Source organism: Trichococcus sp. TS_SC_9 (assembly GCF_056156325.1).
Map to the genome: position 1 here is coordinate 230,686 of NZ_CM149591.1, position 57,671 is coordinate 288,356.

General features: G+C 44.0%; 62 protein-coding genes and 1 tRNA gene (2 of these 63 only partly in view). 9 read left to right on the forward strand and 54 right to left on the reverse strand.

The window, feature by feature from the left end:
- The 49 genes from AC0J5I_RS00935 to AC0J5I_RS01175 form a co-directional block, all read right to left on the reverse strand.
- Positions 1-1,306: the 5' portion of a methyl-accepting chemotaxis protein gene (locus AC0J5I_RS00935; protein WP_475302265.1), read on the reverse strand. 452 nt of this gene lie to the left of the window's left edge; only the first 1,306 of its 1,758 coding nucleotides appear in the window; the start codon lies at positions 1,304-1,306; the stop codon falls past the left edge of the window.
- Positions 1,307-1,516: 210 nt separating this feature from the next.
- Positions 1,517-2,242: a cell division ATP-binding protein FtsE gene (ftsE, locus tag AC0J5I_RS00940; RefSeq protein ID WP_475302267.1), complete on the reverse strand. Its 726-nt coding sequence runs from the start codon at positions 2,240-2,242 to the stop codon at positions 1,517-1,519.
- Between the two features lie 56 nt (positions 2,243-2,298).
- Positions 2,299-3,081: a flagellar hook-basal body protein gene (locus AC0J5I_RS00945; protein WP_475302272.1), complete on the reverse strand. Its 783-nt coding sequence runs from the start codon at positions 3,079-3,081 to the stop codon at positions 2,299-2,301.
- Positions 3,082-3,101: 20 nt separating this feature from the next.
- Positions 3,102-3,860 carry a flagellar hook-basal body protein gene (locus AC0J5I_RS00950; protein WP_475302276.1) on the reverse strand — a complete coding sequence of 253 codons (759 nt, stop codon included), beginning with the start codon at positions 3,858-3,860 and terminating at the stop codon, positions 3,102-3,104.
- Positions 3,853-4,569, reverse strand: a complete 717-nt coding sequence (locus AC0J5I_RS00955; RefSeq protein ID WP_475302280.1) for a sigma-70 family RNA polymerase sigma factor — start codon at positions 4,567-4,569, stop codon at positions 3,853-3,855. The genes AC0J5I_RS00950 and AC0J5I_RS00955 overlap by 8 nt, the downstream gene beginning before the upstream one ends.
- Before the next feature lie 49 nt (positions 4,570-4,618).
- On the reverse strand, positions 4,619-6,718 hold the full coding sequence (gene flhA / locus AC0J5I_RS00960) for a flagellar biosynthesis protein FlhA (protein WP_475302285.1): 2,100 nt from the start codon (positions 6,716-6,718) through the stop codon (positions 4,619-4,621).
- A 20-nt stretch (positions 6,719-6,738) separates the two neighbouring features.
- Positions 6,739-7,806 carry a flagellar biosynthesis protein FlhB gene (flhB, locus tag AC0J5I_RS00965; RefSeq protein WP_475302289.1) on the reverse strand — a complete coding sequence of 356 codons (1,068 nt, stop codon included), beginning with the start codon at positions 7,804-7,806 and terminating at the stop codon, positions 6,739-6,741.
- A 15-nt stretch (positions 7,807-7,821) separates the two neighbouring features.
- Positions 7,822-8,577 carry a flagellar biosynthetic protein FliR gene (gene fliR, locus AC0J5I_RS00970; protein WP_475302293.1) on the reverse strand — a complete coding sequence of 252 codons (756 nt, stop codon included), beginning with the start codon at positions 8,575-8,577 and terminating at the stop codon, positions 7,822-7,824.
- Between the two features lie 10 nt (positions 8,578-8,587).
- Positions 8,588-8,851, reverse strand: a complete 264-nt coding sequence (fliQ, locus tag AC0J5I_RS00975) for a flagellar biosynthesis protein FliQ (RefSeq protein WP_086985762.1) — start codon at positions 8,849-8,851, stop codon at positions 8,588-8,590.
- A 10-nt stretch (positions 8,852-8,861) separates the two neighbouring features.
- Positions 8,862-9,596 (reverse strand): flagellar type III secretion system pore protein FliP, encoded by a 735-nt coding sequence (gene fliP / locus AC0J5I_RS00980; RefSeq protein WP_086628581.1) that lies wholly within the window; start codon positions 9,594-9,596, stop codon positions 8,862-8,864.
- 1 nt (position 9,597) lies between these two features.
- A complete protein-coding gene (locus tag AC0J5I_RS00985) occupies positions 9,598-9,969 on the reverse strand; it encodes a flagellar biosynthetic protein FliO (protein ID WP_475302303.1) in 372 nt (123 codons plus the stop codon).
- A 26-nt stretch (positions 9,970-9,995) separates the two neighbouring features.
- Entirely contained in the window at positions 9,996-10,469 is a 474-nt protein-coding gene (locus AC0J5I_RS00990; RefSeq protein WP_475302307.1) for a flagellar basal body-associated FliL family protein, read from the reverse strand.
- Positions 10,469-11,290 carry a flagellar motor protein MotB gene (locus AC0J5I_RS00995; RefSeq protein WP_475302313.1) on the reverse strand — a complete coding sequence of 274 codons (822 nt, stop codon included), beginning with the start codon at positions 11,288-11,290 and terminating at the stop codon, positions 10,469-10,471. The genes AC0J5I_RS00990 and AC0J5I_RS00995 overlap by 1 nt, the downstream gene beginning before the upstream one ends.
- A 3-nt stretch (positions 11,291-11,293) precedes the next feature.
- Complete coding sequence (locus AC0J5I_RS01000; protein ID WP_475302317.1) at positions 11,294-12,106, reverse strand: motility protein A; 813 nt, start codon at positions 12,104-12,106, stop codon at positions 11,294-11,296.
- A complete protein-coding gene (locus tag AC0J5I_RS01005) occupies positions 12,103-12,306 on the reverse strand; it encodes a flagellar FlbD family protein (protein ID WP_475302321.1) in 204 nt (67 codons plus the stop codon). Before AC0J5I_RS01005 ends, AC0J5I_RS01000 begins: the two co-directional genes overlap by 4 nt.
- 26 nt (positions 12,307-12,332) lie before the next feature.
- A complete protein-coding gene (locus AC0J5I_RS01010) occupies positions 12,333-13,217 on the reverse strand; it encodes a flagellar hook-basal body complex protein (RefSeq protein WP_475302325.1) in 885 nt (294 codons plus the stop codon).
- A gap of 83 nt (positions 13,218-13,300) precedes the next feature.
- Positions 13,301-13,681, reverse strand: a complete 381-nt coding sequence (locus tag AC0J5I_RS01015; protein ID WP_475302330.1) for a TIGR02530 family flagellar biosynthesis protein — start codon at positions 13,679-13,681, stop codon at positions 13,301-13,303.
- A gap of 4 nt (positions 13,682-13,685) precedes the next feature.
- Positions 13,686-14,105, reverse strand: a complete 420-nt coding sequence (locus AC0J5I_RS01020) for a flagellar hook assembly protein (protein WP_475302333.1) — start codon at positions 14,103-14,105, stop codon at positions 13,686-13,688.
- 18 nt (positions 14,106-14,123) lie between these two features.
- Entirely contained in the window at positions 14,124-15,572 is a 1,449-nt protein-coding gene (locus tag AC0J5I_RS01025) for a flagellar hook-length control protein FliK (RefSeq protein ID WP_475302337.1), read from the reverse strand.
- Positions 15,573-15,613: 41 nt separating this feature from the next.
- Positions 15,614-16,048 (reverse strand): flagellar export protein FliJ, encoded by a 435-nt coding sequence (gene fliJ, locus AC0J5I_RS01030; protein WP_475302341.1) that lies wholly within the window; start codon positions 16,046-16,048, stop codon positions 15,614-15,616.
- A gap of 23 nt (positions 16,049-16,071) precedes the next feature.
- A complete protein-coding gene (gene fliI / locus AC0J5I_RS01035) occupies positions 16,072-17,382 on the reverse strand; it encodes a flagellar protein export ATPase FliI (protein ID WP_475302345.1) in 1,311 nt (436 codons plus the stop codon).
- Positions 17,375-18,175: a FliH/SctL family protein gene (locus tag AC0J5I_RS01040; protein WP_475302349.1), complete on the reverse strand. Its 801-nt coding sequence runs from the start codon at positions 18,173-18,175 to the stop codon at positions 17,375-17,377. Before AC0J5I_RS01040 ends, fliI begins: the two co-directional genes overlap by 8 nt.
- Entirely contained in the window at positions 18,159-19,163 is a 1,005-nt protein-coding gene (gene fliG, locus AC0J5I_RS01045) for a flagellar motor switch protein FliG (RefSeq protein ID WP_475302353.1), read from the reverse strand. Before fliG ends, AC0J5I_RS01040 begins: the two co-directional genes overlap by 17 nt.
- Before the next feature lie 11 nt (positions 19,164-19,174).
- The gene (gene fliF, locus AC0J5I_RS01050; RefSeq protein ID WP_475302357.1) at positions 19,175-20,740 is read right to left on the reverse strand and encodes a flagellar basal-body MS-ring/collar protein FliF; all 1,566 of its coding nucleotides are present in this window, start codon (positions 20,738-20,740) and stop codon (positions 19,175-19,177) included.
- Positions 20,741-20,764: 24 nt separating this feature from the next.
- Positions 20,765-21,097 (reverse strand): flagellar hook-basal body complex protein FliE, encoded by a 333-nt coding sequence (gene fliE, locus AC0J5I_RS01055; RefSeq protein WP_475302361.1) that lies wholly within the window; start codon positions 21,095-21,097, stop codon positions 20,765-20,767.
- Positions 21,098-21,124: 27 nt separating this feature from the next.
- The gene (gene flgC / locus AC0J5I_RS01060; RefSeq protein WP_475302365.1) at positions 21,125-21,559 is read right to left on the reverse strand and encodes a flagellar basal body rod protein FlgC; all 435 of its coding nucleotides are present in this window, start codon (positions 21,557-21,559) and stop codon (positions 21,125-21,127) included.
- A 25-nt stretch (positions 21,560-21,584) separates the two neighbouring features.
- Complete coding sequence (flgB, locus tag AC0J5I_RS01065) at positions 21,585-21,965, reverse strand: flagellar basal body rod protein FlgB (protein ID WP_475302369.1); 381 nt, start codon at positions 21,963-21,965, stop codon at positions 21,585-21,587.
- A 252-nt stretch (positions 21,966-22,217) separates the two neighbouring features.
- Positions 22,218-22,580 (reverse strand): flagellar export chaperone FliS, encoded by a 363-nt coding sequence (gene fliS, locus AC0J5I_RS01070; protein WP_475302373.1) that lies wholly within the window; start codon positions 22,578-22,580, stop codon positions 22,218-22,220.
- 13 nt (positions 22,581-22,593) lie between these two features.
- Complete coding sequence (locus AC0J5I_RS01075) at positions 22,594-22,947, reverse strand: hypothetical protein (protein WP_475302377.1); 354 nt, start codon at positions 22,945-22,947, stop codon at positions 22,594-22,596.
- Positions 22,948-22,978: 31 nt separating this feature from the next.
- The gene (gene fliD, locus AC0J5I_RS01080) at positions 22,979-24,454 is read right to left on the reverse strand and encodes a flagellar filament capping protein FliD (RefSeq protein ID WP_475302381.1); all 1,476 of its coding nucleotides are present in this window, start codon (positions 24,452-24,454) and stop codon (positions 22,979-22,981) included.
- Between the two features lie 147 nt (positions 24,455-24,601).
- Positions 24,602-25,423: a flagellin N-terminal helical domain-containing protein gene (locus tag AC0J5I_RS01085; RefSeq protein ID WP_475302384.1), complete on the reverse strand. Its 822-nt coding sequence runs from the start codon at positions 25,421-25,423 to the stop codon at positions 24,602-24,604.
- Between the two features lie 120 nt (positions 25,424-25,543).
- Entirely contained in the window at positions 25,544-26,509 is a 966-nt protein-coding gene (gene flgL / locus AC0J5I_RS01090; RefSeq protein ID WP_475302388.1) for a flagellar hook-associated protein FlgL, read from the reverse strand.
- 3 nt (positions 26,510-26,512) lie between these two features.
- On the reverse strand, positions 26,513-28,036 hold the full coding sequence (gene flgK / locus AC0J5I_RS01095) for a flagellar hook-associated protein FlgK (protein WP_475302391.1): 1,524 nt from the start codon (positions 28,034-28,036) through the stop codon (positions 26,513-26,515).
- A 12-nt stretch (positions 28,037-28,048) separates the two neighbouring features.
- Positions 28,049-28,417 (reverse strand): hypothetical protein, encoded by a 369-nt coding sequence (locus AC0J5I_RS01100; RefSeq protein ID WP_475302393.1) that lies wholly within the window; start codon positions 28,415-28,417, stop codon positions 28,049-28,051.
- Positions 28,417-28,710, reverse strand: a complete 294-nt coding sequence (gene flgM, locus AC0J5I_RS01105) for a flagellar biosynthesis anti-sigma factor FlgM (protein ID WP_475302395.1) — start codon at positions 28,708-28,710, stop codon at positions 28,417-28,419. Before flgM ends, AC0J5I_RS01100 begins: the two co-directional genes overlap by 1 nt.
- 349 nt (positions 28,711-29,059) lie before the next feature.
- Positions 29,060-30,121 carry a flagellar motor switch phosphatase FliY gene (fliY, locus tag AC0J5I_RS01110; protein WP_475302397.1) on the reverse strand — a complete coding sequence of 354 codons (1,062 nt, stop codon included), beginning with the start codon at positions 30,119-30,121 and terminating at the stop codon, positions 29,060-29,062.
- Positions 30,122-31,114 carry a flagellar motor switch protein FliM gene (gene fliM / locus AC0J5I_RS01115; protein WP_475302402.1) on the reverse strand — a complete coding sequence of 331 codons (993 nt, stop codon included), beginning with the start codon at positions 31,112-31,114 and terminating at the stop codon, positions 30,122-30,124.
- Between the two features lie 2 nt (positions 31,115-31,116).
- Positions 31,117-31,530, reverse strand: coding sequence for a chemotaxis protein CheW (locus tag AC0J5I_RS01120; protein ID WP_475302406.1), 414 nt, complete (start codon positions 31,528-31,530; stop codon positions 31,117-31,119).
- Between the two features lie 13 nt (positions 31,531-31,543).
- Positions 31,544-31,903, reverse strand: a complete 360-nt coding sequence (locus tag AC0J5I_RS01125) for a response regulator (protein ID WP_107995669.1) — start codon at positions 31,901-31,903, stop codon at positions 31,544-31,546.
- 2 nt (positions 31,904-31,905) lie between these two features.
- Positions 31,906-32,511 (reverse strand): chemotaxis protein CheC, encoded by a 606-nt coding sequence (locus AC0J5I_RS01130; protein WP_233436773.1) that lies wholly within the window; start codon positions 32,509-32,511, stop codon positions 31,906-31,908.
- Entirely contained in the window at positions 32,504-34,564 is a 2,061-nt protein-coding gene (locus AC0J5I_RS01135) for a chemotaxis protein CheW (protein ID WP_475302415.1), read from the reverse strand. The genes AC0J5I_RS01130 and AC0J5I_RS01135 overlap by 8 nt, the downstream gene beginning before the upstream one ends.
- 41 nt (positions 34,565-34,605) lie before the next feature.
- Positions 34,606-35,376: a CheR family methyltransferase gene (locus AC0J5I_RS01140; protein WP_475302419.1), complete on the reverse strand. Its 771-nt coding sequence runs from the start codon at positions 35,374-35,376 to the stop codon at positions 34,606-34,608.
- Positions 35,377-36,396, reverse strand: coding sequence for a protein-glutamate methylesterase/protein-glutamine glutaminase (locus AC0J5I_RS01145; RefSeq protein ID WP_475302423.1), 1,020 nt, complete (start codon positions 36,394-36,396; stop codon positions 35,377-35,379). It lies immediately after the preceding gene.
- A 21-nt stretch (positions 36,397-36,417) separates the two neighbouring features.
- Complete coding sequence (locus tag AC0J5I_RS01150; RefSeq protein ID WP_086628546.1) at positions 36,418-36,900, reverse strand: chemotaxis protein CheD; 483 nt, start codon at positions 36,898-36,900, stop codon at positions 36,418-36,420.
- A gap of 33 nt (positions 36,901-36,933) precedes the next feature.
- Positions 36,934-37,377 (reverse strand): chemotaxis protein CheW, encoded by a 444-nt coding sequence (locus AC0J5I_RS01155; protein ID WP_475302429.1) that lies wholly within the window; start codon positions 37,375-37,377, stop codon positions 36,934-36,936.
- Between the two features lie 184 nt (positions 37,378-37,561).
- The gene (locus AC0J5I_RS01160; RefSeq protein ID WP_475302433.1) at positions 37,562-39,319 is read right to left on the reverse strand and encodes a methyl-accepting chemotaxis protein; all 1,758 of its coding nucleotides are present in this window, start codon (positions 39,317-39,319) and stop codon (positions 37,562-37,564) included.
- Between the two features lie 152 nt (positions 39,320-39,471).
- Positions 39,472-40,842: a CHAD domain-containing protein gene (locus AC0J5I_RS01165; RefSeq protein WP_475302438.1), complete on the reverse strand. Its 1,371-nt coding sequence runs from the start codon at positions 40,840-40,842 to the stop codon at positions 39,472-39,474.
- A gap of 198 nt (positions 40,843-41,040) precedes the next feature.
- Positions 41,041-42,423 (reverse strand): MATE family efflux transporter, encoded by a 1,383-nt coding sequence (locus tag AC0J5I_RS01170; RefSeq protein WP_475302443.1) that lies wholly within the window; start codon positions 42,421-42,423, stop codon positions 41,041-41,043.
- Positions 42,424-42,674: 251 nt separating this feature from the next.
- The gene (locus AC0J5I_RS01175; RefSeq protein ID WP_475305770.1) at positions 42,675-43,493 is read right to left on the reverse strand and encodes a MurR/RpiR family transcriptional regulator; all 819 of its coding nucleotides are present in this window, start codon (positions 43,491-43,493) and stop codon (positions 42,675-42,677) included.
- Positions 43,494-43,639: 146 nt separating this feature from the next.
- On the opposite strand from AC0J5I_RS01175, the gene AC0J5I_RS01180 reads away from it, so the two are divergent.
- From AC0J5I_RS01180 to AC0J5I_RS01195, 4 genes are all read left to right on the forward strand, one after another.
- Positions 43,640-44,329 (forward strand): N-acetylmannosamine-6-phosphate 2-epimerase, encoded by a 690-nt coding sequence (locus tag AC0J5I_RS01180; RefSeq protein WP_475302447.1) that lies wholly within the window; start codon positions 43,640-43,642, stop codon positions 44,327-44,329.
- Between the two features lie 12 nt (positions 44,330-44,341).
- On the forward strand, positions 44,342-45,850 hold the full coding sequence (locus tag AC0J5I_RS01185) for a PTS transporter subunit EIIC (RefSeq protein ID WP_475302451.1): 1,509 nt from the start codon (positions 44,342-44,344) through the stop codon (positions 45,848-45,850).
- A 236-nt stretch (positions 45,851-46,086) separates the two neighbouring features.
- The gene (locus AC0J5I_RS01190) at positions 46,087-46,770 is read left to right on the forward strand and encodes a helix-turn-helix domain containing protein (RefSeq protein ID WP_475299477.1); all 684 of its coding nucleotides are present in this window, start codon (positions 46,087-46,089) and stop codon (positions 46,768-46,770) included.
- The gene (locus AC0J5I_RS01195) at positions 46,767-47,669 is read left to right on the forward strand and encodes an IS3 family transposase (protein WP_475299478.1); all 903 of its coding nucleotides are present in this window, start codon (positions 46,767-46,769) and stop codon (positions 47,667-47,669) included. The genes AC0J5I_RS01190 and AC0J5I_RS01195 overlap by 4 nt, the downstream gene beginning before the upstream one ends.
- A gap of 210 nt (positions 47,670-47,879) precedes the next feature.
- Here AC0J5I_RS01195 and sstT read toward each other — a convergent pair whose 3' ends face one another.
- Complete coding sequence (sstT, locus tag AC0J5I_RS01200) at positions 47,880-49,100, reverse strand: serine/threonine transporter SstT (RefSeq protein WP_475302455.1); 1,221 nt, start codon at positions 49,098-49,100, stop codon at positions 47,880-47,882.
- A 217-nt stretch (positions 49,101-49,317) separates the two neighbouring features.
- Between sstT and AC0J5I_RS01205 the strand changes: the two genes are divergently transcribed.
- The 4 genes from AC0J5I_RS01205 to AC0J5I_RS01220 all read left to right on the forward strand — a co-directional run bounded on the left by AC0J5I_RS01205 (position 49,318) and on the right by AC0J5I_RS01220 (position 52,411).
- Positions 49,318-49,407: transfer RNA gene (locus AC0J5I_RS01205), tRNA-Ser, on the forward strand.
- 1,000 nt (positions 49,408-50,407) lie between these two features.
- On the forward strand, positions 50,408-51,028 hold the full coding sequence (locus AC0J5I_RS01210) for a class D sortase (RefSeq protein ID WP_475302459.1): 621 nt from the start codon (positions 50,408-50,410) through the stop codon (positions 51,026-51,028).
- Positions 51,029-51,039: 11 nt separating this feature from the next.
- Positions 51,040-51,957 (forward strand): hypothetical protein, encoded by a 918-nt coding sequence (locus tag AC0J5I_RS01215; protein WP_475302461.1) that lies wholly within the window; start codon positions 51,040-51,042, stop codon positions 51,955-51,957.
- 40 nt (positions 51,958-51,997) lie between these two features.
- Entirely contained in the window at positions 51,998-52,411 is a 414-nt protein-coding gene (locus AC0J5I_RS01220) for a hypothetical protein (RefSeq protein WP_475302465.1), read from the forward strand.
- Positions 52,412-52,557: 146 nt separating this feature from the next.
- Here AC0J5I_RS01220 and AC0J5I_RS01225 read toward each other — a convergent pair whose 3' ends face one another.
- From AC0J5I_RS01225 to AC0J5I_RS01235, 3 genes are all read right to left on the reverse strand, one after another.
- On the reverse strand, positions 52,558-52,950 hold the full coding sequence (locus AC0J5I_RS01225) for a hypothetical protein (protein ID WP_475302470.1): 393 nt from the start codon (positions 52,948-52,950) through the stop codon (positions 52,558-52,560).
- A complete protein-coding gene (locus AC0J5I_RS01230) occupies positions 52,947-53,462 on the reverse strand; it encodes a Panacea domain-containing protein (RefSeq protein WP_475302474.1) in 516 nt (171 codons plus the stop codon). The genes AC0J5I_RS01225 and AC0J5I_RS01230 overlap by 4 nt, the downstream gene beginning before the upstream one ends.
- A gap of 179 nt (positions 53,463-53,641) precedes the next feature.
- Positions 53,642-54,259: an SIR2 family NAD-dependent protein deacylase gene (locus AC0J5I_RS01235; RefSeq protein ID WP_475302478.1), complete on the reverse strand. Its 618-nt coding sequence runs from the start codon at positions 54,257-54,259 to the stop codon at positions 53,642-53,644.
- Positions 54,260-54,748: 489 nt separating this feature from the next.
- On the opposite strand from AC0J5I_RS01235, the gene AC0J5I_RS01240 reads away from it, so the two are divergent.
- Positions 54,749-57,325: a vitamin B12-dependent ribonucleotide reductase gene (locus AC0J5I_RS01240; protein WP_475305773.1), complete on the forward strand. Its 2,577-nt coding sequence runs from the start codon at positions 54,749-54,751 to the stop codon at positions 57,323-57,325.
- 216 nt (positions 57,326-57,541) lie between these two features.
- Here the strand turns inward: AC0J5I_RS01240 and AC0J5I_RS01245 are convergent, their stop codons facing one another.
- A protein-coding gene (locus tag AC0J5I_RS01245; protein ID WP_475302481.1) for an MFS transporter crosses the window boundary here: on the reverse strand, positions 57,542-57,671 show its final stretch. The gene runs 1,118 nt beyond the window's last position; 130 of the gene's 1,248 nt are visible here — the last part of the coding sequence; its start codon lies off the right edge, out of view; the stop codon is at positions 57,542-57,544.

The following is a 57,671-nucleotide window of genomic DNA, read 5'->3' on the forward strand; positions in this document are numbered from 1 at the left end:
AGCCTCGGCCATGTTCTCCAGCTCGTGCAGCCTCTATGGCAGCATTCAAGGCCAGTAAATTCGTTTGATCCGCTACATTTTGGATAAGTCCGACCAATTTGTTGATTTCTTGGGTCTGATTTTCCAAAATATTCATCTTATCGACAGCCTCTTGCATGATGTCCTGAATTATGTTCATCTGCAGACTTGATTTTTGCATCAGTTCTTCGCCTTGATTTGTATTTGCAAGGATTTCTTTAGAACCTTCTGCAATTTGAATGGTGTTCTGATTAACAGCTTGGAACTCATCGTTGAATACATCGATCACAGTCGCCAAGTTACTTGCACTGCTCGCTTGCGTTTCAGATCCGGTCGCCAATTCCTGCATTGTGATAGCCACTTGTTCAGTGCCTAATTTCACTTCTTTTGAAGCTTGGTGGAGGTCCCTACTGTTCTCCTCAAGTGTATGTGATGCTTCTGAAATGCTTACAATAATAGCTTTCAACTGTTGCTGCATTTGATTGATCGCATCACCCAGTTTGCCTAATTCGTCAAAATGTTTGATGTCGATAGGTTCTCCATTCAGTTTTCCAGCTGTCAGTTCGGTTGTTTTGTCCATCAATATCTTGATACGCTTCATCAAATCGGAAGAAATCAATAATGCGATAGCGATACTCAGCAATAGTGCAATTATGGATATGATGAAGGTTACCTTCACGGCATTCTCTCCATGAACAATGACACTATCTCCTTCTTCGTTAATGGAAGCTATTCTGGCTTCAAGTGCTCCTTCCATTGCGCCAATATTTTCAATCGCAAGTGGCTCTGCTTTCTCAAACATTGTGTTTATCGCTTGTTCCTGGTTACCTGCTAGGTAGACGTTGATGACTTCTTCGCGCGTGATCCGGGTCCATTCATTGATTCCTTCAAATAGCTCCACAATCACCTGCTTGTTCCCGTTAGCCTCCAGAATACTTGCTTGGATAGCTTCGCTTTGTTGGGTGTAGTTTTCAAACAATTCCACATAGGCGGGATCTCCTGACAAAAGATAGCTGCCTACAACGGACATTCGACTCGCAACTAAATAACTGACTTTCGAAGCCTGTTCCAGAATTGGAACACTGACATTCACGATACTGTTAGTTTCTTCATTGATTTCTTTGGATGTAGTGTAGCTATTAAAACCGAGGAAAAAAATAGCCACGACAATGATTGAGAATCCTACAAGTAGATTTGTTCGGATGCTTTTAAATTGTAATAATTTGATCTTGAAATTTTTTTTCGTTTTTGTCTGGGCGTTTTTTACTTCTATATTTGATGCTTGCACTTATTTCACTTCCCTTTACCATTTCTTACCTGATTCAATTTCTGAAAATGAATCAGGCTCTTAACATTACTTCGGTATTGTTTGTGAAAAGTTAATAGTGGGCTTAATTGGAAGTCTATAATAATGCTGAAAAATATACATATGCAAAAAAACTGTGCAAATGAATGCACAGCAGTTCTTATCTCATAGATGGATTAAAACAACATATTATTATACAATGAAATACTCTTTGCGTTTAAAATCATATTGAAGCGTATTTTGCTGTTTCTTTTCTTGATCTTTTATTAGATAGCCATCCTTCATTTCGAGAATACGGAAACGAAAATTTTCGATGATCCCTTGGTCATGTGTAGCCATCAAGATGGTTGTGCCGCTTCTATTGATTCTGTAAAATAAACGGAAAATTTCCAAAGAAGTCCGCGGATCCAAATTCCCTGTAGGTTCATCCGCAAGAATAATTTTCGGAGAATGGACAACAGCACGTGCAATCGCAACCCGCTGCTTTTCACCGCCCGACAATTCATCTGGATAACTATTTACTTTATCTGCTAAGCCCACAGTTTCAAGTGCATGATAGACCTTATCCGAAATAGCTTCAGGATCTTCTCCCATGACCTCCAGCGCAAAAGCGATATTCTCAAAAACTGTTTTACCCGTCAACAATCTACAATCCTGAAATACAATTCCAATATCCCGTCTCAGATGGTGTATGACATGATTATTCATTTTACCGACATTGTGTCCACAAACTGTTACCGTTCCCTTCGTGGGTTTGATGTCCCGGTAAAGTAATTTAATGAAACTAGACTTCCCTGATCCACTGGCGCCTAATACATACACAAACTCTCCTGCTTCGATGGTAACTGATACATCCTTTAGGCTTCTGATACCTCTAGGATATTCTTTTGTTACGCCAGCAACTTCGATTATTGCCATCTTCTCTATTTTCCTCCATCTTTTACTCCCGCAGGAGATCCCCTCAAGCTGCTGTATTATCTCTTAAATCCGTTTATGACACCCATAATCTCATCTGAAGTTTGCGCTGCTTTCAAATTCATGGAATAAGCGCGTTGTGTCACAATCATATCAGTGAACGCGGCTGCCAAATCCACATTGGATGATTCCAAAAAATGTTGCTGTATGCCTCCCAGTGGATAACCTTCTGCTGAGGAATACATACGCGTTCCATCTGCCACTAAATATTGGTTTTCTCCGGCTGGGACAAGGGCATCTGCAGACGCGGGGAAAAACAGCGGGATTCTTCCCGCCAATGTCGTAGTGCCGTTGCTCCCTACCCAAATTTCGCCATTATCCGAAATCGAAAGGGTCGCGTCGGAAAGATTGAGCGTCGGCAATAGGTTTTCCTCGATTGCGAGGGTATTCCCCGCTGAGTTGGTCACCATGCCTTCAGGCCCCACTTGGAATGCGCCATCCCGCGTATAAAAAACATTCCCATTCTCATCATTGACTCTGAAGAAGCCATCACCGGAAATTGCCAAATGGAAATCCCCGGAACTTTCGACCAGTCCACCTTGGGAAAGATCCATTCCTGAAACATTACTTGTTACGCCTGTAGAAATCGATAACTCTCCAAATCCTTCAGAAAATAGCAAATTTTGGTTTTCCATTTGATTGTTGACTAATAGTTCCTGAAAATTTACATTTTTTGCTTTATAAGAAGTTGTATTAACATTCGCTATATTATTTGCAATATTATCCATTCCTGTCTGGAATGCTTTCATCGCTGTTTTTGAAATACTCATAGGTAGACTCATCGTCGTTGGCCTCCTTCTTCTTACACTTTTCCGATTTCATTTACTGCCTTGCTTAATGTCTCATCTGAAGCATGTAATATTTTTTGATTCGCTTCGAATTCTCTTGTTAGTTGCATCATTTGGACCATATGATCTGCCATGTCAACATTGGAAGTTTCCAAATACTTTTGCAGGACAAGCGTGTTATCATCTGTTGTCATCCCTGCCTGATAAGAAAAAAGCGTATCTCCAAGCGATTGAAGGTTTTCAGCTTCCACATTATCCGTCAGCAAAAAACTGACTCCCGTAGCATTTACACTTCCAGTCTGGTCGACAGTAAATGGCACGCTGCCTGCTGGAATGGTGGTTATTTGTCCAGATTGGGTTCTGCCAAGCACCAAGTAGCCTTCCTGAGTAGTCAGATTACCAGTTGAATCCACAGAAAAGTTGCCGTTTCGCGTAACTGCCTGTTCGCCGTTAGGCATCTGAACTGTAAAGAAAGCATCTCCCATTAAAGCAAAATCATTGGTTGAATTCGTGCTCTTAATACCGCCCTGAGTCAGATTACGGTAAGCTGTATCTATCTGGTTTCCAAAATTCAGTCCATCAATCTGATTAAGCTGATTGAGCATAGGACCGTTTAAATTATTCCCGAATTGAAAGGTCTCAGTCGTACTTTGGATAAGCTCTTGATATTTGTACCCGCTAGTATTCACATTAGCGATATTTGTGCTCAGGTTATCTTGCTTTTTCTGCAATACGTTGAACTGGTGGCCAACTGTGTCCAAGCTTCTAATCAAGTTCTTCCCTCCTCATTTCTTCTTTCAATTTCAATATCATTTTCCCGTGGATCTGCGAAACTCTGGGGACGGAAACTTCCAGTATGTACGCAATTTCCTTAAGCGGTAATTTTTCCACATAATACAATTGTAAAACTAATTGCTCGCGTTCCTTCAATCGACCGATTGCGCCTTTCAATGCCTGCATCTGCTCGTTCTTCAGCAATTCTTCTTCAACCGAAATGGCATGCTTATCGACGATCATATCTCCCAATTCTACTCCATTGCCTTCATCATTAAAGATCATTTTTTCCAATGACTGTGTAGCCAAATAAGAAGCCGTATCATATACCTGACCTAATTGTTTGACAGTAACCTGAAGTTCTTGGCGTATCTCTTCTTCAGAGGGCATTCTTTGCAAACTGTGCTGAAGCGACTCCACTGCAAGCCTGTATTCCTTTAGTTTATTCATTCCCGTGCGAGAAACCGGACCATTGCGACGGATTTCATCGATTATAGCCCCTTTGATCCGAATAAATGCATAATTTTCAAAAGGCACTTTCTTTTCTTCATCGTATTTGTCGATAGCATCCATTAGCCCGATGACACCGATATTCACCAAATCGCTCTTCTCATAATCAGAATTACTCAATCCGATGTGTCGGACCACTTTTTCGACTAGAGGCACGTACTTCAATATGATTGCTTCTCTGTCCTCTATATTTTGCATATCCTGCTCCCATCTACAAGTGATTGAAAATTCATTTTTTTACCAACTATCATGAAGGATCAAAAGTAATGTCTTCGACTGTTCCGACTGATTCTATCGCAATTTCGTTCGGAACTTCATTCAAAGATAATACAGCTATTTCCGGAAAATTAAATGTCAACAGATTTTTCAAAGAGGGTCTTATTTTCGGAGATACCAGCAGGACATGCGGTCTTCCCTCTGCTTCCAGATTGTTATGAATTTTCTTTATGCTGTCAAATAATTTTGTGACGTTGTTTCCTTGAATGAGTGGAATCGACCCCGAAGAAGATTTTTGGATATTTTTACCGAGCATTTCCTCAGTGTTTGGATGGATCGTAACGACATTCAGCACTGCATTTTCATCCAAATAATTTTTCACGATGGTTTGCTTCAGTGCTTGACGGACGTATTCCGTCAGTAATTCAATGTCTTTTACCGTGGTGCCATAGTCAGCCAACGTCTCCAAGACAGTAACCATGTCTGTGATCGGTATATTTTCCTTCAGCAAGTTCTGAAGCACTTTTTGCACTTCGCCCAATCTAAGGATATCCGGTATCAACTCATCGATGACAACGTTATGCGTTTCTTTCAGCGTTTCCAATAGTTGCTTCACTTCTTGCCTGCCGAGCAGTTCCTGACTATGCTGAAAAATGGTTTCTTTAAGGTGTGTGACGAATACGGTGAGGGGATCTACCACGGTATACCCTTGCAAATCTGCCATTTCCCGATCATTTCCAGTTATCCACATGGCATCCAACCCAAAAGAAGGTTCTTTGGTTGCGATACCGTTAAAAGTGAAGTCCGTATCTCCTGGAGACAAGATCAAGAAGCGATCCATATATAACTCGCCTTGTGCGTAAACATTCCCTTTAATTTTGATTACATATTGGTTCATACTCAGTTGTAGGTTATCTTTAATGCGAATCGGCTTCAACAGTATACCGACTTCTGTAGCGCACTGTTTCCGTATGCTATGTATTTGGTTCAATAAATTATCGTCTTTTGATTCATCAGCTATTGCAATCAGACCATAGCCGATTTCAATGGAAATGGGATCCACTTGATGCGCAGTGACGGTTTCTTCCTCGGATTGATTTTGAAGCATTCGCTCTCCTGCGAGAACACGGTGTTCTTCGGTTATTCTCTCAAATTGTACTTTCGTTTCATTTTGTTGAATAAGATAGCTCGAACCCCCCAATAGTATCGCCATCATTGAAAAGGTAAATGTCGGAAAACCTGGCAATAGTGCAAAAACAAGTAAAATAGCAGAAACCAGATAAAGCACCTTTGAACTGGACATCAATTCCGGTATCAGTGATGTTCCAAATGTTTTTGCATTTCCCGATCTTGTAACCAAAATCCCTGAACCGATCGAAATCAGTAAGGAAGGGATCTGGCTGACTAATCCATCACCGATTGTCAATCTCCCGAATTTATTCATCGCTTCCATGATGGGCATGCCTTGTTGAAGAGAATAAATGAGCGTTCCACCGATTAAGTTGATGAACGTAATAATTATACCCGCGGTAGCATCGCCCTTTACAAATTTACTGGCACCATCCATCGCCCCAAAAAATTGTGTTTCCCGCTCCAAGTCGTTGCGTCGTTGTTTCGCTTGCTGTTCATTGATCAAGCCGGAATTCAGATCAGAATCGATCGACATTTGCTTTCCGGGCATCGCATCCAAGGTGAAACGTGCGGATACTTCCGATACCCGACTCGCACCATTCGTCACGACGATCATTTGAATAATAAAAATGATGATAAAAATGACGGCACCGACTATGATATTATTTCCGGCAACCAAATTCGCGAATGTATCAATAACCTTCCCAGCATCACCCTCAGTCAGAACCAACCGCGTTGAAGAAATATTCAATCCCAACCTGAACATGGTTGTCAGTAAAAGGAGCGTGGGAAAGGTAGAGAATTCCAGGACATTTTTAGTGAATAACGTCAACAACAGAATCGTCATGGACAAGGCTAGATTCACAATCAACAACAAATCGAGAAGTGGTGCAGGTAATGGAATAATAATCATCGCCAAAATGAGGACGACAAACGTTGCAATCCCTACATCCATAAACGCTGAAGCATTCCCATTTTTTTTGGTTAGTTGTGTAGCCATTACATCACTCTTTCTCTCACTTATATTTTCCTCTTGTTGCTTTCATTGATCTGATAAATCAACGCAATCATCTCAGCTATCGCTTCATAAAAGTCCAATGGTATCGGCTGGCCGATTTCAACTGATCGGTACATGGCACGCGCCACTGGTTTATTCTCCATAATCGGAATATTATTTTTTGAAGCTGCTTCCCTGATTTTTTCTGCCACATAGTCTGCCCCTTTGGCGACGACTATGGGTACTTGATCGCGTTTTTTATCATAACGCACGGCAATTGCCAAATGCGTTGGGTTTGTGATGATGACAGTAGCAGACTCCACATCCTTCAGCATTTGCTTACTAAATTGTTTATATTTTTGACGTCTTAATGATTTTATGTGAGGATCGCCTTCTGATTCTTTGTACTCATCCTTCATTTCTTGTTTGGTCATATTCAAATTCTTTTTATAGTCATATTTTTGATAGACGAAATCCACCATCCCCAACAGAAACAATAAGATGGCCAGATTCGTACTGATATCTTTGACAAGTTCCAAAATCAAAAAATAGAGTTTTTCGGTTCCCACAGCAGATGCATTGATGATGTAATAACCCGATTTTTCTAACGAAATATAACTGACGTATCCAATCAGAATCATCTTGAGAATATTTTTGACCAAATTGAATAGTGCTTTTTTACTGAACATATTTTTAAGACCACTCAATGGATTCAGTCTGCTCAATTTAAATTTTAAGGCTTCTGTTGAGAACAATAACCCTGTTTGGATGATATTTGCAATCAAAGCTCCAATAAAAGCAATCCCTAAGAAAGGGCCCGCTAAGATGAATATGGATAAGAAAGCCTTCATTCCAATATCATTAAGATTATTTTCAAGACCGCCTACATCATAGTCAACAGCCAATTCCCTCTTCAGATAAACATACCCATATTGAAGGGCATGCGTGGATAGTGCAATCGCAAACATCACGAACATGATATAAGTAAAGGCAGAATTGAATTCTTGGCTTTTGGCTATCTCTCCACGTTTTCGAGCATCCTTCAGCTTTTTGGGGGTGGGTTTTTCAGTCTTTCCATCTTTCTCGCTCACATGTTCACCTCTTCATCAGCTTAGTGACTGGATAAATTCAGTCATGTATTTCACCATCAATGGCAGCATCTCTGTCATACTATCCATTAAATTAGGCAACAGAACCAGCATAAGTGACATACTGACCAGAATCTTTAAAGGCATACTAAGCATCAATACATTTATCTGAGGTACAGTCCGAGAGAGCACTCCCAAAACGACTTCCGTCAACAAGGCCGCAATAACGATAGGCGCTGAGAGATTCAACGCTATCTCAAACATCATCGCAAACAGAGTGACAATCCCTTTCACTCCAAAATCCCCTACGGAAAACTCTTCGATGGGAAAAATAGTGAATCCGGATACCAACGCCCTCAAGACATGATGGTGCATATCCGTAACAAAGAAGATGGACAGCGCCATCCAATAATATATTTTCCCGAAGTAGGATGCCTGAACCCCTATCGCAGGATCAAAGACGGCAGACATGGAGAACCCCACCTGGAAATCAGCAAAGCCGCCTGCTATCTCAACTGCATAAAAGAAGAGGTTTGTGATATAGCCTAGCGCCAGGCCGACCAGCGATTCCTTCAGCGCGAAAAGCGCCAATTGCACCAACCCCAGCTCGGACTCCATGGCGGGTATTATGATGTAAACCGGCAAACTCAAGCCCAAAGAAATGGCAATCTTCACAACAGTTGGTACACCTTTGAATGAAAATCCCTTACTTATAAAAACGAAAGAACCTATCCGCATAAAGATCAGTATAAGTTTCTGTAATGTAATCAGCATCGTTTACCCATCACAATCCAGCGATCAACTCGAATATTTTTTCTGTATAAGCGATCAATGCATTCAGCATAAAATTGCCGAATACGATCAAGGCTCCAATTACAGCTAATATTTTTGGCACAAAGCTTAACGTTTGTTCCTGCAACTGCGTAGCTGCTTGAATGATACTGATGATCAAACCTACCACCAAAGCGATGGCCAGCGTCGGTCCGGCAACTATCAAGATGGTCATGAAGCCTTCTCTCAAAACATCTAAAACTTTTTCTATCGACATTCATGCACCCCTATTGAAAACCTAAAACCAGCGACTCAACGACCAAATACCAACCATCCACCAAAACGAAAAGGAGTAACTTAAAAGGCAACGAAATCATTACCGGCGACAACATAAACATCCCCATGGACATCAAAATACTTGCAACAACGATGTCTATTACCAAAAATGGAATAAAAATCAAAAAACCGATCGTAAAGGCTGTCCGCAACTCACTGATTGCAAAAGCAGGAATCAGACTAAGTAAACTAACATCTCCGGTGTTGGTTGGCATGTCATCCCCCTGCAGATCCAGAAAGAGGGTAAGATCCTTCTCACGTGTCTGCTTAAGCATAAAGTCCCGGATCGGGTCTTCTGCTATATAAAAAAACTCTTCTATGCCGATCTGATCCTCCATCAATGGAACCGCCGCCTCATGGTAAACTTCCGTATAGGCTGGCCTCATGATAAAAAAAGTCAAGAAGGCCGCCAAGCCTATCAAGACAGTGTTGGGAGGATTTTGCTGTGTGCCTAACGAACTTCTCAAAAAAGAAAAGACAATGATGATCCGCGTAAAACACGTAGTCAATATCAAAAATGCCGGTATGACACTCAGAAGACCTATCAACACATACATTTTTACAGCATCCGATGTCCCACCCAGAGCATTTTGAACCGTGTCAACGATTTCCGCCGCATGAACTTTTTGAGGAAATGTCAGAAATAACAATCCAACGCCGCTTGTGACAATCCCTTTTTTCACCATCCTATTTTCTCATCCCTCTTCGTGAAATTCTTATATTCTCATCAACTTCTTCAAAAACCACTGGGCTTTTTGGATGGAATTTTTTATGTTGCGATAAATCCAAGACGGTTTTCTCTTCCTTTATGTCCTCAATGTTCAATTCCTTTAAAATTTCATTCTTTGAATCTGTACAGCTCATCAAAAAATAGGATTCCGAGACTTTAATGACACAAAGAGAAGATGTACGATTTAATGGAATGCGCTCTATCATAGTGATGTATTTGCCGTTCTTATTGACGAATCGATCTAATATTTTCAACAGATAATTTATGGCAAAAATAACAAAAATCAACACGATAAAACTTTTTCCGATGTATAGCAGTTCATTTTCCATTTCTTTGACGCACACCTTCCAATTTGCTATTGCATGACAATATTTGTAATATATAAATCACTCGCAACTTCCGAACCCAAACTTTGATTGATTTTCAAAATGATCTCCTGTTTGATGACCAGGACGCCCTCCGATTCATCGAAAATGTTGGTAGTAGATTTATTTCTAAGCACACTGATGATCGCATCTCGTACAATTGCTGCCTTTTCAGTCAGAATTGCCCCGTTCTCTTCATCAGTTGTTTCTACGGACATTTCTATTTTCAAAAAATCATTCAGACTGCCATCATTTGATTTCAAATTTACAAGAAATTCTTCTTGGGGAACCAGTATGCTCTCTACTTCTTTTTTATTGAAGCTAGTGATCCATTCTTTTGCTTTCCCTGTCGTTATCAAAGAACCGATCGTTCCTCCACCGACCATCAGAGCCACTAAAATTATAGCTATCAGGATGAGCTTTGGAATGCTCTGTTTCTTAGGCAACTGTGCTTCTTTATCCATCATTCTGCCCCCTCAGGTTCATAAACCAACACAATATTGACTCTTCGATTTTCAGCACGCTGTTCAGCTGTATCATTTGGAACAAGCGGATTATATTCGCCATAGCCGACAGCAGATAAACGTGTGGGGTTTATATTTCGCTGTTCAGCCAAATGTCTAAGAACGGCAATGGCTCTGCCAGCCGATAATTCCCAGTTACTTTCAAATTTAGTATCGTGGTGTGGAACATTATCTGTATGCCCTTCAATCACGACTTTATTTTCAAAATTACCGATTAATTCTGCTACTTTTTGTAAAGCTGCTGTGCCACTCTCTGTTATTACTGCGCTTCCTGGAGTGAACAAGATTGCTGCCTTCACGTTCATGTAGACACCATCTGCATCCATACTCATACTGATTTCTTCGGACAATCCATTCTTTTCGACAAAATCTTTGACTTCCTGATACATTTTGATAACTTCTGGATCCACTGCAATCATCGTTTGACCATCTGACGTAAGCAAATCAGCCTGAGCAGCCTCTGCTTTTGCCGATTGAATGGCTGCTGCCTCCATTTCCGACAAGCCGGCTGAATCAACAGTTGCAGCCTTTTCAGCATCCTCAGGAACCCATTGTCCTCCAGTCAATATACTTTTTTGACCAGATCCTACAAAGGAATTTTGCAAGGAATCTGCGGCTTGGGTGAACTTGTCATTGCTGACACTGGACATCGAGTAGAGCAAGATGAAGAAAGTCAGTAAAAGCGTCATCAAATCCGAAAATGTTGTCATCCATTCCGGAGAACCACCTGATTCAGAACTTCGTTTCCGCCTTCTACTCATATGTTAATTTACCTCGCTTGGAACAGCAGAAGCGTTCGTCTTCATATTTTTCTTTTTGTTTTTTACAAGCTTGTTATCCAAGTAGCCATTCAATTTTTGTTCGATTGTTCTAGGATTTTGCCCTGCTTGAATAGATAAAATACCCTCAATAATCATCTCGCATACTTCCAACTCGGCTTCAGTCTGCATTTTTAGATTGGTAGCTATCGGAATAAACAGTAGATTAGCAAAAAAACTTCCGTAGAAGGTTGTAATCAAAGCCACTGCCATCCCGCTCCCGATTGTGCTGGGATCATTTAATTGGCTTAACATATTGATTAAACCGATTAATGTTCCGATCATACCAAATGCAGGAGCCAACTCTCCCCACTTGATGAAAATGGCTTGCCCTACTCCATGCCTTGATTCCATATTTGCAATTTTTATTTCCAGAATACTTTTGATATCGGTAGGATCCATCCCATCCACCGCCATTTGAAGGCCATCTCGTAAAATCAGATTGTCAATTTTGCTGATTTCTTGTTCCAAAGTCAAAATCCCTTTGCTGCGGGACAAACGAGAGAGTTCTGTGAATTTTTCAATCAGATCATTTTTATCTTCTGTAGGTGTGCTGATTACTTTCTTGAAAATAATTGGAATGTTTTTTATATCAGAAAACGGAAAGCTGATCAGCAAGGCACAGAACGAGCCCACTAATGTAATAATTAGAGAGGGTACATCGATAAACCCACCCATGCTTCCGCCCTGATTAATGGACCAGATGATTAAAGCTACTCCAATGACAAGAGCCAATGGTGGGATTGGATTTTTTTTCATTTTCCAACCTCCGGTAAAGCAAGATAAATTTTCCTTTTATAGTCCACAATTTTCTCCACTATTAGGGTTGCCGGTTCACTCACACGAATGTGCTGACCATCGGACAAGGTTATTATCGTATCATACGCTTCGTCGATACGGTAAATTAAGTCACAATTCAAAAAAAACGCCTCGCCTGAAACACTGGTTAAAGCTATCATGGACTCTCCTCATTTCTTTTTGAAGTTTAGCGTTTTAATGCCAATAACTCTTCCAACATCGAGTCAGAAGTCGTTATGCTTCTTGAGTTAGCTTGATAGGCTCTGTTGGCGATGATCATTTCGGTAAACTCATTCGCGAGATCTACATTTGACATTTCCAAAAAGCCTGCACGGATGACGCCATAACCATCATCTGCTGGAAAACCTAGTTCTGGAGCACCAGAGTTGGCTGATTCAACATATAAATTGCCACCCGATTTTTCCAATCCAGCTGCATTAGAGAACTTAGCTAGTGCGACTTGTCCGATTACATAGGATTCTCCATTCCCATAATTTCCGGTGATAACACCTTTACTGTCAACTGAATGACTCTTCAAACCAAACACGTTTGTTGCTCCATCGGGTATACTGTCAGATGCTGTAATTGATCCGTCAGTATTAATCTGTATATATGCAGGTATACTCAATTTTTCCAGAGTCTCATTTCCATCCGCTTCAGTGTTGTTGACGCCCATAACACTGTAACCAGCACTCGTCACCAAATTATTCTCGGCATCAAGATAGAAGCCACCATCTCTTGTATAATAATTATTGACTCCTCCATCTCCACTCACTACAAAGAAAGAGCTGTCGCCATTTTCAATCCCGAAGTCCAGTTCCCGGCCTGTGGCTTGCAGTGATCCTCCATTCATGATTGTATCGATGGCACTAGTTTGGACACCCAGTCCAACCTGCTTCGCATTTACACCTTCTTGGGCACTTGCAATCGATTGGCTAATCATATCTTCGAAACGTACCCTTCCACTCTTAAATCCAGTTGTGTTTACGTTAGCTATATTATTTGAGATTACATCCATCTTTGTTTGTAAGTTTTTCATACCTGTAACGCCAGAGTATAATGATTTTAACATTTGATTTCCTCCTAGTAGTTTACATATTGATCCTATCGGTCATTCAAGGATCGTACGGCTTCCTTATCGGTCCAGCCGTTTTTTTAATCTTTAATGAATTTTGTGCTGTCGATGTTCATCACTGTGTCCAATTCATTTTGATTCAATGCGGTGATGATCGTGCGATTGTCGATGCTTGCAATCAAAGCCATATCTTTATAAAATAATAAAGAATTTTTTGAGCCTTTGTCATCCAGCTCATCCATCGCTTGGCTTAGATTACTCATATCTTCACCCGCCAATGAGAATCCTCTTTGATCCAGACGTTTTTGAGCATGATTGGAAATCTTCAACTCTTTGTTATCTGTACTTTGGCTCAGCACCTCTTGCATAATTGTTTGGAACTCTCTCGAAACTTGTTGCTTCTTATTATTCTGTTGGAGTGGCTCAACCCTCTTGATGTCGGCATTCGCTCTTATGTCCATCCGATTACTCTCCAATCGACTGTATGTCATTCAAATAATAGTCCTTTCCTCCAATCATCAGCGTTGCAAATCCATTTGAAAATTTCACCTTATCCACTACTCCTGTGGCGATGCTGGCTTCCCCAGTAACAGTAACGGTCTTCCCTATCATTGCTAATGCTTGCTGTTGTTGTGTCATCAACATGGTTGTGTTCAATGATTCAGTCAAATCCTTCAACTGTTCCATCGTACTGAATTGAATCATTTGAGTCATGTAATCTGTAGATCCGCCACTACTTCCCCCTTCTTCCGACATGGCAGGCATTTTTATGGCTGCAGCCATGATCTGCAAAAAATCGTCCATAGAAAGGTCAGAATTGCTTTGACTCTTATTGCTCACCATCTGTTCCGTTGAACCAATCGTAAAATTTGGTGTGATATCCACTATATGTTCACCTCCTCTTTATGCCAATAAACTAAGCCCTCTTGAAGAATGCTTCGTCATTGGTTTTTGTTTTGTTTCTGTCTTCTCTTTTGATGTTCTTTTTTTGGATTCTTGCCGTTCCATTTTCCGATGTCCTAGATCAGCTCCTTCTGAAAAGGAAAAAGCTAAACGTGCGTCTGCAACTACAGTGAGTGATAGCGTGTTTTCAGAAACACTGTGTTTAAATGGCTCCATCAATAGCGGCAATTGATCCTCCAATAGCCCCTTCGTTTCGGCATCCTGGACATGCAGGACAGCAGTGATGCTGTCTTTCGTTTTGATCAGCTGCACATGGATATCCCCGATATTATCGGGAGTAAGAAGTATTTTCACGACTGTGGTACCCAACACGGGCGTTTTTTCTATCTGCATTTCGATCGTCTTTTGGATGTCTTCGATATGAGATGCAGTGACTTTTGAAGGCTTAGATCCAAACACATTCTCTGTGGGTAGTTCACGAGTAATTGGTCCTTGATTTAAAGGTGTTCTGTTTTCGTTATAGCCCAATGCCTTTGCCGCTGCTTCCGGGGTGTCTGCATTGTCTTCTTTATCAGCTATCGGTTGCCGAATAGTTGTTTCCCTTATTTGCAGTTCAGCGGACCGTTCAGCACGCTTACCTTCCGGAACAACTTCAACTGTTACATTATTTTCAGGAGATCTTGGTAAGGATTCATCAGGTGGGCTGCTTTCCACTAAAGAAAAAGCACGGTCCGTTTGTCTCATTTTATTTTCCCATGGCATTGCTGAAGTATCTTTCAACAGATCATTTACTTTTACGGGAGAAACGGGCCCCAAGCTATTCCCTGATTTCTGTTCTAAGGAGATTTTAGGATCAGCCAAAGAAAAATCAGCTTGTTGTCTCCGCATATCACCCTTGGTCAGGTGGCGCTCTTGTTCTCCATATTCCCTTATCCCGAGGCTTTCGGGAATGGCTACCGGCTCATCCGCTTGCGATCCGCTTGGACTCGCAGTGATAGCCGTGTCCGAAGGAGGCAAACTTTTCAGGTGTGTTTCAGCTTCGATCTCTTCCGGTCGTGCAGGCACTTGTACTGTGGACACAGCGTAATCAAGTTTAGCTGTTATCCCTTGCTGATTCTCTGCAATGCTTCCGAGCCACGCTCCCATCTGTTCTGGTTTTTCATCTGTCGGAACATTCCTGACTGATACCATAGACTTTCCATCCTGAAGGATTCTGTGTGGGAAGAAATTCAAATAGGCCTGTTCTGTTGCTTCCTGATTGGTGCCCTCTTCTGGATCCTCCGTTTCCAGGGAAACAGTTGTTTCTTCTTGCGGATCAGTCGACGGCCCGTTGCCTTTGATCATGCCTGATAAAACATTATCAAAAATTGAACCGTCTGCTTTTGTGGCAGATGACTTAGCCGGATTGAGAACTTGCGCAGAAATTCCGGACGATGCACCTGTAATCATCAATTCACCTCCTTTCAATACCTACCCTATACTATATCGACTTAAAAGTAGCTTTTTTTATACTGTAGGGTAGCGATTTCGTCAAGCTCCTTTTGTTCTTCACTTTTTACTTGCGCAAGCACCTGCACACTTTCGCGTTCTTTTAATTTTTCCATTATTTTGCGGTCTTTGTGTGCTTGTAGCAACGCTTCTTGAAGCTGCTCCATGTCACTTTGCGCTTGATCGATAGCATTTTTTTGAATGACTATTTTTTCGTCGATCAGACCTTTGAGGTGATGGTTATATCTTAAAGTGTGTATCTCCGTCAACTTCATTTGTTCATGTTTCAATTTCGTATTTTCATTAACCAGATGCCTGAGTTGCTGTTGCTGCTGTTGCATCTGATTTTGGGCATGGAGAACGGATTTCCTTGCATTCTCTTCTTCAGTGATTCGCCACTCCAGAATTTTTTCCATTGAAAACTGATGTCTTTTCATCTAATATCACCTTGATTTTCTGATCATTTGAATAAATTTTGTAAAGTAGCCACAATTTCATCATGAGAATGCGGTTCATCCACACGTTGTTTCAAGAAGTTTTTTATGACGGGTGCAAGTGAAATAGCCCGATCAATTTCAGGGTTGCTCCCTTTTCGATAGGCACCTACATCTATTAAGTCCTTAGCTTCTGCATAAATGGCCATATTCTCTTTCAGCATTCCGGCTGCACGGCTATGGGATTCCGGAACAATATCTTTCATCAAACGACTCACGCTGTTTTGGACATCAATTGCCGGATATTGATTCTCCGCGGCAATTTTTCTTGAGAGGATGATGTGGCCGTCCAAAATTCCTCGAACCGCATCTGCAATGGGTTCGTTCATGTCATCCCCTTCAACCAGTACTGTGTAAAAGGCAGTAATCGAGCCATGCTCGGACATGCCGCTTCTCTCCAATAATTTCGGAAGCACAGTGAAAACTGACGGCGTATACCCTTTTGATGTTGGTGGTTCCCCTGTAGCCAATCCGATTTCCCTTTGCGCCATAGCGACCCGTGTTACGGAATCCATCATCAAAATCACTTTTTTCCCTTGATCTCTGTAGTACTCTGCTATTGCAGTGGCAACATACGCACCCTTAAGCCGTACTAACGGAGGAGAATCTGAAGTAGCACAGACGACCACAGATTTCCGGTAGCCTTCTTCGCCCAAATCCTTTTCGATGAATTCCAACACTTCACGTCCACGCTCTCCGATCAGACCAATCACAATGACGTCCGCCTCGCAGTACCGTGCAATCATCCCTAAAAGGGTACTTTTCCCTACACCACTACCTGCAAAAATACCAACACGCTGTCCTTCGCCGATTGTTAGCAGCCCATCAATCGCTTTAATTCCAGTAGGGATGACGTGCTCTATTCTGTTGCGTCTGAAAGGATCTGGTGCACTCCTATTCACTTTGAAGGGAACACCATTCAGTTGCTTATTATGATCCATCGGTCTTCCCAAACCATCCAGTGTGGTGCCCAACAACTCATCACTGACCTCAATCTGAAGTGTCTTTCCGGTTGGACGCACTAAACAGCCTGGTCCTATTCCATCGATTTCATCAAGTGGCATCAGTAATACGGTTGAATCGACAAAGCCGACCACTTCACTCAAGACTGTGGTCCCCGTCGACCGAATTTGAATCTCACAAACTTCACCAATAAAAGCTTCCAGACCCTCTACTCTGATGATCAGTCCAGTGACTTGACTCACCTTTCCCATCTTTAGATAGAATTTTCTTTTTTTTATTTGTTTATGATATGTTTCAAAAGGAATTTCAAACATGGGTATTATCTTCCAAAACATTCAAATCTGCGACAATTGCAGCAAGTTGTTTTTTTATCTGCAAGTCGATGATGGATCGACTACATTCAATAATGCAGCCATTCTTTTCCAATGTGTCATCACTCAACACAACATAACGCGCAGTAAACTCATCCGTTTTGTGTTCGGCAACGTTTGATTTGATTGTTTCAACATCATCTTGACGCACTGTAATCGTAATGAATGGCTCATTCTTTTCCATTCTTTTTAAAATTGGATCAAGCAGAAGCATAATTGTTTCGTCAGCTCTGTCAATCGACTGGTGTACGATTTGTTCTGCCATCTGCGCAGCCAGTTCAATAATCGCCTCTTTATTATCTTTGTAATAGGTCGATACAAGTGTATCGGTCTCTTTTAATTGTTTCAGCATGCTTACCCGAATGTTGGATACGGTCTCTAAGCCTTCTTGCCGACCTTTTTCATAGCCAGCAAGAAAGCCTTCTTGCATACCCAACTCTTTCCCTTGTAGCAACCCTTCTTCTTTTGCTTTGTGCTTAATGAGATCTGCTTCCTCAACAGCTTGGGCAATGACGCTTTGTCGTTCTTCCTGAGCCTCCAGCAACAACAGTCCGATCTGATCTGCTTGAGCAGCGAAAGGCTTGCAAGCATCTGACTGTCGGTTATCTTTCATCCCCGTTTTGGTTGCGGAAAGCAATGCCGCTTTTTGGCTCACAGATAATTTTGTGTCGATATCTGAAGTCGTTTCATCCGACTTCCATTGATGCGACTTAATGACGTTATGAGATGATGGCATCTTGTTCACCTCTTCTTAAATAAATCTCTCCCAGTTCATCCAGCCTTCTGATGACTGAGACAACCTTCTGTTGCGCTTCTTCTACAGCAGATAGACGGGCTGGTCCCATGAACTGCAGCTCTTCCTGTAGCGTTTCGACCGCACGACTGGATAGATTTTGAAATACGAATTGCTTGATGTCTTCCGATACACCTTTGAGAGCCAAAGCCAATTGGTCATTGTCCACTTCACGCAGAACTTTTTGGACATCTCCACGTTCTAGGCTGACGATATCTTCAAACGTAAACAGCTTGGCTTTGATTTCATTAGCCAACTCCGGTTGTTTTTCTTCCAACATGGAGATGATGTTTTTCTCCGTGCTTCGTCCAACTGAGTTAAGGATTTCAACCAACGTATGGACGCCCCCCACGGATTCTGTTTCATTATCCACAAAACTCGAGAATTTCGTCTCAATCACTTTTTCGATTTTTTCTATTACTGCAGGCGTTGTGCGCGTGATCGTTCCGATTCTTTCTGCAATTTCGGATTGTTTTTCTATGGAAAACTGGGAAAGAATCATCGCTGCTTTATCCGGCTGCATGTAACACAGTATCAATGCTACTGTCTGAGGCTGCTCGTGCAGGAGCAAATTCGTCAACTGCTGCGGATCAGCTTTTCTGGCTATATCAAACGGGCGTTCCCGTAATTGGATCTGATTTAGCATGTCAATGACTTCTTTGGCTCGCTGTGCACCCAATGCCATATTCAATAAGTTGCGGGCATACTCTACCCCGCCATCTAAGACATATTCTCTCGCTTGTGCCATTTCCAAAAACTCTGTAGCGATTTCGTCCACTTCATCTGGATTGACATAATCAATGTTTGCTATCTCGTAGCTTATTTTCTGAATGTAACTTTCAGGTAATTGCCGCATTATTTCTGCGGAGGTTTCTGTACCCAATGAGATAAGCAAAATTGCTGCCTTCTTGATTCCAGCTACATCACTCACTTATATAACACCTACTTATCTTTCATCCATATTTTTATCATATCCGCGACCATTTCCGGATTCTCTTTCGCATAAGCCTTCACCTTAACATCCCGCTGGAACTTAGGATTTTGACTGAAATCAAACTGATCCGCCTCCGGATTGCTTATAGAAGTCGGCTGAGTAATACTTTTTTGTTCAACGGCGCGTGCTGCATTAGCCATTTCCTCATCAAAAGCGCGGTACTTCTTTTCCTTGCTGTTTCGGAAAATGAAAGCAATCAAAGACAGTATGAACAACCCACCTATGCCCGCAGCAATATACAAACCATATTCTCTAAGGTAATAGGCAAGTCCTGTTTCGTTTTCAATAACGTCTTCTATGGCAGCTTCTGCAGTCACAAATGGGATACCTTCGATTTCAACTCGATCATTTCGTCCTGGATCAAATCCGATGGTTGCTTTCGTTATGTTATCAAGTTGCACTTGTTGTTCATTACTCAATGTACCATTGTAAATGACAGTAGCCGTTAATCTCGTTATCGTTCCTGGAGCACTTACCCTGACTGTAGTAGTCGAATCCAACTCATTATTGATCGTTTGTTCGTAGGAGGACTGTCCCCCGTCTTCTCCCGAGATGACAGAGTTTATCGTGTTATCATTTGCAGTCTCACCTGCCGCTTCATTCACGTCAACGGTCCCTCCGGTAGCTGCAATATTTTGGCTTCGAATCGCCGCATCTCCATAATCTACAGCTTCTTGTTCCATAGAATCAAAGTCCATCTCTGCATTCAAAGCGACGGATAGATTATCCATTCCGTAGATTGGAGCAAGTGCCGTCAGTAGCTTTTGTTCCAATTGTTGTTCATAATTCGTTACGATTGCATTGTAACGGCTCACCAACTCAGGAGAGTACTCATCCGAACCTGCCATCGCCGCATCACCTAGGATATTTCCGCTTTTGTCGACGATTTTTATGTTGTTGGTAGGTAGATTTTCTACTGCACCAGATACCAACGAGACTACTCCTTGAACGGTGGTAGCAGACAGCTGTTGATTTCCTTTCGTCGCAATCACAACGGATGCACTGGCTTCCGGCTGTTCCGTCCCAAAGACGCTTCCTTCTGGAATGGATAAGATAACTTTGGCGGACTCAACGGATTGGAGAGAGGTGATGGCACGTTCCAATTCCCCAGTCACCGCCCGCTGGTACATGATGTTACGGTCTTCATCCGTCGCCATCATGCTCGTCTCATCAAATATTTCGAAACCTGTCGAGGTCTCCGGCATCATCCCATCAACAGCCAATTGAATACGGTATTTATCAAGTTGTGTATCATCAATCAGAATCGTTCTTCCGTTATCCTCAAGCTTGTAAGCGATCGCTTTTGCTTCCAGATCATTGACGATCAAGCCAGCATCCGCCTCTTCCAATCCAGAAAATAAAGTTGTGTATTCCACGCGCTGGGAATAATAAGAGAGTCCAGAAACAAGAAGAAATATTGATAGGAGCGCAGTAATCAGTCCTGCCTTTTTTTGAGTGCTGAGTCCGCGCCATCCTTCTCGAATCGCCCCCATCGTGCTCTTCAATTGATTCATGTTGCTTATTCCCCTTGCCTATCATTAAAATTGCATATTTTTGATTTCATTGAATGCTTCCAGACTTTTATTTCTGACCTGAACTGCTAAATCAAGAGCCAACTGCGCTTCAGTGGCTTTTATCATCACATCATGCAGATTCTCGTTGTCTCCAATGATTAAACTTTGTGTTGCCGCATCGGAGGCATTCTGCGTTTCGCTCAACAGGGCCATTGATTTACCCAGAAGATTATCAAACGATGCTGTATCACTTTCGCTCTGAATGCCAGTCATTGCACTTAATGAGCTGATTTCAGATGTAAGCGTGCTGCTAGTGGGACTGTTGCCTAAATTATAGGTCGGTAAACTGATAGCCATATGATTCTCCATTCACTCATTTATTGATCAATCAGCTGAAATTTGCAGCGCTCGCTTCAGCATATCTTTACTTGCTTCCAACGCCGTAGCATTCGCTTCGTAGGTACGCATCGTCAGCATCATATCTACCATCTCGTCTGCCATATTGACATTCGGTTTGGTGACATATCCATTCTCATCTGCGTCTATATGTGTTGGGTCATACTCCCTGATGACGGCCGTTTCATCCGAATCAATGGCCGTTGGGCGTACACCAAAGCTCTTTTCTGTCGAACCATTCAGTCCAGGAGTCGTCGTCCTTTTTATGCTCTCTTCGAAAGAAACGGTCTTCTTCAAATACGGACCGCCTTCTTCCGTTCGAGTCGTGTTGACATTCGCTATGTTCGTGGATATGACATCCAACTTCAACCGTTCCAGACTAAGCCCGCTTGAGTTGATGTGCAAGGAATCAAAAATAGACATTCGTTCTTTTAACCCCTTTCATTTATCAGCTGGATATCGCAGTATTCAGAAGCCCCAACTTTGCATTCAATTGTGTCACAAGCGCATTGTAGTACAGACTATTTTGAGCCTGATTTGCCATCTCCATATCAATATCCACGTTGTTCCCATTTTCTTTGACCGCAGTATCTGTTCTTTTTGTCACAAGAGGATCGATTTGAGACAAATCGCCGAAGCCAATATGCATGCCGTTCGTTTGTTTCATGGACAGACTTTGATTTGCTTGATCCAAAAGTGATTCGAATTGAACCTGCCCCACTTTATAGTTGTCTGTATTAACATTTGCTATATTACTCGAAATAACCTCTTGCCGTGTAGAAGCAGCATTCAATGCATTCCTAAGCAAATTGTAATTTATATCGTTCATTCCGTACCCCACTTTACGTTACATTTCGTTCACACTTTAGTCACATTCACTTCATCAATCTAACTCATTATATATTAGCAATATTAATTTAACAACCCTACTTTCATTAATAAAAACCTTGACATTTCAGCGTTTTTTACAATATTTCAACTGATTATAATTTATATAATTTTATGCAGTAATCTTCTATCGAGAAATTTTAATAAAAAAATAGAGCATGCGCGAGGCATCCTCTATTTCAATTTTTTCTGATTAAATTTCAACCCATGATGTTCTTAAATCTTGCATGATGAGGCAACATTTTTTCACTTGATCCGCATCTTTTTCTATGTTCGCTTTTATCAACGCTGCATGGATATGCCCATATATCGTATCAAGTTCTTCCGCGATGGCTGCTCCATCTTCAAAATTCAATGTTCCCTTGAGTTCCATAACGATATTTTGGGCCTTGATCAGATTAGTGTGCGCATTCTCCATTTTATTGTCCAGAATCGCCAGTTCCGCCAGATTCATGAATTTGATACAGCCATCGTAAAGCAGGATGATCAATTTTTTTGGCGTTGCAGTCAAGACTTGGTTTTGCAGATAAACATTCTGCTTATTTCTGTTATACATTTTTCTCTCCTATTCACATGCCCCTATCAACAAAAACCGGCGATTTATTCATGAATAAATAACTTTCAATGATACGACTTTTTTGATTTACTTGTTTTGCTTGCTGGAGTAGCTCTTCCTTACTGTTTCTTAAAGTATACATCACAAGTTTCTGTTTTTGAATAACCTGAATGAGTAATTCATTTTCTGATTTGGAAAAGGGGCTCATACCTTCAAAGCTATCCAAAATTTGCAGAGAAGCGATATGTCGTTTATTATTTTCGATCACTTTGATTCCGTGTGTCGCTGTGCCATCCCATGAATCAAATAATTGTTTCATTTCTAGTAAAATATCCAATCTTTCCTTAGCGAAATCTGCGTTCTGCATCTTTCACGACACCTTCTTTCCTCAGTGATCATTAGTCATTGGAACTCGTTAACTGGCTCGACAGATAAGACATTTGCGATTCGGCTTGCATCATCGCCGTATCCAAAGCCGTAAAGGTCTTAACGTAGCGCGCTCGCTGCGCTTCCATCCGTTCATTGAACGATTCTATCTTCTTGGCAATGTCCTCCACAGCTTTATCGTAAGTCTTGTTTTTAGCGGTGATCATGCCGTCTTTGGAATCGACAAAACTGTTTACTACTGTCTGCAGTTTTTCGGCCAGGCCGACTTTTTTCTTTTCTGTGGTTCCGTCAACTGAAATGCTTCTGCTGAAGAAGCCAGCAACCCTATCGGGTTCCTTTGTGATGACTTCCTTCAGTTTGGTTTCATCGATACTGGCTTTGCCATAGCGATCGATCGATATGCCGAGCGAACCGATAAAATCGTATTTTTGTATTTCGTTCGGGTCGGAAGGGTCTGCTTTTTGTATTTCAACCCCGCCGGTCAGCATTTGTCTCAGGCTGGATTGTAGACGCATCAAAGTACTGTCACCACTGAGCGCTCCTGCCACATTGGTCTCGGAAGATGGATTGCCGACCGAAAGTTTTTCAGTGACAAAGCTCACTGCCGAGTTGTATTGCTCGACGAAATCCTTTACGACCTTCAGTGTATTGTCTGTATCATCCGCCACCGACACGGATACCGAAGATCCCGCTGTGGTCCCTTTCAGATTGAGCATCATGCCTTCGATCGCGTCGGTAATGGTATTGGTATTCCGTTCCAACGTAATCATGTTGTTAACGATAATTTTGGCTGTGTTTCCGGTTGCTAATGTGGCTTTAGCGGCACCGGTCGCGGCAAGGTTCAAGGCCAGTTTATCAGCCAAATCGGATGTGCTTGTCGCCGAAATCGTACGATCGCCCATCTGCGCATCGGTAAGCGACAAGCGTCCATCGATAATGGTGGCGGAAATGCCACTATCTTTCGTTGTTGCGTTGATCTTGATAATGATGTCCTTCAAGGTATCTGTACTGGCAACGGTTATATCCGCTTGTTTCAATGTCGTTGGACTACTTGAGCCAATTTCACTCGTATCCTGACTCGATAGCTTGAAGGTGCCTTCGAAGCCTAATGCTGTGGTGGTGGATTGATCGGACGCCAGTATTTGTCCGGAAGTCAACCGTGAAGCTGTCGCTAATCTATCGACTGTGATTTCATACTTGCCGGGAACGGCATTTGTTTCAGCGGTCACCGCGAGTTTTGTCTCATCGGAGCTCCCTGCTTTTTTTGAAAAGAAAGATTTTGAATCCATCAAGGCATCCATCTTTGTGTTCAGGTTCGTTAATCTAGTTTGAATGTCCGACCAGGCTGTTTTTTCTTTGGTCAAGGATTCTTTTTGGTTATTGTATTGGGTCAGTTTGCCGGATTGCGCGGCAATCAAGGAATCGATCGTTTCAGAGGTGATCCCTGAATAGGAACCCAAAAAATTGATGCTGCTTGATACACTCATTTTTTCACTCCGTTCCGTACAGCATGGCTGTTAGGTTCTGGTTTTAATTATTGAAGCAGAATGGTGCCGCTTTACGACATGATAATATTTTTGGTCCTATAAAGCAATCAAAGGCCAGCCATATGGCCGGCCTTTGATCGGAAATGCTTATTGCAATAAGGAAAGAACAGATTGTGGCATTTGGTTCGCTTGCGCCAACATAGAAGTTGCAGCTTGCGCCAAGATGTTTGATTTAGTGAATGAAGTCATTTCTTCAGCCATATCAACATCCGTGATACGTGAGTTCGCTTCAGACAAGTTTTCTTTTGTTGTGGATAGGTTGTTGATTGTGTGATCCAAGCGGTTTTGTTGAGCGCCGAATGTAGCACGCGCATCGGATACCGTTTGGATAGCAGTGTCCAGTGCTGTTAATGAAGTATTAGCTGCTGCAGCAGTCGTTACATCTACTGTACCTGAAGTTAAAGTTGCAGAGTCAAAATTAGTACTCAAATCCAACGTAAGCGCTGCATCGGATGCGTTGGCCCCAATTTGGATATTAACAGCAGCTCCCGCTGTTCCGTCAAGAAGTGCTTTACCGTTGAATTTAGTGTCTGTTGAGATACGATCAATTTCTTCGTTCAATGAATCAATTTCAGTCTTGATAGCTGTTCTATCTTCAGTCGAATTGGTATCATTCGCTGCTTGTACAGTAAGATCGCGCATACGGTTCAGGATGCTATGTGTTTCGCTCAAACCACCTTCGGCTGTTTGGATCAGTGAGATGCCATCTTGGGCGTTGCGGCTTGCTTGCGTCAATCCGCTCACCTGGTTTTTCATTTTTTCAGAAATTGCAAGCCCAGCTGCGTCATCCCCGGCTTTATTGATGCGCAAGCCTGAAGATAATTTTGCCAATGAACCTGCTTTTGAAGCGTTAGCTGATTTCAAGTTTGAATATGTATTCATTGCTGCTGTATTTGTTCCGATTCTCATGTGTATTTCCTCCTAGTGTGCTTTCGTTTTGTTAAGGCCTTGCCTATATCTATATAATCGGAGCAGGTCTGAAATAGTTAAGCATTATTTTGATGAATTTCAAAAAAAAAAATAGACTATCTAAAGATAGTCTAAAATATTGGTCTGGAGAATTTTGGTGCCCATTGACAGCGCCGCTTGGAATGCCTGCTGTTCCATCGTGAATTCCATATACTTCTCGGCCAGATCCACATCTTGCTTGTTGGAACGGATCGACTGGAGGCTGATGTTTTCGGAGGTGTTCCGCTCTTGGACAGATTTCAGACGATTGGAGATAGCCCCGATTTCGGTCCGCATATTGACGACATTCTCAGTCTCCACGTTTGAACGTGCCAACAATTTTCCAGAGAGGGCTTCGGTATCATTCGCATCCAGAGCTTTCAGTGCATCCGCAAGAAACGTACCAAGATCATCTTTTTCTGCAGGTGTGCCCTGTTCCTGTTCATTCATCAGCTGTCTGCCATCCGTTTTCAGCGAGACATCCACACCTGTCGCGATTGTGCGGGATAAGTCGGCTTTTACTGGGATGACGTTTCCGTCTGCATCCATCTCGTCCTGCGTTCCTTGATAAAGGATACCGGTCATTGCGCCTGCAGCATCCCGACTGATTTCGAATGGTTTCGTAGTCGTGTTCATGCCGGAAAATACATACTTGCCGCCAAAATTCGTGTTTAATGAGTCGATCATTGTGCTGATTTCGGTTTCCATTTCGGCTTTGATAGCTTGGCGGTTCGAATCCGACATTGTTCCGGTGGAAGCCGACTGAATCAGGGTCGTGATCCGTCTGAGTGAATTGGTGGCATTTTCCAACGCGGAATCCTGCATGTTGGTCCAATCGGTAGTGTCCGCAATCGTTACGGAAAACTCCTCATTCTGGATCAGGCTGTTGTTTAAATTCATGATCTGCGATACCCTCAGTGGATCATCGGAAGGCTTGCTGATTTCCTTCATCGAAGACAATTGGTTGTTGTATTTTTCCAACTTGCCTTGGCTTCGGTTAATGCTTTGTATCATGTTCGTTGTAGTTATTCTATCCGTTATGCGCATATTTTATACCCCCGTCCGGTTGATCAAAGTGTCCAGCATCTCGGAGGTGACAGCCAACACCTTAGCGTTTGCCTGAAACGCACTTTGGAATTTCATGATGTTCACAACCTCTTCGTTGATGGAAACACCTGAAATGGAACTCTTTCTTTGCTCCAGGAAAGAAACTACTTCGTTTTGGTTCTCCATCATGAAGTCGGCCTGTTGCTTCGAAATCCCCACTCGAGTGATAATGTCATTGTACGAATCCGCAGTAGTCGTGCCGTTGGTCTGCGCTGTAATCTTCATCGTGTCCGCATCAAAAGCAAGCGGCTCTTCCGAAGCGTAGCTGAGTGCGGCTGATTGAATATCGGAAATGGCACGCGCCCGCGAACCATCACCGGCTATTTGACCCGCAAGCGATTTGCCTGAAACAATCTTGCTTGGATCCTCCGTGATGGCAGAATTCACTTTAAAATTGGAAACGACATTATCCGGATCATCACCTAGATCAAAAAAGGGAATCCCGGTGCCATTGTCGCTATGGATTATGTTGACCGCTTTTGCCACGGTCGAGACCAGCTGGTTCAATTCTTGGATTCCACGATCAATCTCAACCAGTGCTTCCTGTGAACCGCTGATATGGCCGCTTTTACTGGATAGCTCCGCAAACTGGGACGACCCGTCCTCTGCCGTTTGCTTCAGTAACAACGTTCCGACTGGGAAAGATTCGGATGATTCGACCGTTTTCGCCGTGCTGCCGTTAGTGGAAACAAGCGAGCCGCCACCGGAAGTGTCGCCGATTGCTACACTCAATACTTGGCGCTTATTTGCTCCAAGTATTTCTTCACCATCAATGCTGATAAAAGTACGTTGGTAAGCATCCGTTTTCACTTCCACTGAAGTGATTCCCGAGAGTTCTCCCACCAATTGATCCCGTTGATCCAATAATGTATTCGGCATTTCGCCTTTTGAGATAACGGAGAATATTTGCGTGTTGATTGATTCCAATTGCTCGATTTTCGTGTTAAAGTCCAAGACCTTCTTTGAAATCGCCTGCACAGTACCTTCCTGAAGGCTGTCCAATTGAGCACCCATATGCGAGACTGTATCTGTCAGCGTCTGTGCCTGTTGACTGACCATCGTTTTGGAAGTTGTCAGTTCGGGATTATTTCCCAAGTATTTCCAAGATTCATAGAACTCAGTCAGTTTATTGTTGAGTCCCGTTTCAGAAGGCTCATTGAAAACAGATTCCAGTTCACCCAACACATCCGCTTTTTGCGTGAATTTTTCCAAGGAAGCATTTTCCGTGAAAGTTTGCTTCACTAAATAATCGTCAACAATCCGAGTGACAGATTCCATGCGTACGCCTGTGCCGAGTTGTCCAACACCCGATAGTGTATAAGGGTTGCTCGTAACCAAATTCACCCGTTGTCTGGAATAGCCATCCGTATTGGCGTTTGAAATGTTGTTGCTAGTTGTTTGCATTGCCGCCTGAGCTGCGCTCATGCCGTTCGTTCCTGCGTTTAGTATTCCAAATAATCCTGACATGATACCTCCACCTTATACTGATTGATTGAACAGACCTACATTTTTGGAAGGAGACAGTTGTCCTTTCTTGGAGTATGTCCGGGAGCTTTTTTCCATCCCATCCGTTAAAGCATCCAAAATGCTGTCATGATAACTGATTGCTTGTTTTGTCAACAAAAGATTGCATTCCTGCAGCTCCTTTATTTCGTTTACTTCTTTTTCGATAGCAACACGGTTACATTCTTCAAAAGAGGCTTCTTCCAAATGGGACAAAAAAGCCTGCTTTTCGGTGACACTATTATTGAATGCAACACTATCATTCGCCATCAAAGCTTTCTTTTCACGCTGCAAGGTTTCTTTGAGTGCTAGCAACAACGATAAGCCATTTTGTCTGGTTTCCATTATTCTGAGCCAGCTCCTTGTTCTTCCATTGCTTTCATTATATTTGCAGCAATTTTTTCGGCACTCACTTTATAGGTACCGTTTTGGATGGCTGCTTTTATCTCTTGGGCTTTGGCACTAGGGGCGCTATCGATTGTCTTTTCAGCCAAGCGCTTCGCTTCTTCTGAAATCTCTACTTTTACAGCTGCCTCATTTGCTCTTGGTTTGAGCAGTTCAGCCTTGATTATTTCTTTATGTGATGTGTCTTTTTGAATCGCTTTAAGGTAGCTATTATAGCCGTTGCCGATTTTCATGCAATTCACTCCTTTTTTACTGATTAGTATGTATCTATCTTATTGTATCCACATCACTATTGTCGACCACTTTCCTGAAAAGTTAAGTCAAAATCCATGAAAAGCCGAAGATTGACAAAATAATCATCAAAGGAAGCTGCTGAGCAAACGTGGGCCCATATGGAGGCACCTCCTTTGATTCATCTGTTGGCTGTTCGCCCAGGACGATTTCCCGAACTGTCGAGAGATCACGCATCTGTCAACTGAACGGATACCGAAAACCGCTGAACAGCCGATACCCAGCTACCGGTAAGGCCATAAAAAAAAGAAGTGCCCGGCTCATTGAGTCATGAGCTGGTCCCTTCTCTTCCTATAACGTTTCGATGCGTTTTTCTTTGCTAAGTATGTTCGTGATACGGATACCAAAATTCTCGTTGATCACTACAACTTCGCCTTCAGCAATCCGCTTGCCATTCACATAGATGCTCAAAGGTTCTTCCGTCAGTTTGTTCAGTTCCACAACGGAGCCCGTGCCTAACGACAGGATATCTTTGATCGTTTTCTTGCTTTCTCCCAACATCACACTGAATTCCAACGGAACATCCAGTATCAGCTCCAAATTTTGCGGAAGATGCTGTCTATCGGATTTGTGCAATTCCTGAAAAGCTGGTTTTTGAATCGGAACCACATCAGCTTCGGGCTGCAAAGGAGGCTGCACGGGACGCTCTTCGTGCTTTCGTTCAACTGGCGCAATCACTTCCCCTTGATCCGCCAACATGATTTCCGTGATCTCTTTGACTGCGTCCATTGTGAACACTTGCATGATTTCACTCTGGAGAATGCCTTCAACTTCCAGTTGGAATGCAATCAGACAGACATCCGCATTCAAATCATCCACACCGATATCCACAACAAAATGTTCTTTGTCATCAACCAAATGAACTTCGGGAGGCAAAATATCGATCATTTTCCCCAGCATGGTCGCCATAGCCGTCGCGGAAGAACCCATCATCTGGTTCATTGCTTCACCAACCGCACTCAGTTCCAATTCGGTTAATTCTGTGCTGGTTACTTGGCCATCACCACCCATCATCAAATTGGCAATGATCACGGAATCTTGCGCATCCATCAGCAAGAGATTATTCCCTGTCAAACCTTTTTTGAAGCCAATCGAGGTGATAATTTTAGGTTTGACAGCGGCATCTATCACCTGACGAATACTTTTGACGAATACTTTTGGTGTGGTAATGTGCACTTTATGGCCTAAAATTTCGGACAATGTCGTAGCCGCTTGGGACATAGAGATGTTACCAACTTCTCCGATAATATCGCTCTCCATTTGGCTGATGGCTGCGGATGCGGCAACTGGCGCTTGGGTTAATTCACTCATCATGCGATCGATTTCTTCTTGTGTTAGTTTTTCCGTACTCATTTAATCAATGTCTCCTCCGATATAGTGTAATACCTCAACCGCCATTTTATTCCCTAGTACACCAGGTTTCACCAAATAACTTGGCATATTCTCGATGGACATGACCAACGGCTCGTGTGTGGGCTTATCTAAGGTGATGATATCACCCAACTCTAATTGTAAAAAACTATCCATCGATACGTTCGTCTTCCCAAGCAAAACTTCTACGGACACCGGAACAGATTGAAGATTTTTAGTCAAATTGTCTTTGTCTGACGGATCTGTCGTACGGCCTGAATGGAACCAATTACGAAAACTCAATTTTTCCAACATGCTCTCAAAAAAAACATACGGAATGCACAAATTGATGAATGTCTGGTCCTCCAATAATTCAATGATGAACGTAGTCATGATAACAGGTTCATTGGGGGACATCGACTGCAGCAGCTGTGCATTCGTTTCCATTGCTTCCATTTTAACGTTCAGTTCTACGATATCTTTGAAGGCCAGCTGTAACGCATGGCCAAAATTGCCTACCACTTCTTCCAAAATGGCAATCTCGATATCTGTAAAGCTGTCTTTGCCATTTCCTGAATCTGATAGTTTTGTATCCGGGCTGCCGCATAACAACTGCAATAACTGCAGACAAACTTGAGAATTAATCTCGACAATCTGCATCCCTTCTTGTGGTTCTGAGCGGAATAGCCCCATCAAAGTAAAGTAAGGAACAGAATGCAAAAACTCATCAAAACTGATTTGTTCAATCGAAGCAACACGCAGCGAAACATTTGAACGTACCTGAGTTGTTATTAAGTTACTTGTAATCTTAGCATATTCTTCGAGCAACATCGTTAGAGTCGTCATATATTCTTTCGAAAGCCGTGCCGGTCTTCTGAAATCATATGCCTTAATCTTAACGGGCTCAGCTTCCTCTACTAGTTCCGTGTCAATTTCTCCACTTTTCACACTTTCCATCAACAAATCTATTTCCTGTTGAGATAGAACTTTACTCACGCTTACCCCTCATTTATAGAAAATAATGCTTCCATACTTATTAAACTAATCATTTTGTTGTTTAATCTGATGATGCCTGCTACTTCCTTTGCATTCGTGTAGTCAGTCATTTGTATATCGTTTGAATCAATTTCCGAAACAGATTCAACAGAGTCCACCGCAAAAGCAACTTTTTTATCGTTGTTCTTCAAAATGATGATACTATTGTAACACAGTTCTTCTGTTTCACTAGTTTTACTAAGTAATTTATACAAATTAATCAAAGTGATGGCATTGCCACGGATATTGATCAATCCTTCCACCCAGTACGGGGCTTTCGGCACATGGGTAGAAGGCATTTCCTTGACTATTTCTTCGACATCTTCAGTAGGTATAGCATAATACTTTTCTTTTAAAGTAAAGACGATTATTTGCATGTTGCCCTCCTGATTAAATTACTTTATCCAATGCTTTGATGACGCGATCTGTGTCGAAAGGCTTTACGATAAAGTCGGCAGCCCCTGCTCTAATGGCATCCATTACCATACCTTGTTGGCCCATGGCGCTGCACATAACCACTTTCGCATTGGCATCGATCACTTTGATTCCTTTTAAGGCTTCGATCCCGTCCATTTCCGGCATCGTAATGTCCATCGTCACAATTTCCGGACGCACTTCTTTATATTTTTCGATAGCTTCGATACCATTCTGTGCTTCCGCTACGACACTATACCCATTCTTTTCCAGAATGTCCTTCAGTTTCATCCTCATAAATGCTGCATCATCAACAATCATTACACTTTTTGCCATAGTCAATTCTCCTTTTCAGTTGTGATTCCATTTAATAGTTCATCTAAAACGCCTTGCTTTGGGATAAAGTACAAAGAGGCATCCAGGCGTTCTCCCAAATAAGAAAATTCATTCTTTATGATGAACAGATTTTCTTCATAAACACCTTGCTCCATGTAGATACTGCTAATGATCGCGCCAAACATGTCTTCTATCATGAATGGGATGCCTGTCGTCACGGTCACATCAAACACTTGCGAAATTGCATTCAAAAAGGTGTTGACGATAATATTGACCAATTCGATAAAAGCGGACGCGGCCATTTCATGATCGCCCTGTGTCTCACCCAGCATCAATGACACCAGTTTGTCGGCTTCATCATCCCTGATCACAAACAAAAACGCGCCTTCCAGTTCTCCATGAATCATTGTAATTGCAGCATTCACGCTGCTCTCATCGGACATGATCCCTTCAAACAATTCGGAATAGTCCATCGTTTCCACCAATGGCACCGTCATTACGACAGGGTGATTGATCAACTGTGAAAGACTGGTCGCTGCATTCCCTCCACCTATCGAAAAAAACTCAGTTATGATGTCCAATTGCATCTCTGAATAATCTTTATACATAGACAGCCACATTTCTTTCGTTGCATATTGCGGTGATATCCAAAATCAAAATGATATTCCCGTTCCCCATTATGGTTGCACCTAAGTACTTATTGATATTTTTCAGTTCTTTGCCTAATTCTTTTATGACAATTTCTTGTTGACGGATCAGATTATCCACTGTCAAAGCGTAAAGGCGCTCATCAATTTTTACAATTATCAGATAAGGTTTTTCTTCTACTCCGGTGTGGATGTCCAAACTATCTTGCAGGCGAATGACCGGAATCGTCTCATCTTCAAAATAGTATACCTCACCGGTGTGCGTATGGACAATCTCTTCCGATTCCGGACGAATCACTTTCCTGACAACTCCCAGCGGAAGCGCAAACTGCTCCGTCCCAACTGTAACAAGCAGGGCTTGGATGATCGACAACGTCAGCGGCAAACTCATCCTGAATGCGGTTCCTTTATCGACTTCACTGATGATCTCAATTGTACCGCCCAGCTCGTTGATTTTCTGCTTCACAACATCCATGCCAACGCCCCGTCCTGAAATGTTGGTCACGTTTTTTACAGTTGAGAAACCTGGATGGAAAATCAATTGTTGGATTTCCTTATCCGACAAATGGTCGGTTTCGATCCCTTTTCGGGCAGCACTTTCTTTGATGACTGACGGGTTCACCCCTTTGCCATCATCGGAAACTGTCAGGAAAACTCTGTTCCCTTCCTGATATGCCGTTATTCGGATGGTTCCTTTTGGGTTCTTCCCTTTTGCGGTTCTGGCTTCAGGCTTTTCTACTCCATGATCCACAGCATTTCTCAGTAGATGGATAAGTGGCTCACCCAGTTCTGATACGACGGTCTTATCCAATTCCGTTTCATCACCTTCGATAACCAAATCAATATCTTTTTCCAGCTCGTTGCTCAAGTCACGGATCATTCTGCCGAAGCGATTGGTGACAACGCTGAGCGGTTGCATCCGAATTTTGAGCACCAAGTCCTGGAGATCCGTCGCAATCCGGCTCACTTGTTCCAATGGCTCACGCAGTTCTGGCCTTTGCAAATCCTCATTTATCTCTTCCAAGCGTGTACGATAGATGACCAATTCCGACACTAGATTCATAAAGGAATCTAGTTTTTCGATGTCAACCCGTATCGACTGATTCATCGTGTTGCTATGATTCATGGCTTGTTTCGGCTTAGCTATAATTGTTGTCTTTATTTCGGTCTCTGCATTGTGTTCATCTGCTTCAGGACGAAGCACTGCTTCGACGACAGCAGTCTCTGCATTGAGGTCTTCTGCCATTATTTCGCGAATGAATACGCCTTCTATTTCACTAATTTCCAGAATCTGTTCTTCGACAGCCATTTTTTCTGTCTTAGTCAGGTAGACGATGGTGAACTCATTCCCAAAATCTTCATTCTCCATCGTCACAACGTCAGGATCGGAATAAAGAATATCTCCGCTCTTCTCCAGTTTATTGATGACCACATAAACTCTGGCATTTTTCATCATGCTAGTCTCATCGAGGCTGACCTTGATAAAAAAGGCATGGTAGTTTTTCTCATGGGCATCGCGAATGACCGAAATATCTGAGGAATCAAGTTTTCCCAATGCAAAATTTGAATCATCAACCGTCTTCTCGTTTAAAGTGGGTTCGCTGACTGGCCCATTCTTTGATTCTGCTTTTTTGATTGCCAAAAGATTGTCCAATTTGTTTTTTAGCGTTGAAGTTTCGTGCTCCTCTTCGTTATCAGCTCTCAGATCTTCCACAATAGTGGAGAGCATATCCAGACAATCGAATATTAACGTAACGATCCCTTCATCTGCAACTAGCTTGCCCGTTTTGAGCAATTCGAACACGTTTTCCATTTTGTGCGTCAATTCCGCCATGGTTGTATAGCCCATAGTAGCGGCCATACCTTTAAGCGTATGTGCTGAACGGAAAATCTCATCCAAAATGCTTACTTTTTCCGGATCATTTTCCAACTCCATAACTTGATCATTTAAATTTTGCAGATGTTCATCCGTTTCTTCAAAGAAGAGCTCTCTGTATTTACTATTATCGTCCATTGAATCCCAGCCTTCCTCTCTTAGTCCGCTGATTTACTTATTTACATCTTTTCATATAGAAATGCAGCCACTTTTTTTAGCCCATATTGTTCAGGTTTGTATACAGACTCAGTAGCCCCTATAAAGAACAATCCCCCAGGAACTAACGAATCCGCGATGTTTCGATATATCTTTTCTTTTACTTCATTCTTGAAATAAATTGTGACATTTCTGCAGATAATGGCATGGTAGCCTTTTTCATAGGAATCCAGAATCAGATCATGTTTTTTGAAATGCACTGTTTTTTTGATGTCATCAGACAACACATACCGGTTGTTGAGTTCAGTGAAATAGAGCCTTTTTTCCATAGGGGGAACGTTCTGTACTTCCAATTTGGAGTACGTTCCAGCCTTAGCTTTTGACAAAATGGTTTCGTCTATATCTGTGGCGATTATCTTGCTGTTCGCAGTGAGCTTATTTTTTTTCAGAATCATAGCGATCGAATAAGCCTCCGCTCCCGTCGAACAGGCCGCACTCCAAACTTTCAAGGCTTTGAATTTCGAGGAAAGTCTATTGATGAAGACTTCTTCAAATTCCTCAAATATTTCCTTGTTGCGATAGAATTCCGTCACGTTGATTGTGATATAATCCAAAAAAATCTTTTTTATGTTTTCATCGGTTTCGATCATTTTGGCAAATTGCTTCAAATCGGTTGCTCCGGATTTTTTCATGATGGTCTCAATCCGTCTTTGTAATTGCCCTTCTTTGTATGCTATCAAATTCACGTGCAACGTTTTTTCTGACCAAGCATAAAACCAGTTAAAGTCCAACATTTATTTCCTCCCGCCTAGTACTTGGTTTAGCGCATCTGTCAATTCTTCCAGATTGACTACTTCGTCGATCACCTTATTCTGGATGGCATTGCCGGGCATGCCAAAAACCAAGGAAGATTCTTTGTCCTGAGCGAAGGTATATCCTCCATTAGTCTTTATTTTCTTTAGACCTTCCGTACCGTCTTTACCCATACCGGTAAGCACAACCCCGATCAGGCGGCTCCCGTAACTTTCGGCTGCTGAGCTGAAAAGATGGTCCACAGCTGGCCTCACACCATGAATTTTATCGGCTTGAGACAGTTGGATGTGGCGGTTTTTCACCATCATATGATAGTCTCCCGGGGCTACATAGGCTTTTCCACCCTCAACCGGCATGCCGTCGAAAGCCTCAATCACCTTTACTGGCGAAACCGCGTCCATACGTTGTGCAAATGATGCAGTGAACCCCTTTGGCATATGCTGAACTATAAAAATGGGAACATTAATCCCTTCAGGCAAGTTCTTCATCACTTGTAAAAGCGCCCTTGGTCCGCCGGTTGATGCCCCTATCACTAAAGCCCGCACTGCATTTGGACGGGATTTAGTTGGGATCGATCCCTCATCATTGATCCGGAGAGCGGTTATCTCTTGGGTTCGGTTGAAGAACTGCTTCATGACGAATTCAATTTGTTTTTTAAAAGACTCCCCTTGATTTCTTATGTCTGCGGGCTTTTCGATAAAATCAATCGCTCCAGCTTCCAACGCTTCAATCGTAATTTCTTTGCCGCTCAAGGAGCTCATCATCATCACGGGTATGTCGCAACTCGCTTTGATGACCTTCAATGTCTCCAGGCCATTCATCCCAGGCATTTCGATGTCCAACGTGATCAGATCTGGATTGAACTGCTTAATTTTTTGAAAAGCTTCTTGGCTGTTCCTTGCTGTCGCGATAACATTCAGCCCATCAATTTCCGCTATTTTCTCTTTTAGTATCTGCCGCATGAATGCTGAGTCATCCACTAATAAGATATTTATTTCCATTACTGTTCCCCCCGTTGAAATTTATAGATCAAAAATTTCTCGATTCCCCATCCTAACTTTCACTTGAAGCGTGTGAAGATCGAAGAACATGGATCTCCCCATTGACCCTCCTGTATGATTTGCCAGAATAGGGATTCCTTGTTCTTTGAGAATAGTTTCAACAGCTGCTACATTGCGCAACCCGATATTCGCTTGAGGCGTATTCAAAGAGTTTTTGAACATGCTTGAACCGCCAGCTATTTTCGCAACCAATCTTCTTTTTGGTGTTTTTTTTGTAAGCTCCGAAATCATATGCGGAATGGCCAAATCGGCAAACTTTTCGATCTTTTTTTCCCCATTGAACATGCTGCTGTCGGGGAGCATAATATGGCTTAATCCACCTACACGGGTGGTTGGATCATAAATCGCTATGCCTACACATGACCCTAGCCCGATTGTAAACAAGGACTGTGGCGCTTCCCCGATTTTGTAATCAGAAATCCCGACCTTTAGTTCCTTTTCCAAAGTATGTAATCAACCCCTTTTGAACTTGACCCGCTATCCATTTAATGCAACTAACTCTTCCCTGCCACCAGGATGGAACAAAGCATTGATGTCGATGTGGATGATGATGTCTGTATCCGTCTTGAACAGATGCTCGATATATTGGACTTTATTTTCGACATTGCCGTTTACTGTCGGAAGTTCTTCATCGAATTCACTGACTGAAACAACGCTATCCACCGCAATTCCGAATCTCAATTCATTGTCGGACACCACGATGATTTTGGAATGTTCCGTAATCTCCATCTCGTTTTCAAAAAGCCGTGAGCTTAGATCTACAATGGGCATAGTGTTGCCGTTGTATTGGATGACACCCGCGATGTAGGATGACGCCTCCGGAATCAAGGTTGTCTTTTCTAAAGGCAATATTTTTTCTACTATTTCTACAGGGATAGCGAATTGTTGCTGGCTGCAGATGAATACGATAAATTTTTTCATGAGGTAACTCCCATCATTTTTTTGGTATATGATCAATATTATTTATAATTCTAGTATTCTTATCTTTATCGGCAGGCTTTTAAAATTATTTAGTCCTTCGGCATAATTACAGTCTTCCTAACAGCAAAAGAGAGGCACCTGTCTTGTTGAAAACAGGGCCTCTCTTTTATAAGAATCAGTCTTATTATTGGAATTTAAAATGGTTAACAATCGCATGCAGCATTTCTGCCAGACCGGAAATTTGTTCGGAATTGATTGATACTTCTTCCATAGAGCTGTTAATTTGCTGAGAAGCAGCGGAAGTCTCTTCGACACCAGCTGCAGACTCTTGAGAAATCGAAGCTATTTCTTCTATTGCCACACTCATGTTTGCAGTATTTTCCGTCAAACTGGACATTTTGTCGGAAACAAGCAGAATATTCTGGATCATGTTGTTTAATGAACTTTCCATTTCATTCAACACATCTGTTGTTCTTTGAATTTGTTCCGCTCCTGCTTTAACCTCCGTGTATCCTTGCTCCAAGGATACACTCACATCTCTGGACTCAGTCTGAATCTTTCCGACAAATCCCGTAATGTCTTTTACGGAAACCGCAACTTGCTCCGATAATTTCCGGACTTCATCAGCTACGACTGCAAATCCTCTGCCATGTTCCCCAGCTCGTGCTGCTTCTATGGCTGCATTAAGAGCAAGCAGATTAGTCTGATCTGCAATATTTTGGATCAATCTCACAAGCGTGGTGATTTCTTGCGTTTGGAATTCCAAAGATTGCATTTTGCTTACAGCTTGTTTCATGATTGTTTCTATTTTATCCATTTGTTGACTTGATAAATCCATTAACTGTTCGCTCTCATTTGATTGATCGATTACCTGACGAGAAGCATCCGCAATAATCATAGAGTTTTCGTTAACGGCTTTGAATTCTTCGTTAAAAGTTTCCATCACATTTGCAAGTGCACTAGCATTACTTGCTTGAGCCTCCGACCCCGTCGCCAATTCTTGCATGGTTAAAGCAACTTGTTCAGATCCAATTTTCACTTCATTTGCAGATTGAGTCAACTCTTGGCTATGACCTGCTAATTGTTCAGATGAATCCAGAATATTTACAACAATTGCAGTTAATTGTTCGTGCATCGTATTGGTCGCAATCGCCAGCTCAGCCAGTTCATCTCGGCCTGATATTTCTAGCGGTTCGACATTTAATCTGCCATCAGCAATTAATTCCATACGTTCCTTAATCAACTTGATTTTGCTGGAGATTTCATTTGAAAGTAAGAATGCAATTACAACACTCATAATTACGGCAGCTCCCGAAAGTAAAACAACGAGCCTAAGCGAATTTTGACCTCTCGAAATGATCGCTTCTCCATTTTTATCAATCGTCTGAACTTTTTGATCAATCATGACGCTTACAGATTCAATCTGCTCTCGAATGACAGGATCCGCAACGTTCACCATAGTGATCACTGCTTCTTCTGTATTCCCTGCTTGATAAGATGCAAGAACTTCTGATTCCATTACTTTTGCCCATTGGTCATTCGCTTCAAAAAACGCAGTTATTTCTTTTGAATTGTCTACAGCCAGTATTTCTGCTTTGGCAACCTCACTTTCTTCAGTAAACTGTGTAAACATATCTTTGAAAGCCACATCTCCGGTCATCAAGTACGCCCGGGCTACCGCAATCCTTTGGGAGATCAGAAATTTGAATTCTTCTCCGCTCTCTAGAACAATAATATCCTCTTCGATGATATCCTTGGTGTTGTCATTGATTTCTTTCGTCGTCGCGTAACTATTGACTCCCAAGACTGCTATCAAGGTGATGATAGTGAAATACCCAGCTAACAATTTTATGCGGATACTTTTAAAATTCACTAGTTTTGTCAGATTTATTTTCTTGCTGTTGCTCATGATATTGCTGATAAAAGTTTCTCTTACTTCCAAATTTCCCACTCCCATTTCTATGATACTTCTATTTCCCTTTTATGTAATCGGTATCTTTCTGATTATGTTTATATCTGGATGGATATTTAATTGCAACAAAAAGATCCATAACCCTTAACGAGTATGGACCAAAGTAAAAATTCTTAAATTATTCAATCCGCTTCGTCGTTCAATATTGCCTCCCTGCGCTGGAATTGGTGCGCGCTGAGTGTTCTGAAGTGGCGCTGCAGTTCAAGATCGTCGGTCTTATCGGCCATCTCCAACAGCAAGTGACCGTTGATGTCGAAGTCGCAGAGAGCACCGAGTGCGGTCTGGACTTTCTTCATCTCTTTGATGGTGTCCTTGTCCTTCTCACCCAGAATCGGGGCGAGGTAGGTCGCGGCATAACGGAGTTTCTTGGCGTTGATGCGCAGGCTGTGGGTCTGTTCATGGTTTGAGAAATCGACTTCCTCCCACTTGCGCATCAGCCGTTTCTTCATTTTGTCCAACTTCTTCACTGTAGCTTTTTTCTGCTGATTATCATCCAAGCTGATGGATTTCAGGAAGTGGGCTGTTGCGGCTTCCGCATCCAGGATGCGTTCGGTGATGGCACCGCTCGTGATCAATTCATGGATGCTGCCCTGTTCGCCTTGGCGCTCTTCCATCAACCAAATCATGACTTGTCCGTCCGCTGTAAGCATATCCGGATACAACCCGCGTAGCTCGCGGCACTCTTCCATCAGCACATCCAGCTCGCGCAGGTATCCGAAGGTGGTGGCGATTTCCCGCCAATCTTCGCCCGCTTCCCGGTAATATTTTTCTTCGCCGTTCGCCTTATTGAAATTCAACAAAGCCCGCAGTTGACGTATCGCCACGCGCAGCGCATGCGCCGATTCCGGCTCGTCTGGGTCTTGCTTATAGGCGGAATAGGCGTGTTGAACGCCTGCCAGCTGCTCGTTGATGATACCGGCGTACAACGTGCCTTCACCATCACACGGGTCGTATTTCGACGTCCCTTCGTGTTTATCCGCAGCATGCATTTTTTCAGCGGCATCTTCATGTTTGCGTTTCGCCGATTCGCCTGGCGCCAGCAGCCACTCCAGATTGCCGATCGGGTCTGCGGTCATGTCGACCGTAAAGAAGGCGACTGCCCCTTTTTTGAAGGGAATCGCGGCACCGATCAATTCTTTCGTCCAGATGCTCATATAAGGTTCGTGCCCGACAAGCGCCAAATTGAAGCCATCGTCCTCTTGTTTCAAAGCTTCCATGAAGGCAACGAAATCACCTGTTCCCAAAAATTCCTTTTGTTCGATTTCTTCGACAACAGCGGCCTCCGCCACCAATTCAGCAGTCTGACGCGCCCGGATCAATGGGCTTGTCCATATCTTCAGGTTTCCGCTCTCGGTCAGTAAGGGTGCGATGTCGGTCAGAAATGGAGTCAGTTTCTCCACTCCTGCTTCCGTCAGTTTTCTGTAGAAGTCATCCCCTTCAGGTGTACGCTCTTCCGCGATTCCATGCCGAATCAGTATCAGTTGTCCTCCCATACTGCTCATCCTCCTTTATTTCGGTGTCCCAAATACGGATATCACGTCCCGATTTGTAACCGTTCTCTCATCGAACAGTATACCATTTTTAAGCAAAGCATGTGAAAAAAATCCGTCTCTTTTTCAGAAAGAGGCGGACAAATTGAGGATTATTAAATTTTTGAAGGAAGCACAGGTCGCACTTTTTCTCGAGCTAATTTAAGCCAGCTTCATCTTTTTCCATTTACCGGAGCGGAAGCGCATCGCAATCAGGAACCACCGGATGATCTGATCCAGCATGACGGCCAGCCAAGCTCCAAGGATGCCCAGTCCAAGCACCTGAACGAAGAAGGTGGCGGCTGCCACCCGGATAATCAATATTCCCAAGAAAGTCGAGATGAGCGGGAAAATCGTATCCCCTGCTCCCCGCAATGAACCCGCGACGATCAGTTGATGCGACTGGAAAGGTTGCGTGATGGCCGCAACCCGGATGGCGATTGCGGCATTCCGGATGATTTCCGGATCACTGGAATAGAAGCTGACGATGTACTCGGCGCCGAAAAAGAAGGCCACTCCGAGAATCGCGCCCCACAGGCTGCCGATTTTAGCAGTCCGCGAGGCGTATTTTTCGGCCAAGTTCGCGTCCCCTGCTCCCAGTGCCCTGCCGACCAGGGCGGAAGCCGCAATCCCGAAGGCTTGGCCGAGCGTGAACGACAGCGACAGGATGTTCATGCCGATGTTATGGGCGGCAAAGACGACTGTCCCCAATCCCGACACGATCTGGATAAATAGAATCATCCCGGAACGCAACGCCAATTGTTCCAGTGCGGAAGGCAGTCCAATTTTCGCCAAACTTTTCATCGTTTTCATCGAAAAGTGGAAAGGATGCGCGAAGGAATAATTCAGCTTGCTCTTGCCGGAACGCAAGTAACGGATCAGCAGGAAATTGGCCACTAGATTAGCAATGACTGTCGAAATCGCCGCGCCCTCAATGCCTAAAGCCGGAATTCCGAAAAGTCCATAGATCAGTAAGGCGTTACCGATGACATTCAGGAAATTCGCTTGCAAATTCACCCCCATCGGGATCTGCGTTTCGCCGATTCCGCGCAAAGAACCGGAAATGCTGAAATTGAAGGATTGCAACAGGTAACTGATGCAGATGATGCGGAAATATAGTCGCCCGACTTCAACCGTATCGGGTTGTGCGCCCATAAAGATCATGATTTGGTCAGAATAGACAAAGGCGGCCAGGGCCAAGGGGGCGGAAAGGATCATGCTGATGATCATGACATGCTTCATGACGTTTTCCATCCGGTCATGTTTTCCGGCTCCGAAATAGCGGGCGATCAAGGCTGTTCCTCCGATATTCAAAGCCTGGACTACAGCCAGCCCTAGGAACAGCGGTTGGTTCGTCACCCCGACCGCCGAAACGGCCGCCGCGGCATAAGTATGGTCTGCGATGTTCCCCAGCATCATCATGTTGATCATCCCGAACAACGAACTCAGGACCAGTTCGATCAGAACCGGCCACGCGATGTTCATGATTTCCTTGTTGATCGGACTTTTCAGCTGTTTTATGTCCGTTTGCTTCTCTTCCCCCATAATCAACCTCCTACGACTCGTGCTCTGATGCAAAGTACCGAACACTCATTTGTCCATCCTCGTTCTTCCATCCAGTATAGCATATTTTTGAGCAACTATTCTTTCCAAAAGTTTCTGTTCAACAAAGTGTTACAATCGACCTATTGCTTTTCAACCATGTAAAAATAGCGCGCCTGCCCATAATATAATTACACTATGGGCTGCGTCGCTAGTGACTGTTGCAGAGACGAGTGGATAATGCCGCTGCAAAACTAATCCAATATTTTATCAATAACGGAACGCAATACCTTTTCCCGTAATTCGACCGTTTTGATTTTATTCTTTATTTCATATCCCCGTACCAAAGTCTCCGAAATATACAATTGTGAAATTTTCCCGGCCAGCGATCCGCCATCAAAAAATTCTTCATTGGCAGTTTGCAGGACAATGTCACCTAATTCAGCAATCGGCGAGGATTTGAAATTGGTAATCGCAACGATAGGCGTATGGTTTTCTTTGGCTATTTTCAAAGAATCGTGGATATCCTTGGTACGACCGCTCAAAGAGAAACAGATCACGAGATCTTCCGGTCCCAGCAATGCCAAGGCATGAGCTTGAAAATGCGGATCAACGATATGGTTTGCATGCACCCCTACCCGGAGCAACATCTTTTCCAATGAAGCTGCCGACAAACCACTCGATCCAACTCCAATGATATATATCCGTTTTGCCTTGGTAATGGCTTCAATTGCTTGCAGGACCACTTCCGAATCGAGCAACTGCCGAGTCGATTCCAAAACTTTGATTTGGTTCTCCAAAATTCGGTCATAAAATTGATGGTCATTATCCCCTTCATATTGACTGGTGAATTCCTCTTTGGCGATGGCGATTTTCAAGTCAGAAAAACCATTAAATCCAATCTTTTGGGAGAAACGGATTAGAGTAGCATCCCCTACCTTCACCGCTTCAGTTACATCCTTCATTGTTTGATACACGGCTTGTTCTTTGTTCGCCAGCAAATAATCGGCAATCCTTTTCTCGGATTTCGTCAACGCATGGTATTTTTCTTGGATCAGGTGAGCAAGTCCCATAAAGTCAGTCCTTTTCATGTTTATGTCTCTCATTATACACGAACTTTTAAAAATGCAAATTACCTATTTACAAACATGAAAGCGTATGCTATATTTCATTTACGGAGATAAACTCCGGAATAAAATAAATAACGGAGGAAATATCCATGAAGAAGGAAGATTTCATCAACAAAGTCCGTGGCGGCATCATTGTTTCTTGTCAAGCGCAGCCAGGGGAACCTTTATACACAGAAGAAGGCGGCATCATGGTTTTGATGGCTCTTGCAGCTGAACAAGCTGGTGCAGTCGGGATTCGCGCTGAATCGGTGAGGGATATTCAACAGATTAAGGAAAGAGTTGATTTACCGATCATCGGGATCATCAAACGTGATTATCCCCCTCAAGCACCATTTATTACGGCTACCATGAAGGAAATCGATGAATTGGTTGAAACGGGTGTTGAAGTCATTGCATTAGATTGCACTTTGCGGGAACGCTATGATGGCAAAACAATCAATGCCTTCATCAAAGAAATCAAGGAAAAACATCCCGATCAATTGTTCATGGCGGATATTGCCACCTTTGAGGAAGGCCTCAATGCTTTCCAGGAAGGAATCGATTTTGTCGGCACAACGCTAAGCGGTTACACTGAGGAAAGCATCAAACTGGATGGGCCGGATATCGCCTTGATGAAAAAATTGGTAGAAGCAGGTGTGGATGTCATCGCTGAAGGTAAAATCCATACGCCTGAACAAGCCAAACTAATCCAGCAAATGGGTGTTGTAGGAATCGTCGTAGGAGGTGCAATCACACGGCCAAAAGAAATAGCGAAACGTTTCATTGACAATTTAAAATAAGGAGTGAAAAACATGTTTAAAAAATTCTCTCAAATTGGAAGAGCTATGATGCTCCCAATCGCCATTTTACCTGCTGCCGGCCTTTTACTTGGTTTTGGTGGCGCATTGACCAATCCAAGTACATTGGCTGCTTATCCTTTCCTTGACATTGGCTGGTTGCAAGTGATCCTGAGCATCATGAGTTTTGCCGGAAATGCCGTCTTTGCCAATTTGGCGCTCATCTTCACCATCGGGGTCGCTGTCGGTCTCGCGAACGGAGATAAAGGGACTGCTGGTTTGGCCGGCGGTGTGGGTTACGTTGTTTTCGTCGCAACCATCAGTGGTTTTCTGCAATTATTTTCCGCAGAAGGTGCTTCTATCGACACTGGGGTTGTTGGTTCAATAGCTGTCGGAAGTACCGTTGCCTTCCTGCATAATCGTTATCGTAAAATCGAATTGCCGCAGTTTTTGGGTTTCTTCGGAGGCTCGCGTTTTATTCCGATTGTAGCATCATTTGCAGCTATCATTCTTGGGGCATTCTTTTACCTGATTTGGCCACCGATCCAAGGCGCACTGACATCCGCCGGTACAGCCATCGCAGCTATGGGCAGTTTTGGAACCTTCTTGTACGGGTTTTTGCTTCGTTTGACAGGCGCGGTCGGTTTGCACCATACGATATATCCGCTGTTTTGGTATAGCTCTTTGGGTGGAACCGAAGTTGTAGCGGGTGAAACCATTGCTGGTGCCCAAAACATCTTCTTCGCACAATTGGCTGATTCAAATCATACTGGCCTTTTCACTTACGGAACTCGTTTCTTCGCAGGTCGTTTCGCTACAATGATGTTCGGTTTGCCGGCTGCTTCTTTGGCGATGTACCACTCCATTCCGAAGCAGAACCGCCAAAAAAATGCCGGTCTGTATTTCAGTAGTGCTCTTACTTCATTCTTGACCGGTATTACCGAACCACTTGAATATATGTTCTTGTTCGTCGCACCTTGGTTGTATGTGGTTCATGCCTTCCTTGATGGTGTTTCCTTCTTCGTTGCTGACTTGTTGAGCATCCGTATCGGAAACACTTTCTCCGGTGGACTGATCGACTTCTTGCTGTTTGGTCCGCTGCAAGGAAATGCAAAAACAAACTGGGTATGGGTAATCCCGGTTGGTATTATTTGGGCATTGATTTATTACATCGTATTCCGCTTCTTTATTACGAAATTTAAAGTGATGGTGCCTGGTATGGATGAGTCAGAATCTGAAGCAAGCGTTCAGGTCACGTCTTCCGGCAAAGCTTCTACTTTAAATGATGAAGCGCATATCATCATTGAAGCATTAGGAAATGATGCGAATATCGAATCCGTCACTGCTTGTGCAACCCGTCTGCGTGTTTCTGTGAAGGACGGTTCGATCGTAGATAAAAATTCCATCAAGAATCTCGGAGCAACTGCTGTTTTCGAAGTCCAAGGCGGCATCCAAGCTGTATTCGGTGGCAAGGCAGACTTGCTGTCACAAGAGATTAATCAGATTTTGGGAACTGAAGACTGAATCAAATAAATACTTAGTGAACAAGAAAGGGCTGTGTCAAAACCAGAATAGGATTTTTTGGTTTGATACAGCCCTTTCTAATATGAAATTGAATTAACGCCCAGTGATCACCCATCAAAGCCATTTTGGCGGGGAAACCCTGTCACCGAACATCAAAAAATAGGCTGTCTCATTGTGATATGCTACCTCTATATAGGACATTGAATTATTTCAAGTCTTATATGGGGGTTTTTTCTATGTCTAAAAGAGCTATGAAATTATCTGTCGAAAACAGAGTCAACATTGTCGAGCAATATGTGAGAAATGAAATCGGTATATCAAGGGCAGCACAGAACGCTGGAGTATCTCAAGAGACCATTCGCAATTGGATTAGACTTTATGAGAACGGCGGTCCATCGGCCCTTTTACCGGTAAAGAAGAACAGTCATTACTCCAAGGAGTTAAAGTTGGCAGCCGTCACGGACTATCTGAACGGCCTGGGCAGCATGATTGAAATCGCCAAAAAATATGGTTTGCGGAGCAAAACGCCACTGCAGAACTGGCTAAAGGATTATAATACTCATAAAGACTTCAAAACAACCAGTGGAGGAAGTACTATGAGCAAAGGTCGGATAACAACCATAGATGAGCGTTTAAAAATTGTGTTGGACTGTTTAGAGAATGGAAAAGATTATGGTGCTATGGCTATAAAATATCAAGTCTCCTATCAAAACGTCTATCAATGGGTAAAGAGATATGCGGAATTGGGAGAAGCAGGGTTGGAAGACCGCCGTGGGCGCAGGAAAGGGACAATGCCCAGCCGGACTCCCGAGGAATTACTTCAAGACGAATTAGCACGTTTAAAACGCGAAAATCAACGTCTAAAAATGGAACTTGATGTAACAAAAAAATTCCAAGAATTAGAAAGGAGGAATCGTTGAGCGAAATAAGAAAACAAGCTGAGTACGAAACCATCAAGCAATTCCATACAGAAAAAGGTTATCCGGTGCAAGTTATGTGCGAAATCTTACATGTGACACGCTCCGCTTATTACCGCTGGCTTGAGCAACCACAAAGTCCAAGGGAAATTCGCAACAACCAAATCGCTGAAGTGGCAAAACAGATCCATGAAGAACATGACGATATGGGTCATCGTCGGATACGCGATGAGTTGGAATATACCCATGGCATGATCATCAGTGACAACCGCGCCCTTCGGTTATGCCGTAGTCAACAAATCCAATCCCGAATCAAACATCGTGCGAATAGCATCACCAAAGGTGCACAGAATCCGTATCATATCGCCGAAAATCGCCTCAACCGGAACTTTCGTGCAGACGCACCAAATGAAAAATGGTTGACCGATGTGACCGAATTCAAGTATTACGAAGGACCGGCAATCAAGAAAGTATATTTGAGTGCCATTTTGGATCTTTATGACCGTCGAATTGTCGCATACATAATCAGTGATCAAAACGATATGCCGCTAGTCCTCCAGACTTTTGATGCAGCCATACAAAATGAGCCAGAAGCTCAGCCGTTGTTCCACAGTGACCGCGGATTTCAATATACAAGTAAGCAATTCTGTGCGCGTTTAAGCGAGGCTGGTATGATACAAAGCATGTCCCGTGTCGCTCGTTGTATTGACAATGGCCCTATGGAAGGGTTTTGGGCGCTCATCAAGCGTGAAAAATATTACCGTCGCAAATTTACGAGTCGTTCCTCTTTGATTGATATGATTCACAACTATATGGAATATTACAATAATAGACGCATTCAAAGAAAGCTGCATATCATGACTCCGATGGAGTTCCATGACCAGTATTTCGAGGCAGCCTAATGACCCCTCACGTTTTGTGAGGGGAGCGGGTTGTGCTTCGCTCATAAAACGTGTGGGCCGCCAAGCGTAAGCGCGGCAGATATATATATGCAAAAAAACTGCCCCCACATTACGGGGAGCAGTCTGTAAAACTGTTTAAATATTTTACTGTCCTATTGACGGGTGGCATACCATTGCGAGACAGCCTATTTTTTGATGTTCGGTCTTTAATCAGGCTTTGATGCCTTCTTTGCGTCGTTTAGCGAATTCTGCAGTCGCCGTGAAGAGAACATCTGTCGATGAGTTGAGGGCTGTTTCGAATGAATCCTGCAGGACTCCGATGATGAAACCGACACCGACTATTTGCATGGCCACATCGTTGGGGATGCCGAACAGACTTGCTGCCAATGGGATAAGCAACAGCGAGCCACCAGCAACACCCGATGCCCCGCAAGCACTGACCGCTGCAAGGATGCTAAGGATGAAGGCTGTCCCGAAATCCACAGGGATACCCAGCGTATTGACCGCTGCCAAGGTAAGGACGGAAATCGTAACTGCCGCGCCGGCCATATTGATGGTCGCGCCAAGCGGAATGGATACGGAGTAAGTGTCTCTGTCCAGTCCCAAGTCATCACACAGTGTCATGTTCACGGGAATGTTCGCAGCAGAGCTTCTTGTGAAGAAAGCTGTGATACCACTTTCCCTCAAGCATCTGAAAACGAGTGGGAACGGATTGGAACGGATATAGATGTAGACGATGAGCGGGTTGATGATCAACGCCACGAACAGCATACAGCCGATCAAGACCGCAAGTAGTTTCCCGTAGCCCAGCAGAACACCGATTCCGCTTGTCGCGATGACATCGAAGACAAGCCCCATGATTCCCAAAGGAGCGAAGGCAATAACGATTCTGACCATTTCCGTCAGTGCATCAGAAACATTTGACAGCATCAGTTTGGTTGAAGCTGCGGCATTCTTCAAAGTAAACCCGAGCATAAGAGCCCATGACAAGATGCCGATATAATTGGCATTGTAGAGCGCCTTGACTGGATTGTCCACGACGTTCAGAAGCAGTGCCTTCAGGACTTCCACTACACCACCTGGAGCTGTGACGTCCTCGGCTCCGGCCCCTAATGTCAAAGTCACCGGGAAAATGAAGCTTGCGACCACTGCTACGAGTGCCGCCGAGAAGGTTCCTAAAAGGTAGAGCACGATGACAGATTTCATGTTCGTCTGTTGGCCTTTTTTGTGCTGCGAAATCGCGGATGCAACCAAGAAAAAGACAAGCATCGGCGCAATTGCCTTCAAAGCACCGACAAACAGCGCTCCAAAAATGGTAATCGGCTGCGCGGCGTCCGGCATCGTTACACCAAGGATGATACCTATAATCAGACCGACGATGATACGTTTGACAAGGCTCAGCTTGTACCAGTGATTTAATAGTTTATACAATTCAAATTCCTCCTGATGTATGTAAAAAATTACAATTAAATGAGTACGCAGAGTTCCATATTACCATAATTTAATCCCTCGCGGAAGAAAATCGTTCAGTTTCCGGTTTAGCGCAATACATCAACAGGACCCCTCTTAAAACTGTTTCTGCCTTTTTGGGTAGTTTTTGAAAATTCCTCTTTTCTGATCGTCCGAAAAGCGTTATAATGTCATTTATGGAGAATTACTCAAGTCCGGCTGAAGAGGACGCACTCGAAATGCGTTAGGTGTCGAAAGGCGCGCGGGGGTTCGAATCCCCCATTCTCCTTAAAAACTTTTAAATATTGTCCGACAAAAGGCCAGCACTCCCGACATGGGATGCCGGCCTTTTGTTTTGTCGAAATAAACCTGCTTCCCTCTATTTTATGTTGACATGGGTGCCACTTCAAGTGCTAGTCTGAAACAAATACGGATCGATTACGTTCTGAAGACTACCGAAAGAAGGTTGCGTAGTGGCAGAAGAAATGAAATTGACGATTGACAGCATCGCCTATACTGCCGTCATCCGAGATAAAACGGTCATAGATTTTTTAGGCTTTCAAGGACCGATCGAGATTCAATAAAAAAGATTTTCCGATCAGGAATACTACACACCTTTGCCGAAGCCGACACACCCAAAAATAAAGAAAGCGCACTGACAATCATTACATCTGATTTTCAGTGCGCTTTTTTGTCCTTCCATTCGAAATTGAACAATTGCTCTTATTCTTTAAGAGCGGATATTTTTTTGAATTATCTCTTATCCACATCTTGCCCCAAATGACAGGATTCCATGGATACTAGCACTTTCTTACATTAAGACTTAAAAATGATGTTGTAGCAAGGTTTATAACCGTCATTTGATACTGTATGAGGAGTATAGGCTATTAATACAATTACGGTAGAAGTCGATTAGATTCTAGTCCCATAAGACTATATACGGTAGGTATCATGATATCCATGGAATAATACAATTAAATTCGAAAGTAAAATGTCATTTTCTGTTTCTTTGTATTTTCCAACAAATACTGAATAGAGGGAAATCTATTTTTTTGATAAAATCGCAGATTTGTTGGAAATAGGAATAGTTTTAGAAAACAGGCTACTAGGCTAAATTTAGAAAATACCCTGAAACATATTGGTTAAACCCTCATCTCACGTAAATACTACGTGCTGGTTTGCCTATTTTTCGCGGAAACGACATGCTCTGCATCACCTTAAATGAATGGAGTGGAATGATGGGGGAAAAAATAAGTCAAAAGAATCGGGCAAAGCGAAGGAAGATCGGTATGCTGATTGGTATCCCGGCACTGCTTTTCGTATCCGGCATTACGCTACTTTCCTTGGCTTTTTTTGATAATATTTCCAATGCTTTTTACATGTCGCGTATGTTTTTCCCGCAAGAAGTCGCTATCGCTCAGACGAATCTGAACGATAGCAGTGTGATTGTGGAAGAGACAACCACAGTGAACCAACTCACTTTCCCGAAATACGGGGATGAATATGGGACTTTGAGCGTGGATGCGGCAGGCATCGTCTCGCCTGTTTTCGTCGGCGACGGTGCACCGCAATTGTTATATGGCGCCGGCCAATATTATGGTTCCGTGTTCCCGGGAGATATCGGAAATACAGTCATCACCGGGCATGCCAATTCAGTCTTCAAGACGCTGGGAGAAGCGCAGATTGGCGATGTTATCCGCCTGGAGCTGACCTACGGAACCTATGTGTATGAAATCAGCAACATTGAAATCAAGAGCAATACCGATCAAAGTATTCTGGCACCTTCCGAAGAGCAAATTTTGACGCTTTACACTTATTATCCTTTCGACTACATCGGTAACACACCTGACAGATATGTCGTGACCGCAAAATTGGTCGAAGGCAAGTCACTATCGGAAATCAATTTTTAAGGAGCGTCGTGATGCGAAAGATAAAGAAAATCGGCAGAGTCACCCTCAGCTTTCTCCTGATGTTTGTAGTGGTTGGTTTGATTGGAGCCATCTTCATGAAGCAAGTCCTAATGAGCGCAAGCGACCTAAATCAACAGTTGGAAGACAGCTCCTATTACGCCAAAGTGGAGGAAAGCCTGATCGCCAAATTCAGGACGTTGAGCCTAGAAACATCCATACCAGAGAAAGTCTTTGTGGAAGCCGCGATGGACCAAAATGGCCTGCAACAGCTTGCCCGCACGAACAATGAACAAGCACTCAACTATCTGATTGATCCTGACGCAACTTACGCAACGACGATCGATCGCATCATATTCGTGGAACCCGTGACGACTTATGTTGAGAGTTATGCCGCAGAACACAACCAGCCTTTCGATGAAAGCTTGCAAGCGCAGACGGATACTATCATTGAAGAAGCCACCACCATTATCGGTAGCCACACTACCCTGTTCGCTTTGGACCAGGTGATTGCCTACCCACAATTCCAGACCGTCCGGAAAATCCTGCAAACCGCTCTTTCCTATTTTTATCTCGTCCCGCTAACCTTCTTTTTGGTTGTCGGAGCCCTCGTCGGCTTGAACTGGAAACTGCCTCACCGCTCCTTGATTTGGATCGGTAGCGGTTTAGTTTCAGGATCTGCCTTTGTCATCATCCCCGCAATCGTGGCGTTGAGTCTTAAGATTCCACAGCGCATAACCGTTTCAGCGTATTATATCAACACCGCCCTGCGTACGTTGGCTATGCATTACATAACATTCTTGCTGGTCTCCGGAGCACTGATCTTCTTTTTGGGGATAGCCTGCCTTGTTGGCTACAGTTTGATCAGCACGGCCAAGCGAGCTGCCTACCGCCAAAATCGTGCCACCAAGGTCGAAATGAAACAATACTGATTCAGCCTCAGGATAGATACACTGAAAGGAGGTGAAAAATATGAAAAAAACCATCGTATCTCTTTTGTTTGCATTCGTGTTGTTCTTCGGACCGCAAGCGAATGTTGCTGCTGCAACTGAAAATGATATCATCAAAACTTTGGTAACAACCAACTTACCATCCAATTATGTGCAGCAAGCAAAAAATTATTTAAGGTCCAATGATGTGACTGCTGTAGAAGCAAATCAAATCATTGTCCACATAAATAATGCACAAACTATCGTGAATGCACGTGGAGCGAAAAGTGTGAATCAACTTACGAAAGCTGATAAAAAAGCCCTTCTGACTGAACTTACTGCAACTGCTGCTGTGTTGGATATTACTGTTGCTGTGACTTCAAAAGAAGTTGTTTTCAGTGGTGCAGACGGAACTGTTGTCGCTGCTTTCCCGGTTAAGGGAAATGGCGTAAAATAGACTGGAAGCTTAAGAGCACTTAGCCGAGTTTGTATTGACGCTTGTAAAACACCCCCGCTTAGACGGAGGCTCCATTATGGGCCTCCGCTAGGCAGGGGTGTTTTTTTTCTTGGCAATTTCCAGGCCGGGATCGCAGCTCCGCTCAGTCAGAACAGCCCCCCGGAAAAATCTCGGTAAGCTGCCTTCACTTCCGCATAGAGATCTGGGTAGGCTTCACTCAAGGAGGACAGGATTCCGATCGCAAGCTGAGAACTGTGGATCGTCTGAATTTTATGGACGCGGATATAGGAGACGTCCGCATTCAGGCTCAGTTTGGGGTAGCGGTCCTTTTCGACTTTGATGTCGTGGATGGGGTCGATGTTTTGGCTCGTCGACACTTTCGAAATCGGAAAGGCTGTGAAGTCGCACGGCAACGTATCATATTCCGCACCGATGATCAAAAACGGGCGCGATTTGAAGGCAATTTTGTCTGTTTCAAGGTCATGGTAGGCAAACCGGGTCTTCACGATGGCCCCAATATAGGCTTGCGTTTCGTTCATGGCTCCAGCACCTCCCCTTCGAATTCCTCCAATTCATCCAGATAAACATCGAACAACGTGTCATAGATCCTCACTTTTTTCGCATCCTCGCGGATATCTGCAAGTTCTAGCTTTTGGGGTTGGGCAGGATCTGCCGCTGGACCCGTTCTGCTGTTGCGCCAGGATGTTTCGCGGCGCGCCAAATCCGACAAATACCAGCCTTCGTACTGTCCGTAGGCAAAGACTACGCGGTCCAGGATGAATTGTTCGCGCTCCGTCAACTTTTTCATCTCCAATGGTTCGAAGGGATCGTAGCCTTCCTCGAAGAAGAAATGCAGTTCCGGGAGCACCGGTCCCTCTTTCCAGCCTTCAAAGCTTTCCTCGAATAGCGGCTCCCCTACCACAGCCAGACATTCCCGCTGCGCGAAATAAAGCAGCGCCTGCAGCTTCAGCTCATTGTCGCCGAACCGGGCTGCCGTATGATTTTCGTAGGAATAGACCAAATACTTCGCCAGCTGATTCAGTTTCGACATAACGACTTCCCCTTTCATGAATTCCCTTTTTGTTTCAGCACCTTTTTATTCATTTTTCAAAAAATTCTTGCCAGACTTCTGCCAAAAAGACGCCTACATCTGTCTGGACGGCCAATTGGAAGGTCAGCGACTGCGGTACGGGCGTCCGGTTCAGCAACACGGCGTAAGGGCCTTTGAAATTAATGGACGAAGCTCGCGGCCGGGTAGACGGCCAACGATGTGCCGATGACGACAAGCATGTCAGCGGCGCCGATCGCTGCAGCTGCGCGCTCCATCGCCTCCTCATTGAGCATTTCGCCGTAGAGTACGATATCGGGACGCACCATTCGGCCTTGGGGATCGCGCTGGATGCCTTGCGCGTCCATGCTGATTTCGGTGGCATCGGCGGGGTCGCCCGTGTCGAACGTCCGCCATCTTGACCCGTTGCCGTGCAGTTCGATGATTGCGCTGCTGCCGGCGGACTGGTGCAGATTGTCGATGTTCTGGGTGACGACGGTGACTTCTTTCCCTGTATCTTCGAGCGCCGCAAAGAAGCGGTGCGCGGCGTTCGGTAGCGCCTGCGAAAAATCGAAATGCGCCGCATAATTGCGGAAGAAAAGCTCGGGGTACGTCTCCAGGAAACCGATGCTGAGCGTTTCTTCGCCAGTGAAATGGCGGCCGCTCAGCCTATCGAACAGCCCGCCCGCCGAACGGAAATCCGGGATGCCGCTCTCTGTGCTGATGCCCGCCCCCGTGAACGCGACGATGCGTTGCGATTGGCGGATCATCTCCGCGAAGTGTTCTTTATCATTATTCATGCTCGAGCTCCTTTCTTTTGTTGTTCTTACTGCTTTTATTATAGCTTTCGGAAGGGTTGACTGGGTACTATTTCGCATTATGGGCGGGGTGGATTTGTTAGGGTGTTCGGATTCGGATAATTGCTTGCCCTCTTGGCTGTAAGGCATTCGTTTTGTCCGGAACAGTCGACATGCACGCCCTATCTCGGCTGTTCGGCATTCATTCTCTCCGGAACAGTCGACATGCATGCCCTATCTCGGCTGTTCGGCATTCATTCTCTCCGCATCAGCCGACGACTCTATCCCGATACACAACGTCCTCTTCTTATTGGCCTATATATATTTATAAACGTATCCCCTTCCATCCAAACAACGTTTTCATCCATTTGCATGCTCCCCCCCCTGACTGTTCCCCTTGATTTATCTGGTGAACAGAATTAATATATATAGTATGAGAAACAATCAGATAGCACAACATCTAGTGTTTTCACCATAGATAAGGGAGTGATTATTGTGGATGCAACAAAGACCACATTTAAAGCAGGGTTCGAAAAATTGAACAAGGACATCGAGCGGTTCCCGCATGTGTTTCCGATTACGGAGGATATGCACGTGACTTATGAGGGCGTGTCACGCCTCGTCATGTTGGATCGCTATTCCTACAAGGATTCCACCAAGGAGACCCTGTCCGAAGGCGATATCGTGATTCTGACTGTCAAGGAGGACCCGAAATATCCGGCCCGCGGAACAGGAACCGTTCTTTCTGTAAACCACAAGGAACAGACTGTCCGCATCAAAGTGTCTGAGGAATACCAGCACAACATCGATGACTTCGAAGTCGAGGAAGGTGGTATCGTGACGCGCCGGATCCTGACGTTGGACAAACCGCTTGAGCTTTTCTACGAACAGATCGCGATGCGCAACGCGCACGGTCTGGCCGAGGTCGAAATCACGCCGGAACTGCGCCATGAAGCATTCTTGAAGTTTTACGAAGAACAGAAAGCCTTGAACTTCATCCCGGCCGGGCGCGTGCTCTACGGCGCCGGCTCCGGTACCGATGTGACCTATTTCAACTGTTACGTCATGCCTTTCGTGCCCGACTCGCGCGGCGGCATTTCCGATCACCGCAAAAAAGTCATGGAAATCATGAGCCGAGGCGGCGGCGTCGGTTCGAACGGTTCGACGTTGCGTCCCCGCCACACGTTGGTGAAAGGCGTCAATGGCCGCTCTTCCGGTTCCGTTTCCTGGATGGACGACATCGCCAAATTGACGCATCTGGTCGAACAAGGCGGTTCCCGCCGTGGCGCCCAGATGATCATGCTGGCCGATTGGCATCCGGACATCTTCGAATTCATCATTTCAAAGATGCAGAATCCGCGCATCCTTCGCTACATCATCGAGAATTTTGAGGATGAACAGATCCGCATGTTGGCGAAGGAAAAATTGCATTTTACGCCATTTTCGTCCAAGGACATCAACATGTATACCGGCATCGTCAACTACAAACACATTCCCGGGCATGGCGGTTTTGACGCCTCGGTCGTCCATGAAGCCGAGAAGAAATTGCGCGATGGAGGCACCTACACCGTCAACAATCCCGAATTTCTGACCGGCGCCAATATTTCCGTCTGCATCACGGACGACTTCATGGATGCCGTGATGAGGAATGAGGAGTATGCGCTACGTTTCCCGGATGTGGAGCACTACAACGAAGCAGAGATGGCGCACTACGATGCCGAATGGACCAACTGCGGCGATGTCCGCGAGTGGGAAGCTGCAGGCAATGCCGTCAGCACCTTCCGGACCATCCATGCGCGCGAATTATGGCGCCTGATCAATGTCTGCGCCACTTATGCCGCTGAACCAGGCATCTTCTTCATCGACAACGCGAACAAGATGACGAACGCAACCGCCTACGGTCAAAAAGTCGTCGCCACCAATCCATGCGGCGAGCAGCCATTGGCAGCTTATTCCGTCTGCAACTTAGCGGCAGTCAACTTGGCCGAAATGGTGAACAAGGATCTGCAGATGGTCGATTTCGCCAAATTGGAACAGACCGTCCGCACCGGCATCCATATGCAGGACAACGTCATCGATTCCACCCCTTATTTCCTGGAGGAGAACAAAAAACAAGCGCTTGGCGAACGACGGATTGGCTTGGGGATCATGGGCTTGGCTGACATGCTGATCTATTGCGGTGTACGCTACGGTTCACTGGAAAGCCTGCAACTGATCGATCAAGTATTCGAAACGATCGCCGTGGCGGCCTATGAGGAAAGCATCGAGTTGGCGAAAACGCGCGGCAGCTTCCCGTTCCTGGTCGGACAGACCGGAAAAGAGACGCAGATCCTGCGCGAGCGTTTCATCAACACTGGCTACATGAAAAAAATGCCGGAGCATGTCCGTGAAGGCGTCCTGAAATATGGCATCCGCAACTCGCATTTGTTGACGGTGGCGCCGACCGGATCGACAGGCACGATGGCCGGCGTTTCCACCGGTTTAGAGCCCTACTTCTCGTTCACGTATTACCGCAGCGGGCGTCTCGGCAAGTTCATCGAAGTGAAGGCGGATATCGTCCAAGAATATCTGGATCGTCATCCGGGTGCCGATCTGAACCAGTTGCCTGATTATTTCGCGACCGCCATGACGCTTGCCCCTGAAGAGCACGTCGATGTGCAGACGACGATCCAACGCTGGGTCGACAGTTCTATTTCAAAAACGGTGAACACGCCGAAAGGCTACACCGTCGATCAAGTCGAGAAAATCTACGAACGTCTTTACCTGGGCGGAGCCAAGGGCGGTACGGTCTACGTCGACGGCAGCCGCGATTCGCAGGTGCTGACGCTGAAAGCCGAAGAAAACGTCTGGGATGACGAAGCCAAGCTTGAGGAAGAGAAAGAGCACGTCAAAATCAACAAGGACAAGACTTTCCTCGTTGATTCGATTGCCAGTCTCGCGTCCACCGATGTCACGATCGGCAACGAAATCGGCGATACCTGCCCGATCTGCCGACAAGGTACGGTCGAGGATCTGGGCGGCTGCAACACATGCACGAACTGCGGCGCACAGCTGAAATGCGGATTGTAAACTAATCAAAAGAAGAACCCGTCTGATTTTTGGACGGGTTCTTCTTTGTGGTTTGCCGACAATTATGCTTTGCTGCTCGTCTTGCGCTTCAGTGTCCGATAAACATAAAGTATCGGACAACCGCGTCGCGTTTGGAGCACTGCTTGTCCGATAAACGCATAGTATCGGACAACCACAAAAAAGAGCTGCCCAATGCGGCAGCTCCAGTCTTTAGTTTCATTCTTTTCCGGTGTCCGAAGGTTCCGGTTTCCCCGCTTCCAGCAAGACCCGGTCGCGGATGGCGAAGAAGGTTACGACCATCAGGAACACCCCCGATACGGCCATCAGGATTTCGATTGCCATCCGG

Bases quoted from the DNA above. Each gene is read 5' to 3' on its own strand.
- ftsE (WP_475302267.1), bottom strand. From the start codon at position 2,242: ATGGCAATAATCGAAGTTGCTGGCGTAACAAAAGAATATCCTAGAGGT.
- AC0J5I_RS00945 (WP_475302272.1), bottom strand. From the start codon at position 3,081: ATGAGTCTACCTATGAGTATTTCAAAAACAGCGATGAAAGCATTCCAG.
- AC0J5I_RS00955 (WP_475302280.1), bottom strand. From the start codon at position 4,569: ATGCAAAATATAGAGGACAGAGAAGCAATCATATTGAAGTACGTGCCT.
- flhA (WP_475302285.1), bottom strand. From the start codon at position 6,718: ATGGCTACACAACTAACCAAAAAAAATGGGAATGCTTCAGCGTTTATG.
- fliR (WP_475302293.1), bottom strand. From the start codon at position 8,577: ATGCTGATTACATTACAGAAACTTATACTGATCTTTATGCGGATAGGT.
- fliQ (WP_086985762.1), bottom strand. From the start codon at position 8,851: ATGTCGATAGAAAAAGTTTTAGATGTTTTGAGAGAAGGCTTCATGACC.
- fliP (WP_086628581.1), bottom strand. From the start codon at position 9,596: ATGGTGAAAAAAGGGATTGTCACAAGCGGCGTTGGATTGTTATTTCTG.
- AC0J5I_RS00985 (WP_475302303.1), bottom strand. From the start codon at position 9,969: ATGGAAAATGAACTGCTATACATCGGAAAAAGTTTTATCGTGTTGATT.
- AC0J5I_RS00990 (WP_475302307.1), bottom strand. From the start codon at position 10,469: ATGGATAAAGAAGCACAGTTGCCTAAGAAACAGAGCATTCCAAAGCTC.
- AC0J5I_RS00995 (WP_475302313.1), bottom strand. From the start codon at position 11,290: ATGAGTAGAAGGCGGAAACGAAGTTCTGAATCAGGTGGTTCTCCGGAA.
- AC0J5I_RS01000 (WP_475302317.1), bottom strand. From the start codon at position 12,106: ATGAAAAAAAATCCAATCCCACCATTGGCTCTTGTCATTGGAGTAGCT.
- AC0J5I_RS01005 (WP_475302321.1), bottom strand. From the start codon at position 12,306: ATGATAGCTTTAACCAGTGTTTCAGGCGAGGCGTTTTTTTTGAATTGT.
- AC0J5I_RS01010 (WP_475302325.1), bottom strand. From the start codon at position 13,217: ATGTTAAAATCATTATACTCTGGCGTTACAGGTATGAAAAACTTACAA.
- AC0J5I_RS01015 (WP_475302330.1), bottom strand. From the start codon at position 13,681: ATGGACATAAGAGCGAATGCCGACATCAAGAGGGTTGAGCCACTCCAA.
- AC0J5I_RS01025 (WP_475302337.1), bottom strand. From the start codon at position 15,572: ATGATTACAGGTGCATCGTCCGGAATTTCTGCGCAAGTTCTCAATCCG.
- fliJ (WP_475302341.1), bottom strand. From the start codon at position 16,048: ATGAAAAGACATCAGTTTTCAATGGAAAAAATTCTGGAGTGGCGAATC.
- fliI (WP_475302345.1), bottom strand. From the start codon at position 17,382: ATGTTTGAAATTCCTTTTGAAACATATCATAAACAAATAAAAAAAAGA.
- AC0J5I_RS01040 (WP_475302349.1), bottom strand. From the start codon at position 18,175: ATGCCATCATCTCATAACGTCATTAAGTCGCATCAATGGAAGTCGGAT.
- fliF (WP_475302357.1), bottom strand. From the start codon at position 20,740: ATGAATCAATTGAAGAGCACGATGGGGGCGATTCGAGAAGGATGGCGC.
- fliE (WP_475302361.1), bottom strand. From the start codon at position 21,097: ATGGCTATCAGTTTACCGACCTATAATTTAGGCAACAGTCCCACTAGC.
- flgC (WP_475302365.1), bottom strand. From the start codon at position 21,559: ATGTCTATTTTTGATTCCTTGCACATCAACTCAAGCGGGCTTAGTCTG.
- flgB (WP_475302369.1), bottom strand. From the start codon at position 21,965: ATGAACGATATAAATTACAATTTGCTTAGGAATGCATTGAATGCTGCT.
- fliS (WP_475302373.1), bottom strand. From the start codon at position 22,580: ATGTATAACAGAAATAAGCAGAATGTTTATCTGCAAAACCAAGTCTTG.
- AC0J5I_RS01075 (WP_475302377.1), bottom strand. From the start codon at position 22,947: ATGCAGAACGCAGATTTCGCTAAGGAAAGATTGGATATTTTACTAGAA.
- fliD (WP_475302381.1), bottom strand. From the start codon at position 24,454: ATGAGTGTATCAAGCAGCATCAATTTTTTGGGTTCCTATTCAGGGATC.
- AC0J5I_RS01085 (WP_475302384.1), bottom strand. From the start codon at position 25,423: ATGAGAATCGGAACAAATACAGCAGCAATGAATACATATTCAAACTTG.
- flgL (WP_475302388.1), bottom strand. From the start codon at position 26,509: ATGCGCATAACGGATAGAATAACTACAACGAACATGATACAAAGCATT.
- flgK (WP_475302391.1), bottom strand. From the start codon at position 28,036: ATGTCAGGATTATTTGGAATACTAAACGCAGGAACGAACGGCATGAGC.
- AC0J5I_RS01100 (WP_475302393.1), bottom strand. From the start codon at position 28,417: ATGGAAACCAGACAAAATGGCTTATCGTTGTTGCTAGCACTCAAAGAA.
- flgM (WP_475302395.1), bottom strand. From the start codon at position 28,710: ATGAAAATCGGCAACGGCTATAATAGCTACCTTAAAGCGATTCAAAAA.
- fliY (WP_475302397.1), bottom strand. From the start codon at position 30,121: ATGAGTACGGAAAAACTAACACAAGAAGAAATCGATCGCATGATGAGT.
- AC0J5I_RS01120 (WP_475302406.1), bottom strand. From the start codon at position 31,530: ATGCAAATAATCGTCTTTACTTTAAAAGAAAAGTATTATGCTATACCT.
- AC0J5I_RS01125 (WP_107995669.1), bottom strand. From the start codon at position 31,903: ATGGCAAAAAGTGTAATGATTGTTGATGATGCAGCATTTATGAGGATG.
- AC0J5I_RS01130 (WP_233436773.1), bottom strand. From the start codon at position 32,511: ATGTATAAAGATTATTCAGAGATGCAATTGGACATCATAACTGAGTTT.
- AC0J5I_RS01135 (WP_475302415.1), bottom strand. From the start codon at position 34,564: ATGGACGATAATAGTAAATACAGAGAGCTCTTCTTTGAAGAAACGGAT.
- AC0J5I_RS01140 (WP_475302419.1), bottom strand. From the start codon at position 35,376: ATGTTGGACTTTAACTGGTTTTATGCTTGGTCAGAAAAAACGTTGCAC.
- AC0J5I_RS01145 (WP_475302423.1), bottom strand. From the start codon at position 36,396: ATGGAAATAAATATCTTATTAGTGGATGACTCAGCATTCATGCGGCAG.
- AC0J5I_RS01155 (WP_475302429.1), bottom strand. From the start codon at position 37,377: ATGAAAAAATTTATCGTATTCATCTGCAGCCAGCAACAATTCGCTATC.
- AC0J5I_RS01165 (WP_475302438.1), bottom strand. From the start codon at position 40,842: ATGGGAGGACAACTGATACTGATTCGGCATGGAATCGCGGAAGAGCGT.
- AC0J5I_RS01170 (WP_475302443.1), bottom strand. From the start codon at position 42,423: ATGGGGGAAGAGAAGCAAACGGACATAAAACAGCTGAAAAGTCCGATC.
- AC0J5I_RS01175 (WP_475305770.1), bottom strand. From the start codon at position 43,493: ATGGGACTTGCTCACCTGATCCAAGAAAAATACCATGCGTTGACGAAA.
- AC0J5I_RS01180 (WP_475302447.1), top strand. From the start codon at position 43,640: ATGAAGAAGGAAGATTTCATCAACAAAGTCCGTGGCGGCATCATTGTT.
- AC0J5I_RS01185 (WP_475302451.1), top strand. From the start codon at position 44,342: ATGTTTAAAAAATTCTCTCAAATTGGAAGAGCTATGATGCTCCCAATC.
- AC0J5I_RS01190 (WP_475299477.1), top strand. From the start codon at position 46,087: ATGTCTAAAAGAGCTATGAAATTATCTGTCGAAAACAGAGTCAACATT.
- AC0J5I_RS01210 (WP_475302459.1), top strand. From the start codon at position 50,408: ATGCTGATTGGTATCCCGGCACTGCTTTTCGTATCCGGCATTACGCTA.
- AC0J5I_RS01215 (WP_475302461.1), top strand. From the start codon at position 51,040: ATGCGAAAGATAAAGAAAATCGGCAGAGTCACCCTCAGCTTTCTCCTG.
- AC0J5I_RS01220 (WP_475302465.1), top strand. From the start codon at position 51,998: ATGAAAAAAACCATCGTATCTCTTTTGTTTGCATTCGTGTTGTTCTTC.
- AC0J5I_RS01225 (WP_475302470.1), bottom strand. From the start codon at position 52,950: ATGAACGAAACGCAAGCCTATATTGGGGCCATCGTGAAGACCCGGTTT.
- AC0J5I_RS01230 (WP_475302474.1), bottom strand. From the start codon at position 53,462: ATGTCGAAACTGAATCAGCTGGCGAAGTATTTGGTCTATTCCTACGAA.
- AC0J5I_RS01235 (WP_475302478.1), bottom strand. From the start codon at position 54,259: ATGAATAATGATAAAGAACACTTCGCGGAGATGATCCGCCAATCGCAA.